The following is a 57,644-nucleotide window of genomic DNA, read 5'->3' on the forward strand; positions in this document are numbered from 1 at the left end:
CTACAGCAGCTTCTTTACCGTCTCGACAATCTCCTTCTCATTCTCGGGGCTGAAACCTGTCTTCACGAGGACGACTTTGCCATCCGGTCCGACGACCACGGTATGGGGGATACCGCTGACACCGTAGAGCCGGCCGACGGACTGGGAGGAGTCCAGGGCCACCTTGAGGTTCCAGTTCCTTGTTTCAATGAACCGCTTCACCTGCTCGGCCGGTTCCCCCTGGTTCACGCCCAGAAGCAGCACTTTGTCTGAAGGCAACGACCCCAGAGACTCAATGAGGCCCGGCAGGGACTTGATGCAGGGGCCGCACCAGGTGGCCCAGAAGTCCAGCACCACGACCTTGCCCTTGTGCTTGGAGAGCTCGAACTCATCGCCCCCGCCCAGCATGGGCAGCTTGAAGGCCTTGGCCTCCTGGCCTGTGGACGGGTCCGCAGCCCCCTCGGCGCCGGGGATGACGGGTTCTGGGGCCAACACCAGCTTCCAGTCGCCCAGCGTCTTCATGGCCGGACTCTCGTCTGGCGGCTGGGTGCGCAGCAGATAAACCTGCGCCCGGGGCACGCGGCAGGTCCCATAGACAGGATGCGTCCCCACGATGAAGTCCGGCTCGAACTTCTCCACGGCCAGCCCCAGGCGGCCGCCGTCAGACAACAGGAGCCAGTGGGTGGGGGGTTCCCAGGACTCCGCCCCACTTCTCCTTCGCCAGCTCCTTGAGCCGGTCGTGATTGACCGCGTTGTTGGTCATCGTCAGCAGGCCGGCCGCCGGGTTCCATGAAACAGACGAACCCGGCGGAAACTCCAGCTTCAGGGAGGTGAGCAGCTTTTGCGTGGAATCCGCCTTCCCCAGCGCATGCGGCCGGAGCCAGTAGGCCCGCAGCACCATGTCCGGCTGGACGGGCGGCGGGGATTCAATCACCACCACGTTGCCTGGCTCGATCCGGTAGCGATAGCCCACCAGCGCACAAATCTGGTCCAGAGCCTCCCGAACGGTCTGGACTCCGAACTGGAACTTGAAGGATCTGCCGTCCTTCTTTTCCGGCAGCTGGAATTTCACGTCGGTGACTTCCGCCTTGAGGACATTGATCAGCGTGGAGAGCGTGGCGCTTGAGTAGTTCACCCGGCGCGAGGTCATGCGATCCAGCGCTGGCAGTTCCGCACGACGATCCCCGTCAAATCCTTCGTTTGTCCCTCCCGGTGGCTGCAGCCAGACCGCCGCTTTTACACGGTCACGGGGCACCTTCAGGGTCTCGAGACCCGATCGGAAACCGAGATGGGTGGCGGTCGCCGCCTCGATCTCGCCCCGCAGGACATCCCCATTGGCAGCGATGAGCACATGGCGGGGCGGATGTTCTTTCCTGAACCTCGGCACGCTCAGTGCCTGGGTGCGGGCCTCCGCCGTCACGGCCGGAAGCCCCGGTGAACCCGGTGCCGCCCGGCTGCTGAAGTCCGCCAGCTTCACGGCCGTGGCTTCATTGCCCCAGACACTGCAGGGTTCGATGATCAACCCTGTTCCGGGGCGCCGCGTTGCATCAACAGTAAACCGGTGCTGCTTGCTCCCGTTGATGAAGATCTCCACCGCCTTCTCCTGGATCACCAGCCTCACCGGCACGGGCTTGCCCCCCGTGCCCGGCAGCTGGTTCCGGTCGCCCAGCTGCCCGTCCTCCGCCTCGGTGCCGGTGTAAATCTGGCTGCCAAAATTGGCCACGATGAAGCGCATGCAGTTCTTGTCCTCACCGCCGGTGGCGAAGAACGTCAGGCGGAAGGTGGAGTAGTTGGTGCTGGTGATATTGAACTTCACCTCGCTGCTCTGCATGGCGCTCCAGTGTGCCACGCCGGACCCCACCGGGAGTTCGATGTTTTTCTCGGTGCGTTTCACCGTCTTGTCCGACCCCTTGACTATCTGCCACCCGGCATCGAGGAAACTCGTCACGTCCGCAGAGGCGGCGGCCTGAAACTGCACGGCCGCCAGACTGCCGCCCGGCAGGCGGCGGGCGGTGGTGATGGAGGACTCCAGTTCCACTCCGGTGGCATCCAGTGAAATCAGGCGGCCCGGGATTACATCCCCCGCGCGGGTGTAGAAGAGGGAGGGAGGGTCTTTGATTGCCGCGGGCAAGGCTGCGGGCACCACCTGGGTGATCTCCACCGCGGCCTCTGAAACTGGCGTACAGGGCTGTTCTGCACCGACCAGCAGCCAGCGCACCGCCGCGTCTCCGGCCGGCATGAAACGGCCGTGCAAGCTGGTGCCCTGCACCACCAGCTTGTCCATCTGGGCAAAGGGAAGTTCCGCAGGCACCCCTTCAGGGCGCTTCACATCCAGAAGCACCTGCCGCAATGCATCTGTGCGGGTGGGAAGAGGCCCGCTGCTGAAGCTGGTCTTCAACAGGGCCTGCCCGTCTTTGACCGAATCGATCCGGCCCCGCAACTGGGTGCCGTCGGCATAAGTCAGCAGCATTTCCGCCGGAACCACGGCGGGCCGGTCAGGCGAAAGGAGAATGGCATTCACGTTGGCCAGCTCCACCGCCAGGGGCGGGCCGTCTTCGCCGGGTTCGATGTAAATATTCCCGCCCACCGAGGAGCGGATCGCACCGGTGACGACCCGGCCGTCGGCGAGTTCCAGATGGACCTGGTGGGGATCATGCCGGGGAGGGGCGGACTCCCTCCATTCCTGGAACGTGAGCTGCTCGAGCGTGAGATCACGTCCCCTGCCTTTGAGCTGGATCTTGTCGTCCCGGCTGCTCTTGTCCGGATCGAAGGTCCATTCTGACATGGGCTCTCCGTTTCCGGCATAGGCCTGGCCCTTCCCAGTTGTTTCATCCCACCGGACGCGCAGCCCCAGCTCGCGCTCGGCCTCGTCGATCATGCGCAGGGATTTGTACTGGTCCCCGCTGACCACCACCAGTTCTCTGCCCCAGGTCTCCACCCGGAAGTTGCGGAACCTGAGCTGGAACTCCGGGCGCTGGGTGGAGCGGACTTTGAATGCCACCTCCACCTTTTCAGGAAGCTTCTGGGTGAGCGAAACCAGGCGGTTCCAGTAGGGCAGCACTAGCGCGCCACCCGGACCGGGAAGCAGTTGCAGGACGATGGCAGGCGGCTGGTTGCCGCTGTTTCCGGCGGCGGACTGCTGCTTCTCCAGTTTCCAGCCGGAATCCCCCACCGGGCCGGACCAGAGCAGGTCATTGCCCTTGAGGCGTCGCAGATTCAGCACCTCACTCCGCTTCAACGAAACTTCTCCATGACGGGTGCTGGCCAGGGTGACAGCTTCATTGCTGATGCTCACGAGGTTCCCGTGAAGCTGGCTGCCGTCCCGCAGTGAAACCGTGAAGGAGTCCGCGACAGGCACCGCAGGCAGCGTGCGGTCCATGCGCCGGAGGAACCACCAGGCCACGTCCACGGGTTCTTGAAACAACGGACTCTTCCACCGGACCGTCGTCTCCGTGGCGCCCACCATCTCACCGGGCAGGGTTTCGCTGTTCTGCCAGCGCAACCGTGCAGGGGGCGGTGCCGCATCGGCACTCTGGGCATGGAGGGAGATTCCCGAGACGGCGAGCAGGCCGCCCGTCGCAATCAGAAGGAGACTGGGGAAGAGGTGGCTCATCGCTCGTAAATGGGAAGGAAGCGGTAGTTCAGGGCCAGTCCCAGCAGGGACATGCCGGTGCTGTAGGCGGAGCTCCCGATCGCGCCGTCCTCACGTTGCAGCTCATGCACCTCACGCACTTTCACGGCATTCCACTTCTGCCAGGCTTCATAATCCCCCTGGAAGAGGGCCTGCGCCATGTAGTAGCGGAAATACTCCGGATAAGTGGTCTCGCGGTGCTCCAGATTTTCCTTGATGCGCTTCAGGCTCGCCTGGTACTGCTCCGACTCCTTGGCATGGGAGATGGCACCCACCAGCGCGGCGATGGCCGAGAGATTCATCGAACCTCCCATGCCGCCGAACCCACCGGAATAGGCCACCGATCCGTCCTGACCTGTGCTGCGCCGCATGTAGTCCATGGCCCCGTTGATGGTCTCGTCAGAGACTTCCAGCCCCGCATTCCTGCAGGCGAACAGGCCCATGAGTACGGCACCGGTCACGGAGGTGTCGGCATCGCTCGCATCGGGCGAATAACGCCAGGCGCCCCAGCGGTTCTTGGACTGCGAAGTGGCGGCACAGCGGATGGCCAGATCCAGGGTCTGGCAGATGGTCCTTATCGGTTTCTCGCCCTCCCAAAGCAGGTTTTCGTCCACCGCACCATACGCCTCCGCCAGGGCCAGCATGGCGAAGCCGTGGTGGTACATGCTGTTGGGCAGGTAACCGGTGGTCGCATCCTGGCTTTTGATCATGGCCCGGATGGCGCGACGGATGACCTGCGCGTACTGCCCGTAGTTGGGGTCCTCCCCGCTGGCGAGAAAGGACATCAGGCAGATGCCATCCACGCCGCTGCCGGAGTTGCCCCCTTTCCAGGTGCCGTCCGGAGATTGCGCCGTCGCCAGCCAGGCCAGGCCACGCTCGTAAACCGTGCCCACCTCCGCCGGGATCTGACCTCCGAAGCGCAGAGAAGGATCCTGGGCCTTCGCCAGCGGCGTGCCACACAGGATGACGCCCGCCATGAGCAGAGCATGCAGCTTGGAAAGTTTCATCGTACCGTTCATCACTTGTTGCGCACGCGGCTGGCGTGATTCTGTTCTATCCCGCCCCAGTAGGACATGCAGTTGCTGTACTCGTTGCTCTTGGTCCAGGAGTCCCACTGCCCGGGGGTGATGATGGTCTTCAGCTCCTTTTCCGTGACCCCCACGACCGGGATGAGCATGCTGTAGTACTGCAGGTACCAGGGCACACCGTCCGAGCCGGAGAAGTAGTTCGATAGGTCCGGTTGATAATCCCGGATCACGGCGGCCAGCTTGGGTTTCAGCAGCTCGCTCTGCTCCTTGTTCAGCAGCACCTTGCGGTCAAACTCTGCCAGCACAAAGGCAGCCACGGCCTCGTTCTGGAAGTCCTGGCGGGCTTTCTGTTCCCCCTCCCATTTCTTGAACTGCTCGGGGCTGAGTTCCGCCTTGAGTGCCTTCTGCCATACTGAGTACTCCTCCGTCTTGCGGGAGCGGTACATGTTGAAGTAATAGCTGTCGATGCTCGTCATGCGCTGGCCCACGTCCTGCACTGTGGCCCCTTGAAGCCGGCCACGTACCACGGAGTCAACCGTCGGCCGCCACTCATCCATCGCCGCCTCCACGGCTCCGCGCGCGGCCGTGCGGAGCCTGGCCATGCGATCCGGGGCCAGGCCAGTGACCCGGGCCGCATCCTCCGCCGCCGTGACCATGGCATTCATCAGGTTGGTCTGCCGGGCCAGGGACTTCTCATAGAGGAACGTGGAAACCATCTGCTCCAGATCCTCAGGCTCGGGCTTGCGGGTGCCAAAGTCGGGCTTGGCGACCGGTTTGGGGGAGCTCTCCTGCTGCTCGGAGGCCTGGGTCTTCTCCAGCCCTTTCCAGGCCTTGAGTTGGGACTCGTCCAAAACCGGCTGCAGATCCGCCTCCTTCACCCGCGCCGCGATGGTGGAAAAGTTCTGGCTCTGGAAGTCGTAGCCGTACTCGGTAGGCTCAGTAGGAAACAACCGGCTGTCCCCAAGGGACGCCTTGGAAACCAGCGGCAGCAGCACTACGCGCTGCTGCGAGGTAAAGGCGAGCCGGCGATCCAGTTCAGACAATACCAGGCGGCCCACCTGTTCCTCCCGCCGCACCTTGCGCTCGGCATTGGAGATCTCCACCTGCTTGCGCTCTTCCGGCGTGATCAGCCCTTCAAGCGCCTTTTTCCACTCCGTGTCATTCTGGGGCTGGTCGTCATTCTGCAAGGAAATATAGTAGCCACGCCCACGCTTGATGATCTCATCACGCGCGGATGGCTCCATTTTCTGGAGCTGTTCTGTCGCCAGGGTGTTCCAGCGCTTTTCTGCCCGCTCCAGCACGGTGCGCTTCACTCCTTCCAGCGTCTTGAGGCGCTCCTTGGGCAACCGCAACGCAAGCAACGTCTGGTCCGCATCGCGTTCCAGATTCTTCTCCCAAGTGGAGCGCACCCGGTCGACAGAGACCTTCAGGATCCCGGGGATCTCCTTGTCCGCCTTGGCCTTCCGGTCTGCCAAATGCTGGTCCCAGCGGGCCAATTCGTCCGGCCCCGCCACCGCCGCGAGCAGTTCTTTCCAGACCGGAAGGGTGCCGGGGTCCGCGTCCAGCACATAGGCGCGAAACACGGGATTGGTTTCCACGAACTGCTGGCGGCGTGCCGGAGCGATGAACCACATCGGCTCCGTGGCCCGCTTCTCCTCCTCCGCACACAGCTGGTCCACGGCCTTCAGTGCCGTCTCCCGGAGACGCGTCGCTTTGTCCGCCTCCAGTTTCATGACGGGCAACATCGCATCCATGCGGGCGTTTACCTGGGCGATGCCCTGCATGCGCCCGGCGTTCAGCCACGGGGTGATACAGGCTTTGACCTGCTTGTCCCAGCCCTCTCGGGCGTCAGTACGGCGCTTCTCCCAGGTGGCGAGCTGGGCAGGGTCCAGCGCGGCCTTGACGGCGCCCTTCCACACGTCAAGCTCATCTGGCAAGGTGCACCCCAGTACGAGCCGGCTCCAGGCCAGGGTCTCCGGCTCCCAGCGCGCAATCTCGGCCACCGCCGCGGCGACCTCCTTGGAGGGCAACCGGTTGCGATGGGTCTCCGTCAGCTTTTGCGGATAGGGCTTGATCGACTCCTCCACTGCCTGGTCGGCCGCGGTCTTGAGCGCATTCAATTTGGCTTCATCGGTGATCTGGAAGGTCTGGACCAGCCAATCCTGCTCGGCCTTCATGAAGTCCGTCAGATCCTTTTTGCGCAGGGGTGTGACCTTCTCCGCCACCCCGGCGAGCGCAGTCTCGATCTCGGGAGCGAGGGGCTGCTTCACGCGTTCCCACCAGGGCAGCACCGGGTCCATCGGTGCCGGAGCGGAAGCCACCACCGCCAGCTGCTGGGCGACAGCTCCCGTCATAGGTGCCAGCCACGTTCCGGCCAGCACCACGCCAAGGAACAGGGTTCGTAGAAATGAAGACGGGATCATTTGCTGTTGTCCTGGGAGCCTTCGAGAAGGTTGAAGTAAGCGTCCAGTCCGGCCTTGAATTCCTCGGGGAACTCTTTCCCGGCGCGGCCGGTGGCCTGGCCCACGGGACGGGCCGACACATTGCTGTCCGCATCTGCTCCATCACCCAGCTCCGCCAGGGCGGCGGATGAGGCGTTGGCTGCTGTGCCGCCTCCCCCAGGGTTCGAACCCCCACCGCCACCGCCGTTGGGCTTCATTCGCTTGGCCTGGAGGAGGAGTTCAATGGCTTCAGTCTCGGCGGCAATAGCATCGGCGCCGGTATTGCCGCCACCCAGCAGGCCATGTGCCTCATCCATGATGTTGACCACGGCACCCAGAAGCTGCAGTTCCTTGCCAAACTTGGCCTCCCCTTCCGGCAGCGCCCGGATATCGCTCACGGCACTCTGGGTGTGGTTCCCGATGGAGGCCTGCTTCTGGCCCAGAGCCCGGGCGGCTTCCACGTACTTGTTCTCCTCGATCGCCGCACGGGCGTTGTCCAGCTCGCGGGTTTCATCCCGCAGCTTCATCTCATCCCGCAGCGCCTGCATGACCTTGAGCACGATCTCCGGGGGCAGGCTGTCCCCGCTGCAGCTGGAGCAGGACTTGCAGTTGCTCGCGGCCACCAGCTCCTCCGCCCAGCGGTCAAAGACATCCGCCCAGTACTCGGAGCCCGAGATGGTCTGGCCGGTGAGGTTCATGGAAACTTTTTCACCCCCCTTGGCCAGGGCGCGCACCACCTCCAGCTTCTTCATCTGGTCGAGGATCGCCTTGAAGCGGCTGTCCTGCTTGCGCTGGAAGTAAGCCTCCAGATCCGTCTGGATGGTGTGCACCGTGTTGCTCTGGGTCTTGGCACTCTGGGCAATCGGTTCCGCCTCCTTGGGCGGGGTGCGCTCAATGCCAAAGGAATCCAGCGTCTTCTCATTGACCGTGCTGGCGATGAGCATCTGCTGGCGGGAGGCGGCCTTGAACCGCTTCACAAAGGTGCTGGCCTCCAGGCTGGCAAGGATGGCACTCAGCTCATCGGAGACCTTGGCGAACTCCTTGAGCAGGTCCCGCTGTTCCGCGATGGCGTTGTCCATCTTCTGCTGGGCCGGCGATTCTGGCGGCTTGGGGGCCTCGTCTCCGGGCTTGGTGGGGGCAGCTCCCAGCGTGGTGGAGGGCAGGCCGAGTTTACCCGCCCCAGGCGGCTTGGGTGGGGCGTTGGGATCCGCGGGCTTGGCCTCAGGTGGTTTCCCGAAACCCGCCTCCCGGTCCGCAATGCTCGGAGCCGGGGGCTTGGCCGGACCGGGGGCAATGGGCGCCCCCTGCTGGGGAGTGGTGGGCAGATTGGGGCCTTGGCTGACATTCGGAGCCAACTTGGATTCACCCGCCTGAGTAGGCGGCTTGGCCTCTGCCGTCTGCGGTTGTGAAGACGGGTTGTTAGGCGTGGGCTGCCCGCTTGAGGGTTTGCTGGCCGCACCCGCCGTTTGTTTCAGGAGATCCGTCACACTGGGCATGCGGTTGGCGGCAATGTCCTTGAGGGATTTGAGCAGCGTGGCCCAGGACTCGAGACGGTTCGCATCGAACTCATCGTTCTTCGTCGCCTGCTCCACCAGACTGCGCCCGGCGGTGGTCAGGCTGTCGAGACGCGCGGCATTGGCATTCTCCGCCGCCGCTTGCTGGGAAACCCTGCGGCGGTTTTCCGGGCGATCCAGCTCAGCAGCGGTCAGCGCCCGCAGGTCCTTGTTGGTCTGGTGCAACTGCTGCTCCATTTCATAGCTCTCACGGGCGGCTTCGATCCATTTTCCGAACTGCTCGGTGAGCCAGAGGGCGTGGTCGGTCTTGTTGAGCACATGCAGCGTGAAAGCGGCAGAACGCGCCCGGGCCCGCCCCGGTAGATAATCATCCGTCCAGGCCCGCACCTCAACCGTCTGGGGAGGAACCCCATCGCGCGCGGCACAGAAGGTGGCTCGTGCGGCCAGCTCCCTTTTCTCATGCGCTCCGGCGGCGGCCACTTTTTCCCCTTTAAGTCGGGGCTGGTCCTTGTTGCCATCCAGAGGCGGCGCGCCCAGCCACTCCAGCCCGGCACGCTGTACACCGAAGTCATCGGTGACATTGATGTCAAAGTTCACGACCTCCGTGTCGAGCACCACCTGCTCCATCGTTTCCCGGCGGGCCATGATCTTCGGCGACTCATCTTCAACGGCCTGCACCCGCAGCAGCAACGGCTCGCGCGGGGTGAGTCCATCCACATCCCGCCACATGAACTTGCGTTCCACATCGGTGTTCACCGGTGCATAGCCGGTGCGGATGACGGCACCGCTCACCGTCTGGCTGGCCCCATCCAGCTCGGCAGCAGCGAGATCCCGGCTGGCCCGGGCTTCAAAGGAGGCCTGGGCTCCCTTCACAATGCTGACCGTACCTCCTCGAACCGGTTGCCCCTGCTCGGACTTGTATCCCAAGTACGAAGGCAGACGCAACTTCACCGAGACATCCTCCAGCTCCGGACGTGGACGGGGCGCGAGGGTGATGGTCTTGCGCACATCCCCCAGGCTGAGCCGCAGGGAGGTATCCACCTTCTGCGGTGGGAAGGCCAGCGGATAGACCCCCGAGGCATTCGAGGTCTCCACCCATGGCTGGTTCCCAATCCGGGCCGAGGCCGCACCGGGCGACCAGCGGGTGTCGGCCGAGAGTTTCACTGGCAGCTCAAAAGGCTCTGCCAGCGGCACCACGAGACGGGAGGGAAGCTGCTCCACCTTGGCAAAGGTATAGCGCTCAACATTCTGCCAGGGCAGGCCCCAGCGTGCGAACGCATTGCGAGCCGCGTCACTCACCGCCACAAAAGCGACCAGCATGAGCACGCCCACGGCGATGGCTGCGTAGGCCCACTGGCGATGCCGGGCATCCGGCACGGCGTGGGTAAAGTCCTTGTCCTTCACCGCATCCGCCGCCTGGGCCATGGCCGCCTGCACCAGGCGCTCACTTCGCCCCGCCTCACCCTGTTCCACGCGGGCCAGCTCCACGATGCCCAGCAACTGGTCACCCAGCCTGGGAAAGGTGCGGCGCAGGAGGCGGGCCGCATCTTCCAGACGGCGCTGACGCCATACCCAGCGATGCCATTTCCACGGCAATCCCACGCCCAGCGTCGCGGCCCCGCCCAGGAGCAGGGTGAAGCGCAGCCAGGAAGGTGTTTCCATGAACCGGTCCAGGACAAAGACCAGAAGGTACGACAGCACCAGGCCGAACGCCGCGGCCAATAACCCCTCGGTGAGCTTCACCGTCCAGACGCGGCGTCGGAAGTCCGCGAGTTTGCTTTCAAGCACGGGTGGCAGGGTGGTCTTCATGACTCGGCTTGGTTTGGTTGAAAGGTGGCAGGAGGAACAGTGGAGGCGGAGAAAAGAAACTCAGGCTAGAAGGCACCGGCGGCCTTACGACCGACCCAAAACACGCCCATGAGGGTCACAAGGAGAAGAGACCAGATGGGATGGGCCCAAATCTGCACCCGGCGCTCCTGCTCCTCGGGTCGGGGCATGGCCGCGACGGCAGCCACGACCTCGGCAGGATGGGTGGAGGAAATGAGCTTGCCCCGGGTGAGCTGGGCGATCTCCCGCAGCACATCGGGTTTCGCGGGCTGGCCGAGCTTCTCCCGCGGGGTGCCCTGCACGGAAATGAGCGTGTCCAGCGCGGCCCCGGCATCGGCCGAGGTGAGGCGCACGCGGTGCTCGCCGGGCTCTGTGGGCGTGGTGACACCGCTGAAGAGCCCCCAGGCCTCCTCCCCTGCGGAGACGAGCCTCACGCTGGAGGTCTTCCCAGAGGGCGCAGTGATTTGGGCAATGACGGTGCCATCGCGCAGAGGTTCCCCTGTCTGGCTGGTGACGTTGGCGTTGAGCGTGAGCACCGCCCCGGCCCGCGGCCGGTCGGGGGAGTAGAACAGGCGCATCTTGTCTCCCTGGGACATGTTGCGCTGGTACGCCATCCACCGCACCACCTGACCCCAGAAGCGGTAGTGGTACTTGTCCTCCACCCCTTTACGCCAGCGCCAGGCTCCGTCTGTGCCCATGAAGAGGATCTTGCCAGCTCCGTGGGTCTTTGTCACGATCAGAGGGATTCTTCCGAAGCGATTGGTCTCCGTGCCATGCATGGCGAGCACTTCGCTCCCCGCCTTGGCCCGGATCGCGGGGGCGTACCACTGGAAGCCTGGCAGGTTCTGCCACACCCGGGCGCTGGCCTCATCGGTGTCCTCCAGTTTCGTCAGCAGGCTGCGGGTGCCGGACTCCGTGAGGGAAAACTTGCCCGGGGAGGAGGTGCCCCAGCCGCGTGGTTGGGCGGTGTCCCACACCACCGGCAGAAGATCGGCCAACGTCGTGTTTTGCAGGGTGCTCTGAAAGCCATTGAGCCCCGGCATGAAGACCAGACCGGCGGCCTGATCCCGCACCAGCTTCTGCAGGGCATCACACTGCTCCAGAGTGAGTTGCCCTTTATCGATCCCCACATCGCCCAGGAAGACCACGTCATACTTGGCCAGGGCGTCGGCCTTGGGCATGGCGCTGAGGTAACCGCGCCCGGCTCCGGACTTGCCCAGGGCTGGATGAAACAACAGGCAGTTCACCTCCACCCCGGGATCACGCTCCAGGGCATTGCGCAGGTAGCGGTACTCCCAGCGCGGGAAGCTCTCGATGATGAGCACATGCAACTGCTCTTTCCGGATGGAGAGCGGGGCCTCGATGGAGTTGTTGTTCAGGAACCGCTCACCGCCCGTCTTGGGCACAGCGAGGGTCAGCTTGAGCTCACCGGGCTTCTCAGGACGCCAGACCATGACATCCTGCAAACGGCTCATGGCGGGAATGACGACGGACTTCGTGATGACCTCGCCCGTGGAGGATCGCAGTTCGACGACAGCGGCCTCATCCCGCGGCAGGGAGCTCTCGATGGTGAAGGGCACGCGCAACGGCTTGCCCGCGATGGCAAAGGTGGGTACCTCGAAGCTGGCGAGATCCACGTCCGGCAGGCGGCTCTCTGAACCCAGCGGCACGGCAAAGACCGGCACGTCCCGCATGCGCAACCGCGTGGCGGCCTGGGCCGGGGCTTCCCCGCTGTTCCAGTCGCCGTCTGAGATCAACACCACCGCCTGGAGGCGTGGGTGTTTCTCTGCCACCTGGTTGAGCGCCCCGTTAAGATCCGTCCCTTCCTCCGGCGGTTGCTGGGCGGAGGAGAAATCCTGGAGCACCACCTCCATGCGCTCTGTCAGGGAGGCCCAGGTGGCCGCCTCTGCCAGCGGGGCGGCCAGCGCCTTCCTCGCCAGGGGCTCCGAGGACGGACTGACGGCATTGATCACATCCTGTGTCTCCATGGAGCGGGAGACATCCCGCAGCACCACCAGGGTGGGCTTGCTCTCCGGTTTGAAGAGCTCCCGCCACTCCGGCTGGTTCAGGGTAATAGCGATGGCGGCGGCGATCAGCACCCGCAGCGCCTCCAGCAAGCCGGTGACCCGCCGGTAGCCGCTGCGCCGCCACGCCATCCAGGCCAGCCCGGCGATGAGCAGCACGAAGACCACCCCCACCGTGATGGAAAGGGGGCTGGGGCTGAAGACCAGGGTCTGGCTGGCGGGTTTCATGCCGTGGGTTGCGCGGGTTCGCGGAAAGAAGATGCTCCGTTCTGGGCGGGGTCGGAGTTTGCTCTTGCGAAGAAGGGGTTCGCGGCAGCCCGGCCCGGCTCCGGACGGCCGGGCATGCACAGGAGAGCCTCGCCCAGCAGGGCCAGCGCCATGACCATGAGGAAGGTGCGCCAGATCTCACTGGTGAGGCTGCGACCGTCGTCCAGCGTGTCCGTGAGGAACCGGTAGTCGAGGCCCGTGAAGAGCTCGTCCAGATTCGCCGAGGTGAGATGCAGGGGCTCATCCTCTGTCGCCGGCCGGTTCAGGGCGGTGAGCATCTCGCCAGATGACCTCACCCCTGCCAGGAGCGGAAGGTTGATGGAAGGAACACTTTCCTCGCGTGCCTCGACGGGCTTCCAAGCAGAGGGATCTGCCCCGAGCGAGCCCAACGCGGCAGAGCGCTGCCGGGCCTTGCCCAGGGTGCGGGCCCCTTCATTGAGCGACCGGTGCAGCATGGCAAACATGACCACCCCGTCCCGCGCCAGGCTGGACGCACCGGGGCCGGTCAGGGTACCGAGGAAATAAGCTCCCCCGCCCTGCTCACCACCCGCACGGACGAGGAGGGGTTCACGATTGGGCAGCCGGGCCAGAGGCACGCCCTCACCCAGGACCGGCACGTGCCGGGTCACCTCCACACTGCCCACCGGCAGCGCGGTGCCATCGCGCAGATTGGCCAGGATGTCGGCATCATTGCGCCACCACTCCACGGCCTGGGCCCGGGAGCCGGAACCTCCCTGCCAGGGGCCCCAGCCCAGTCCCAGAAAACGCACGTCATCCGGAGACTCGGGTGGGAGAAACAACACCGACCTGCCTGAAGCAACGTGATTTTCCAACTGGCGGGCCAGCACATCATCCGCCTTGGGCAGCGGGGCCTGCCAGACGATCAAGGCCGTCTCATCCCAGGGGATCTCTGCGGCCCGCTGACTGCGCAGGCGGGTCACGGCGTATTTGCGTGAGGGATCGGCCGCCGCGCCCAGCGCGGCAGCGAGACCGGACGTCTCCAACTCATCATCCGACACGATCACGGAGCGCAGAGGCGGCGGCTCATCAAAGACGAAATACCAGGCATTGTTGGGCAGGCAGGCATCGCCCGGCAGCTCCACCCGGCCCCAGCCCCGCTTGAGCGACTTGTCGATGGGGAAGGTCTGCCCTTGAAGTACCAACTGGCTTTCCTTGAGTGTGACTTTCACAGTCGTGGCCGCCCCATTGATCACCACCCGTAGGGGTACTTCGAGCGGCTGGAGCGCCTGCCCGGCCTGGCGCGTGATACGCAGATCCATCAGCAGTTCCGCCTTGGCAGAGGTCTCCCGCCGGGTCACGCGCTCCACACGCACCGCCAGATCGTCATCTGCCACCTGGGGATAGGCGAGCAAGTGGAACCGCACGCCCTGAAGGCCAGCATAAGCGCTGCGCAAGGTTTCCCATCGCCCTCCCGCGGCATCCCAGTCGCCCTGCTGCAGGTCGCTCAGAAGCCACACGTCCGTGCGGCCGGACTTATTGGTGGTGATGTAGTCCAGGGCCTTTTGCAGCAGTCCTGGAATGTCCGCCTTCGTATCCGTGGGCCCCGTGTGCGGCATGTCCAGCAGACGCTCCGCCTTGTCGAGCGACTGCGGATCTCCCACGGCGCTGTCCACCAGCACGAGCCGGGAACGGGTGCCCACCGCATCATGAATGGCGCGGGCGATGTTGCGCAATCCCGCCAGCCGCTTGCTCACTCCGGTGGTGGTATTCTGCTGCTCCATGCTGGCGGAACGGTCCAGCAGGATCATGACCGTGTCTGGCGCGCCTCCGGTCAGGCCCAGCCAGCCACCGGCGAGCGGACGAGTGATGACAAAGATGATGGCGGCCACCGCCAGCACCCGGAAGGCCAGGATGAGCACCTGCCGCAAGCGCGACAGCCCCTTGTTCATCCGCTGTGCCATGAGCAGGAACATCATGGCCGCCCACTTCACCTGACGCCGCCGGTAGAGGTGGATGAGGTGAATGATCACCGGCAGCGCGGCGAGCGGCAGGGCAAACAGCAACGCTGGTTCGAGGAAGGTCATCGGGAGCCGCGTTTGGGGGTGCGTCCGAGGAGGAACCGCGCCAGCACGTCCTCATACCGGTCGTGCAGCTTCACGCGATGGTAGTCCATGCCGGTGGTGCGAACCAGTTCGTCCATCTCCATGAGGTACTGGCGCACGGCTTCGCGATAATTCCGCGCAATGAGCGAAGGATCGGCCAGGACCATCTCCCCGCCTTCCATGTCCACGAACCGGGCGGGCCGGTCGAAGTCAAAATCCAGCTCCTGCTGGTCCAGCAGGTGGAAGGCCGCCACATCATGCCGGCGGAAGCGGAGATGCTGGATGGCGGATTTCAACTCGACGGGCGGCACAAAGAAGTCCGACAGAATGACGATGAGTGCCCGCTGGCGGATCTTTTCGGCCGCATTGTGCAGGGCAGCCAGGAGGGTGGTGCCGCCGAGGGGCTGAATGGTTCCCATCTGATCGAGCACCAGCCCGAGGTGCGAGGCTCCTCGTTTGGGAGGGATTTCGATCGCGGGCTCGGCCATGCTCCAGAGACCTGCCGCGTCTCCCTGCTGGGCGGCGAGGTAGGCCAGGGTGCCGGCCAGCTTGCGGGCATAGTCCAGCCGGGTGGCCCCCGCCGGGCCAAAGCCCATGGAGCCGCTGGTATCCAGCAGGAGGCAGAGCCGGAGGTTCGTGTCTGCCTCGAACTCCTTGATGTAAAAACGATCACTCCGACCCCAGGTGCGCCAGTCCAGACGGCGCGTGTCATCCCCCGGCACATACTTGCGATACTGGGCGAACTCGAGCGAGGAGCCCTTCACGGGGCTGCGATGCTTCCCCGAGACGCTGCCCAGCATGGTCTGCCGGGCATGGAGGGGAAGCGCCATCAGCCTGGCCAGCACGGCAGGCTCCAGAAAGGATCGCTTCTCTTCCGCCATGGGGGTGTGGGCTGGGATCTGGAAAGACCGGTTTACGCCGCCTTGCTGAGCTCATCCACGAGCCGCTTGGTGAGATCCCGGCTGGTCACCCCTTCGGATTCAGCAGTGAAGGTGGTCATCACCCGGTGACGCAGCACAGGGTCGGCCACCTCAGTCACATCTTCCAGGCGCACCATGTAGCTGCCCTGGAGAGCGGCACGGGCCTTCGCCCCGAGAATGAGGTACTGCACGGCGCGCGGTCCTGCCCCCCAACTTACGAGGGGCTTCAGCCAGCTGGGAGCCTCCCCGCCATTCGGCCGGGTGCGGCGCACCAGATCCACAGCGAACTCATAAACATGATCCGGCACGGGCACACGACGCACCAGATCCTGGAAGGCCAGCACCTTGGGGCCATCCAGCACGTGCTCCAACCTTGGCAGGGTCAGGCCCGTGGTGCTGCGGGCGATGGCGACTTCCTCCTCGCGAGAGGGGTAGTCCACCCCGATCATGAACATGAAGCGGTCCAGCTGCGCCTCCGGCAGCGGGTAGGTGCCCTCCTGCTCGATGGGGTTCTGCGTCGCCAGCACGAAGAAGGGCGAGTCCAGCGTGTAGGTGCGGCCCGCCACGGTCACGCGGTGCTCCTGCATGGCTTCCAGCATGGCCGCCTGCGTCTTGGAAGGCGCGCGGTTGATCTCGTCCGCCAGCACGATGTTCGCGAACACCGGACCTTTGGCGAACTCGAAGCTGCGCTTCCCTCCCGGCAGTTCCTGGAGGATGTCCGTGCCCGTGATGTCCATGGGCATGAGGTCCGGCGTGAACTGGATGCGGCTGAAGGAAAGGGACATCGTCTCCGCCAGCCGGCTGATGAGGAGCGTCTTGGCCAGACCCGGCACCCCCATGAGCAAAGCGTGACCACGGGCAAAGAGACAGATGGCCAACTGCTCGACCACCTTCTGCTGACCGACGATGATTTTTTTCAACTCGTTGCAGAGGCGGACATACACCTCGCGAAGTTCATCAATGGCGGCGACATCGTCCTTGGGCAGCGGGGAGGAGGCTGGATCTGGCATGGTCGTGACAGGGGAGGCAGAAAGGAAAACTCATTAACACCTGATCCCCACCGCGCTGGCAATGGGAATCACCGGTCGATGGGGATAAAATTTGTCCAGATGGGTGTAGCGCACCCTCACTGTTAGGACGGGAACTGACCCCTCTTTATTGGAACTGTTCGACGTTTTTTAGAAAAATCCGGCCGCGCCTGATGCGGAGTTGTTCGATGAAGGCTTGTCATCCTCCAGGGAGGTCTGGTAGCCTGACCCTTGTGAACCCCCAAAACCTTCGACCCCGGCGGTCCGCCGGGGTTCCGCTCGCCTGTGCCCTCGTGTCCGGGCTACTGTGTCCCGCCTCCACCTGGGCTGGGATGCCCTCGTTCCAGCTCACGGATCTGGCCGCAGCGCGGCTAGACGTGATTTCCTTCTTCCTGATGACCTATCTGGTCCTCACGCTGCTCTTCAAGATCATCTGGAACAGCCTGGCCAAGGACTTCAAGTGGATGCCACCCCTCACCTATAAGCGGGCTCTCGGCCTGATGGTGGTCTGCGGCATGTTCCTCTACGTGGTGCTCACCATGATCTCCGGAGCCCGCGAGCTGATGACGCCGGGCGCCTGGCAGAAGGAGGGGCTCACCTACCGCATCACCGAGCCGGAGAAACAGGCCAAGCCCTGGATCGACTCCGCCCGTCAGCAATCCATGGAGCGCCTGCGCACGGCCCTTTTCGAATACGCCAAAGCTCACAACGGCGAGTTCCCTCCCCATGTGGAGGCCGAGGACTTCCCCCGGGAACTGTGGCGTGGCATCGACCCCGCCCGCACCCCCTACGGTTACTACCCAGGGAGAAAGGCAGAGCAGGGCAACTTGATCGTCGCCTTTGAGCCCTACGTGTACGGATCCCGCCGGTACGTCCTGCTCTCCAACGGGGAGATCATCAACCTCCCCCTGACCGAACTGGCCGACCGGGCGAGGAAAGAACTGGAGAACTTTGCACAACAGGTGGCACGGCCGTGAGTGATCTACCCTACTTCGAGCCCCTGTCGAAAGGGGTGAAGATTTTTGCTGTGAGCGCCCTGTTACTGGTGATCGTCCCAGTCGCGGCTGACGCGTTGGGGGCAGGGCCATTCATTTCTATTGGAGTGGGGATTGAGATCATCTTCAAGCTTTGCGCAGGTTGGATCGCTTTCCTGACTCGTACGGCACCAAAGATGGAGGTGAATTATCTCCTCATCGCAAATGGACTGCTGGGGCTGTTGTTGGGCGTAGCGGCGCTTCAGTGGGTTATGCGAGCCCTGATTCAAAGCAATTCACCCGCCTCATGCCCCTGGCGGTGGAAGTGGACGATCGCGGTCACTTCCATGTTCGCCCTCTTGTTCGGGATCTGCGTAAGCGCCGTCGGGATCGCCACTCACAGTGCCTCATTGTTTCAAGAACCTGTTGTCAAAACCCACCCTTCCCGATCCACCATTCACAAAGATGTGACCAATGCGAAACAACTCTATGTCGAGGCGATCGTTGCGCACGATGCAGGAAATTCTGCTCCCGGAGACACTTGGGCAGCACTGGCCGCATCAACCGATCTTGAGCCGAAAGAACTAAACATGCTTGCCGTGGTGCGGTCACTTTCCACCGAGGAACCACCTGAAGTCTGGACATATCTTGAGATCATTTCCCCTGACGACCCTGAGATGGACATCCCCGTCTTCCTTGCTCCCAGAGCTCATGCTCCAGGCGAGATCATCATGGGATTCGCGCATGGGAAAGCGCAAGTTTGCACTCTGGATGAATACGACGATGCCATCGATCGCTGGCATGCGGCGCGGGCAAAGCTGAGGGGGTATTCTAAACGGGATCCAAATAAAGGAGGCGGCGCTCCATGAATCGCAAAAGCTGCCTGATCCCGGCACTGCTGTTCTTCGGGGCGCTATTCATCCTGGATGCCCTGTTCGCCACCGACCTCCTGAAGGGGCTCTTCACCATCGGTTTTCACCTGTTCCTGGGCAGCATCATGCATGCCGTGGCGTCGTTTCCTTATGCCTTTGGCTCTCTCAGCCATGCCCTGTGGACCTTGGGCATCTTGTTGGGTGCATTCTTTGTGCTGCATGGGCTACTGATTCTATTGAACAGTAAGAGTGGCCGCTGGAAACTTCCACAGAGCGCAAGGGCGTTCGCAATGGCCCTCCTTCTTCTGGGCGGTGGGGCGGCCGCCATACAAGCGGCTCGCACTGCGGTTCTTCTGACCACGCAGGATAATATTCTTACCTCCGGACGAGATTATGTATCCAAGTCCATCAGCAACGGGCGGCAACTTGTGACGGCCATGCGAATCTATGCATCGGAACATGACGGTAACTATCCCGACCAGGTTGAGGAACTCATCGCTGCTGACATCTTGGAGCCTGGAAGCCTTGTCAACCTAAACTGGGTCTACTTGTCGGGTGAAGTCCCGGCGCCATGGATCTTTCTGAGAGGGTTGCGGAATGACGCGCCCGGCAACCTTCCAATGTTTGTGTCTCCTCACCCTGTCACCAGAAACAAATACATCATCGCTTACAACGACTCCAGTGTCTCGCTGCAAACGGCCACAGAACGCGAGGCTGCCATCCACCGCTGGCGAGAATACAGGAAACAGAGCTCCAGTACGGAGGCAGTCGCGCCATGACCGCACGACGTCAACGCCATGAAAGCACACTCAAAGGAGGGCCGCCCTCATGAAAGAATCCCTGTTGCGCCGGATCTTCCAGTATGTCTGCGGCGGCCTGTTGGTGGTGGGGATGCTGCTGTTCATTCCTGGGGTGGTTGTGCCTTTGGTTCTCTTTGTGATCCGTCTGGTGTTTGGCTGGTTGGTCCACGCAATGAAAGCATTGGCGACCATCGTGCCGACCTGGCAAGAATTGGCAGTGGGAACAGTGGTGATACTGGCAACTTTGATGGCCCTGCACCTGCTTCTATGGGCGTTTTACCGACAAAGCTCAAGCGAGCCCCGAAAGTGGAAGCTGCGCTGGTCCGCCTTGATCATGAGCATGCTGCTCATTCTGTTTGCCACAACGTGTGCCTCGGTGGGCATCCTGCACCACGCCGTGTGGCTCCTCAAAAACGACTACTTCCGATCAAGAGTTGATCGGAACCTTTTGATGGCCAAGGTGGGTGGCAACCACCTCGCTCAACACCTGCGAGCTTACGCCGAAGCTCATGGCGGCAATTACCCTCCAAAGTTGCAAGATCTCGTGAAGGCAGGAATGGTCGACCCCTCCGAATTCAACAGGTTGAATCAAGTTCAACCCGCAGGTGAGGTGCCTCAAACATGGATCTATTTGCCTGCAGGAGCCGCTTCAGACGCCGCTGACCTCCCACTGCTACTCTCGCCGACCCCAGTCTCGGGCAGTGTTCACATCATGATCACTCGCGACGGCAGTGCGTCTGAGATTAACCCTGCCGCCAGCGAGGCCGCTCTACAGCGCTGGCGGGAGGTATCAGGTTCCACCCAATAACTTCACCATGCCCATTCTTGATCGCAAGTTCCTGGCTTGGGCGGGTGCCACGACCCTGGCCATCCTGAGTTGCTTTCTCTTTGCCGATCTCACCCGGGGCCGGGCGCTTGAAATTCTGACACGGTTGGCGACAGGCTGGATCCGCCATTTCAAAGAGACCGCGTCCCTGACCGCATGGGACTGGACCAGCATCGGTGTTGCGTTCCTCGTGTTGGTCATGCTGCTGGTCGCCTGTCAGTGGATGGCGCACGCTCGCTTGAAAGTGAAATGGGGCTGGCGCTGGACCTCTCAGTTCATGGCAGTGCTCTTTTTGATCACGGGTGCCGGAGGTGCCGCGGGGCTTGTCATTCACCATATCTCTTACTTCTTCCGGGAACCCATCTTTTACTACGACGACATCTGGGACAGCACCCGCAACATCAGCAACGCCCGACAGCTCATTACCGCCCTGCGCATCTACGCCAGTGATCATAGGGGAGAATATCCCGAAACACTGGAAGATCTGGTCAAAGAAGAAATCCTGGATCCCGGAGAGCCCTTTGAGAAGCTCACCCATGGCATCATGCAGAAGCAGATGAAGATCCCCTGGATGGTGCTGGGGGGACTGAACGACAGCGCTCCCGGAGGGCTTCCGATTCTGGCATCCCCCATCCCGCTGCACGGCAGCCGCTACGTGATGGGATACAATGACTCGTCAGTCGAGCTGGTCTCCCCGGAGAAATACCATGCCGCCATGGCCGCCTGGGAGGCCTGGCTGAAGGAGAACCACAAACCCCGCACCACCATTCCCCTACGATGATGGCACGAGCCTAAGGTTGACGGGGGGCGCATCACTCCCATGATGCTGGCACCATGAGCACCGTGCCAACCCCTGCCCCTGCCCCCACCGACGACGCCCTGGCTGACCTGCGCGCCGTCGTGCACCGACTGCGCGCCCCAGGAGGCTGCCCGTGGGACCAGGAACAGACGCACGAGACGCTCATCCCCCACCTCATCGAGGAGGCGTACGAGGTCGCGGAAGCCATTCGCAATGGCGACATGGCCCACCTGCGCGAGGAGCTGGGTGACCTGCTACTCCAGCCGGTGCTGCATGCAGAGATCGCCTCAGAAACGGGTGTGTTCGATCTGGACTCGATTGCCCGGGAACTCACCGAGAAGCTCATCCGCCGCCACCCGCACGTCTTTGGCGATACCACGGTGGATGGCTCCGCCGGGGTGCTCAAACAATGGGACGAGATCAAGAAGCAGGAAAAAGGCGGCAGCGCCTCCGATCGCAAACCGCACCTGCATGGTGTCTCCCAGGGGCTGCCCGCACTGATGCGTGCGCAGAAGATCCAGAAGAAGGCTGCGAAGGTGGGCTTTGACTGGCCGGACTTCGAGCAAGTGGTGGCGAAGGTGCACGAGGAGGTTCAGGAAATTGCCGAAGCCGTGGCTCAGCAGGATCAGAAAGCCATCGAGGATGAAGTGGGTGACCTGCTCTACAGCGTGGTGAACGTGGCCAGGCGGCTGGGAGTGGATGCCGAGACGGCTCTGGCCGCGGCAACGGCCAAATTCGAACGCCGGTTCGGCCGGGTTGAGGAAATCATCCTCGCCCAGGGCAAGACGCTGGAAGACAGCACCCTGGAGGAGATGGATGCCGTGTGGGAGGCCACGAAGCATCTACCGGCCTCCGCCCAGAGCTGAGGTCAGTCGCCTCCACCACCGCAACCGCCGCCTCCACAGCCACTGCTGCTGCAACCACTGGATCCACTGCCGCAGCCACTGCTGTCATGGCCGGAGCCGGAGTGGCCGTCATGATGGCTGTGGCCGTGACTGCTGCCACAACCACCTCCCGCTCCGCTGGAACAACCTGATCCTACCGAGGAACATCCGTTCCCCCCTCTGCCTCCACCACGGTGGTTTTTTACGGCGGTGCTGATCACGATCACCACCGCCACGCCAATGAAGAACAGCCAGAATATCTCTGCGCTCTTCACGGGGGCCATGTCGGCGGCATGGGGGGCCTCTTGCGCCAGTGTCAGAACCAGCCCCGTCACCGCCGCGGCGGCGGCTGCTTTCCACAGTCGCGGCCGCCACAGGTTCTTGGAAATCACCCAATGGCTGCCGGTATCCACCCTGCGAAATCTCGCATGGGTATCAAATCGCGCCTCCGGCGGTGGCCACACCGCCACGGGAGGCGGGCTGCCAAAGGCCGCCTCGTAGGAAGCCAGGGTGCGGGCATACCAGTCGTGGTATTTGTCATCCTCCTGCTGTCCTCCCTTGGTTGGCCCGTGATGCAGTGGTCGCCCCAGCACCTTGCCGCACAGATCATCCCAGTAGGACTCCGTGTACACTAGATGCAGGTGCCAGGCCTGGTCCACCTCGTCCGACGGCGTCACAGGATGCCCCGCACGCATGGCCAGCCAGAGGAATTTCTTGTACTCCACCACCACCTGCTCTGCGTAGGCGTGGTGCCATCCGTTTTCCCGGGCGAGTCTCTTGGTGAAACTCAGTTCGGCATTCGCTCCATCCAGCTCGAAAGCCTGGAGCGCCTGCCACAACGGGTCGTTGTATGCAATCATGCTCGCGACAAGCTTCCCTCATCCCCCTCCCCGTCGTCAAGTGAGTTTTTTGACACATGGGGCGTGGAACATTTTCTGCCGCAGATGGTCAAGCGTTGGAACTCCAACGGAATTTTCCGCATACCACGGATCGGAAGCCCACAAGGAGCGGCGGTTTGTGCTTGCACAACCGCCTAGGGCAAGCGGAGTGCTTGATCGCCAAACAGGCGCCGCCTTATGTGGTCTTGCCGCTACCCTCTTAGTTGGAAGCACGCTTCCTCCGGCAACCGTCGGCGGTTGTGCAAGCACAAACCGCCGCTCCTTGGATCCTCTGGCGTCGCGCTCTTTCAATCACACCACTTTCCACCCTACCTTCATCATTCAGAATTCCTAATTCATCATTCCTAATTTTTGACTGCTATCCCCCTCCCATCTCCTTCTTGAGCACCGTCGCCGCTCCCAAGGCGGGCACGCCGGCATAACGCTGGTCCTTGAGCATGCGTTTGATCATTTCCAGGCTCGCATCCGACTCCCCCTTGCGGCGGATGGCCTCACTTTCATACAGGGCACAGCGGAGCTGGTCACCGGGCGTGTCCTGCCACGCGCCGGCATGCTGGAAGAAATCGGCTGACTCCCGGTTGTTTCCTTCGACTGCGGAGAGCAGGCCCATGAGTTCGAGGAGATTCGCACTGTGCTTCTCCTCGGCAGTCTTCAGCAGCTCACGGCGGAATTTTTTGGGGTCGCGCGGCAGGTAGCGTCCCACCAGACTGGCATAGAGCGCATAGTCGTGGTCGGGCGAGGCTGCGTCTGGCATGACCCGCCGGCGGGGAAACGGCCGGTAGAGCGGGTCCCCCACCACGACGTTCATCCAGGAGATGCCCGGCATGGACGACCATGCGGCCTCCCCAAGGGTGGCTCCGGAAAGCAGGCGCTCATTGAGATGATCAAAGTGAACCGTCAACGTCAGATAAGGCTCCCACACGTTGCCAAGAGCGGCAGCGGCCCCCTTCTCCAGCAGCGGGCCGACCCAGGCCTCTGACTTGGTGCGCAGCACACTGGCGCTGAAAGAATGCAGGTGGCAGGCAATGGCGCCGGGCTTGAAGCGGAAGTTGGGCGAGGCGATGGCCCCGGTGATCTGGCTCGTATACCAGCCAAAGTACAAAACGGTGTCAGGGAGCGGCCACTCATCCCGGAAGACCTCGCGATACCGATCCACCGCCACGGGCACGCCGGCGCGCTGGTACATCTGCACGCACTTGGCGAGCCATTGCTCCCCTTCTTCATAGCCGCCATCCATGAGGGAGAAATCCACCACCGCCCTGCCCCAGAGACCGGTGCGTTCGGCGTTCAGCGAGTCATCGATCATGCGGCGCACCGTGGCATCATCGGCGGCGTCCAGACGCCCCACGAGCAGCTGCCCCCGGGCTTCCGGACAGTCGGCAAAACGTTGCCCCTTCTGATAGTACCGGTTTTCCAAAGGTCCCTTGATGGGCCGCTGCAACAGGCCGAGCGCCGCGATCTCGCTGTCCACGCTGGCCTCATCCACCTCGCCAATGGCCGGCTCCCGGTTGTGGGGCACGCGTTCCACCCGGATCGGCACGCCGCGCATGAGCACCGCGACGCGGATATCCTGCCGCACCACCTGGGGCACCTGTCCGTACCGCTTGCCGGAAGGGTCCACCAGGTCCCTCTTCTCCAACACCCACCACTTGTTTTCGATCAACCGCCGCAGCAGCGGCTCCCGCACGGTGGATTCAAACTTCTCCCTGGAGATCGTTTCCTCGACCGCGCACTTCAGACCGATCACGCGGTCCGAGGAAATTTTCCGCTTCGAGGCATAGTAACGGGCCAGCTCCTCCGAGCCCTCGAAGTCCTTGTTGTACACCACAATGGTTTCTGCGGCGGGGTCCCAACCATCGGCCTCCAGCAGCGAGTGGGGCGGTGCACTCTGGGCAGGCGACTTCTGAACAAGCCCCAAGACACCCAGCAACATCGCCGCAGCAACGCTCCAGCCTTGCAGACGCGCTGACAGCCAGCACTGCAGGCGCGGCTGGACGGAGGGTCTGCGGTGACTCGGGTACATGGAAACGACTGTCTGCTAGGGCCAGCTCAACTTGAGGCCATCGTAGGCGATGCGGACGTCCTCGGGCAACTTCTGTTCCTCCGGTGCGTGCAGAATCTCGCACTGGATGTGGGTGAACCAGGTCTGGCGGGGGCCCACCGCCGTGCGGAAGGCCAGCGCCTCCTCAAAATTCATGTGCGTCGGGTGCGGCGTGTGGCGCAGGGCATCCACGATGAGGGTGTCCACGCCCCTCATCAGCTCCACTGTGCCTTCCAGCGGCTCTTTCATATCGCTGAGGTAGGCGCAGAGCTTGCGCCCCCCGCGGGAAAAGAGATACCCCACCGTCTCCACCTTGCCATGCTTGACCGGCAGCGGTGTGATGAGGGTCTCGCCCAGGGTAAAGGGGCCAGTGATGGGGTGCTCCTCCGGCTTGAGGTAGCCGCGGTAGCGGTTCTCGCCATTGAAGGCATGCTCGTACATGCGGCGGATCACCTGCAGACACGCCGGGGTGCCGTAGATCGGCATCACCGCGTCCTCCGGCACGCAGAAGCGCCGCAGGTCATCGAACCCAGTGAGGTGGTCCATGTGCGGGTGCGTGTAGAGCGCAGCATCCAGCTCCTTCAGCTTCTCCCGCAGGCACTGGGTGCGGAAATCCGGCCCGGTATCCACCACATAGGTGCCCTCCGGGGTGCGCACGAGAATGGAAGAGCGGGAGCGTTGATCACGCGGGTCGCTGCTCGTGCAAGTGGCACAGTCACAACCAATCATGGGGATCCCGACAGAGGTTCCGGTGCCAAGAAAGGTGATCTGAAAGGAGTCCATGAAACAGTCGGGAGTGAGCAGGAAATGCGGCAGGATTGTCGAAAGAAAGGCTGGAGGAACATCAATGAAAGCATTGAAGCTCGCACTTGCCATATCTTTGGCGCTAAACGTGGCGCTCGCATGGGCAGTCTGGCGTACTCCCACTCCCGCGACCACGCCGCCCGCTGCGTCGTTCTCGCTGGTGGAGCCCGACACGACCCCGCCCTCACAACTCCCTGAAGCCGAGGATCTTCTCTCTCCGACACGCACCCCTCAGTGGGCAGCGCCGGGTGCGGAAAGGTCATGGGGCTTCGGCACCGACCTCTCGCCTGCGTCGGAAACTTCACCTCTGCGCCCTGTGCTGTTCACGCCAGAGCCTGCGGTGAGCCAGCCGTACGCGGCCCCACTGCCGCCCAATCCCCACGCCGTGCCGCTGTGGGAACGCCGGGTGCCGTTCCGTGAGGGTCAGCTGGAACGCGGGCTGTACCCCAATCTGAAAATAGAAGATCCGCCCACCCGGGATTGAAAACCCTCCGGCAGGCGGATCTGATTCTTGAAGAAAATCGACGCGCCCCCCGGCTTTACGCGGTGGGCTTCAGGCTGCGCAGGTAGGCCACAACAGCCTCTGCTTCATCGCGCTTCAGCCGGATCTGCGGCATGGGTGGCATCACCGGTGCTCCTGAGGGGCGCTTGCCCGTCATCATGAACTCCACGGCAGCCTCGTCCGTCGGCAGGGTGGGCAGCCCGGCGAGGGGAGGCGCCACCGGCACAAACGGCATCGGGACGGTGGGGCGGAAGGGCAACTCGCTGCCCATGAGGTAGCGGCTCTTGTCAAACTCCCCACTGGGCAGACGGGGTGCATGGCAGTCCGTGCACATCCCCACGGATTCCACCAGATGCCGGCCTCGCTCTACCAGGGCGGCACGATCAGCAGCTGGGGACGCTGGAGCACCGACGGAGGTCTCTGCGGCTGGGCTCTGTTTGCTACAGTGGGCCAGGGTCACGATGGCCCCGGAAGCCAGGGCGGCGATGACCAGCGTGTTTTTCATGTCGTTATGCATGTCAGGTGTTGTTTGAAGGAGGAAATATTCCGCCCTTTCCAATGAGGATGTGACAGCCGCTCGTTTTGTGACATTTAGCGATGCAATTGTCGCGCGATCCTTCCCACTGAAAGGTTGCGCGCCCACGTGCCGATTAACTTCCCCCCCAACCGTTCGGATGGCGTTTGCGCTTCTTTATTGACGCCAGCGCCCGCCCTTCCCATCATCAGCGCTTCCCTTTAGCCCCTTGTCAGTCATTCATATTTCAGATCCATGAGCACCGACTTCAAATCTGTCCTTGTCGAAAATCGTGTCTTTGAACCTTCGGACGAATTCAAGAGCAAAGCGCGCATCAGCAGCATGGAGGAGTACCAGAAGCTGTGGAAGGAGTCCGTGGACCAACCCGATGTGTTTTGGGCCCGTGAAGCCTCCGAGCTCCAGTGGCAGCAGCCTTGGGAAAAGGTGCTCGACTGGCAGCCCCCCTACGCCAAGTGGTTCGTCGGCGCGAAAGTGAACGTCGCCGAGAACTGTGTGGACCGTCACGTGGCCAACGGCCGCAAGGACAAGGTCGCCATCCTCTGGGAAGGCGAACCCGGCGACTCCCGGAGCATCACCTACGGCGAGCTGCAGGTGGAAGTGAACAAGTTTGCCAACGTGCTGAAAGCTCGTGGCGTGAAGGCTGGCGACCGCGTGCTCATCTACATGCCCATGGTGCCAGAGGCAGCCATCGCCATGCTGGCCTGCGCCCGCATCGGTGCCGTGCACAACGTAGTCTTCGGCGGCTTCAGCTCCGAGAGCATCAAGGACCGCCTGCAGGACAGCGGCGCGACCACCATCATCACGGCTGACGGCGGCTATCGTCGTGGCAAAGTGGTGGCATTGAAGGCCAATGTGGATGTGGCCATCGCAGGAAACACGGCGGTGCAGTCCGTGATCGTCCTTCAGCGGACGAAACACGACATCGCCATGCAGGACGGCCGCGATGCGTGGTGGCACGATGAAGTTGCCAAGGTGGACGAAAACTGCCCCGCAGAAGGTTTCGACGCTGAGCACCCGCTCTTCATCCTCTACACCAGCGGCTCCACCGGGAAGCCCAAAGGCATCCTCCACACCAGTGGTGGTTACCTCGTGGGTACGTACCTGACCTGCAAATACATCTTCGACCTCCGCGAGGACGACATCTACTGGTGCACCGCCGACGTGGGCTGGATCACCGGCCACAGCTACATCGTGTACGGACCGCTGGCCAATGGAGCCACGGTGCTGATGTACGAAGGCGCTCCCGACACGCCGCACCAGGGCCGATTCTGGGAAATCATCGAGAAGTACAAGGCCACGATCCTCTACACCGCTCCCACCGCCATCCGCGCCTTCATCAAGTGGGGCGACGACTGGGTGAAGAAGCACGACCTGAGCAGCCTGCGCCTGCTGGGCAGCGTGGGTGAGCCCATCAACCCCGAGGCTTGGATGTGGTACCACGAAATGATCGGCGGCGGCCGCTGCCCGATCGTGGACACCTGGTGGCAGACGGAGACGGGCAGCATCCTCATCAGTCCTCTGCCGGGCGTGACGCCCACCAAGCCAGGCACCGCCACCCTGCCGTTCTTCGGCGTGGACGCCGCGATCCTGGATGAAGAAGGCGTGGAAGTGGGCCCGAACGAGGGCGGCAAGCTGGTCATCCGCAAGCCCTGGCCGTCCATGCTCCGCACCATCTACGGTGATGCTGAGCGCTACGAGTCCGCCTACTGGGGCACCTATGAAGGCATCTACCTGGCTGGCGACGGCGCCCGCCGCGATGAAGACGGCTATTTCTGGATCGTGGGCCGCCTTGATGACGTGCTGAACGTCTCCGGCCACCGTCTCGGCACCGCCGAAGTGGAAAGCGCCTTGGTCAGCCATGAAGCGGTCGCTGAGAGCGCCGTGGTGGGCCGCCCCGATGAGATCAAGGGCCAGGCCGTGGTGGCTTTCGTCACCGTGAAGACCGGCGTGGAACCCACCGACGCCCTCGCGGCCGAGCTCAAGAAGCACGTCAGCAACGTGATCGGCGCCATCGCCCGTCCGGACGACATCCGCTTCGCCGCCGCGCTGCCGAAAACCCGCTCCGGCAAGATCATGCGCCGCCTCCTCAAGGAAATCTGCTCTGGCGGCCAGGTGAAAGGTGACACCACCACGCTGGAAGATCTGAACGTCGTGGCCGCACTGCAAGCCAGCGGCAAAGACGAAGACTGATCTAAAGCAGTCGATTGATCGTTGATTGATCCAAGCCGTCCGGTGCCCTCGCGCCGGGCGGCTTTTTTGTGGGGGTACGGAGCAAAGTAGTGCAGAGGCGTTTGGATGTGATGACCGCCCGTTGTATCAGGGGCAGCGCGTCCGACCGGGACAAGAATGTCCCTCCCTCCTTTTACTGACAGCCCTGTTGCAGGTGTTCTCTGAGGCGTAAGCTCAGGTCTTGTGTCTGGAGTCTTCTGGTCTTGTGTCTCCCGCGAAGCGGGCTCCACCCTGTTCTGGCGAACACATTTGCCGCCCTCCCGACTTGCCCGGACCCGCCAGCGCGCCACATTACCGCGTGCTTGCTGAGACTGAAGACACCCCCATCCACGACGCCCGGGAGGCGCTGAAGCGCTACTTTGGCTTCCGTGCGTTCCTGGACGGCCAGGAGCAGGTGGTGGCCTCAGTGCTGGGGGGCGGGACGTGATGATCATCATGCCCACGGGCGGGGGCAAGTCTCTCTGCTACCAGCTTCCCGCCATGGTCATGGATGGCGTGACGATCGTCGTGAGCCCGCTCATCGCGCTCATGAAGGACCAGGTGGATGCGCTGATCAATCGCGGCATCCCCGCCACGCTCATCAACAGCACCTTGAGTTTTGAGGAGCAGAAGGAGCGCATCCGCGGCCTGCGCAACGGCGAGTACAAGCTGGTGTACGTGGCCCCGGAGCGGTTCAGGAGCAACATGTTCATCAACGCCCTTCAGGACGTGAACATTGCCCTGTTTGCCGTGGATGAGGCGCACTGCCTCTCCCAGTGGGGGCATGACTTCCGCCCGGACTACATCCGTCTGGGGGAAGCCTTGGAGAAGCTGGGGCGTCCGCAGGTGCTAGCCCTCACTGCCACCGCCACCGCTGAGGTGCGGACGGACATCCTCAACACGCTCAAGCTGCGCGATCCGTATCTGAGCGTTCGCGGCTTTTCCCGGCCGAACCTCAGCCTTCACATCACCCCCACGGAGAAGGCCAAGCACAAGTACGACCGCCTCCGGGACATCGTGAGCCACTGGCAGACGGGCATCATCTACTGTGCCACGCGGAAGAAGGTCGAGGAAATCGCTTCTCTGCTGGATGAGTGGCGCATCCGCGCCGTCGCGTATCACGGTGGCATGGACGACAAGGAACGCGAGCATGCACAGAACCGCTTCCTCCAGCGGGAGGTGAGCGTGGCCGTGGCCACCAACGCCTTTGGCATGGGCATCGACCGCTCGGACGTGCGGTTCGTGGTGCACTTTGAGGTCCCCGGCAGCGTCGAGGCCTACTATCAGGAAGCCGGTCGTGCGGGTCGTGATGGCGAGCCTTCCCACTGCGAGCTCTTCTTCAACTACGCGGACACCAAGACCCAGGACTTCTTCATCGATGGGAGCAACCCCACCTTTGAAACCATCCAGGATGTTTATGAGGCTCTTCTGAGCGGGGCGGACAGCGCCAACGAGGTGATGGCCAGCATCGACGACATCACCGACCGGGCTGGCGCGAAGAACAGCATGGCTGTGGGCAGCGCGCTGAGCCATCTGGCCCGCCAGGGCTGGATCGAGCGGTTCGATATTCCGGGCAAACGCATCCGCGGCACCCGCATGCTCCGCCCCGAGGTGCGGGCACGGGATCTTACGCTGGACCGCAAGGCCATCCAGGAAAAGGAACGGCGCGACCGCTCCAAACTCAAGGCGATGGTGGAGATGTGCTACGCGGACAAGTGCCGCCAGCAGATGATCCTGGAATATTTCGGCGAACCCGATGCCAGCACCTGCGGCAACTGCGATGTGTGCAAGCGCGGCGGGGTGGGAGCCGTGGCCCGCATGGGCAGCAGCGAAGAGGTGGAAGTGCTGCGCAAGGCCTTGAGTGGCGTGGCCCGCATGAGCCGCAAGGAGGTGGACGGCACCTGGTCGCCCCGCTTTGGCAAAGGGCGCATCATCGCCATGCTGCTGGGCAGCAAGTCTCGCGAAGTCGTGGACGCCGGTCTGGATGAACTCACCACGTATGGCATGCTCAAGAACATGGGCAGCGCCGGCGTGCACCAGCTCTTCAAGGAGATGGAGAAGGCCGGGTTCATTGAAACCACCACAGAGGGCGACTATCCTCTGCTGAAGCTCACGACCAAAGGCAACGAGATCATGCGCAAAGGCGGTGCCATCCGCCTCCAGTGGCCGGAGCTGCGCAAGCCGGTGGAGATGCTCAAGCGTGACTCCCGCTCCACTTATCTGCGGGAAGGTGCGAATGCCGGCGGTGGCGACGAACTTGGCGTGAGCGAGCTGGGCTTTGACGAAAGTCTCTTTGACCGTCTCAAGAAGAAGCGCCAGGAGATCGCCCAGCGCGAAGGCGTGCCGCCCTTCATGATCTTCCACAACAACACCCTGGAGTTCCTGACGCGGCTCAAGCCACGGAACATGGATGCCGCATTGAAGATTCGCGGCATCGGCGAGGCCAAAGCCTCCCGGTGGTTGCCAGAGTTTCTCACGGTGATCAATGGACGGTGAGGACACGGCATTCGTGCCACCTTGATCCACCGTCCCATCCGCGACGGAATACCCTGTTATTCACATATTCCGGCGTCCCTCCGGGACATGGCGACCGACCTCGGATTCTTCCCCCGTTTGCATCTTCTGGCCCCCCATTTCCCGTTCATCACCATCATAAATCTCTTCCTCCTTTCATCATCACGGGCTATGGAACCCACCCCATGGATTTCCCGACCGTCTGGCAGCAGCTCCTTTCCCGCGAATGGATGTGGACGTTCGGGCGCAATGCCATGGAAGGGGCGCAACTGGCCAAACAGGGCCGGGTGAAGGTCCGCGCTGCGGAACTGCTCGGTGAACAGGAGTTGGAGATCACAGCTTTTGTCACGGACAACCGGCTGACGCAGTTCGAAACGACAGTCACGCTTCAATTCAAAGACGCACGACGGCTCAGCATCATGAGCCGCTGCTTGTGTCCCGCAGGTGCCTATTGCAAGCATGCAGCGGCACTTCTCGTGCAGGCGACGGATCGCAAACTTCAAGACGAGATCGAAGAGCGTGTCACCGCTCCGCCTCCCCCGCCACCTGTTGCCAAAGCGTCTGCCATCGCCAAGGCGAAACTGCCGGTGCATTTGCTCGAGGCAGGCAAACCGGAGCCGGTCTTGGTGTTGCGCCGCATCGACGCCTCCCTACCCAAGGACGCTAAGTCCTCGAAGCTTCTGCGATTGCCGGTGGCCGATCCCATGGTCACCTACCCGGGCTGCCCTGAGCGACTGCTGCTCACGGTGAGATCCTCCCAACACGAGTGGGAGGCAGATGGCAAGCTCCAGCGCCTGGAGCGCGATCTGGAACTGGAGCGCTCCTTCCTGCGCGATGTCATGCTGCTGGGCCTCATGCCCTTCATGGAGGCGCATCCTGGCGTCGTCACCAGCGCACCGCTCAATCACCTGGCGGTTTCGCAAGGCTATGAGCTCGAGTTTTGGAAGGGCTTTCGTCAGGAAGAATCCAAGCGCCTGCAGCAACGGGGCTGGCGCATCGAGTCCTCCAGTGACTTCGGTTACGATGTTGTCGAGCTCCATGAGCATCACTGGGTGACTGGACTTCGTCCTGAGCCGGGCAACGGTCTGGTGTACTCGCTGGAGATGGGTGTGGAGATCGACGGCAAACGCGTCTCACTTATCCCCATCCTCGCCGAGGCTGTGCAGAAGGGCCTCACTGTGCAAGAGGTGTCCGAGAGTCCAGACACGCCATTTTTATTCCTCGTACCCGAGCTGGGCGACCGTCTCATTTCCCTGCCGGGGAAACGGTTGCTGCCCATCCTGAGTGTCCTCCACGAACTCTTCACCCCAGGAGCGAAGAAGAAGGACAAGATCAAGGTGGACCGGCTGCGTGCGGCCCAGCTCGGTCAGGAGCAGGGCATGGCGCTGCAGATGCCCACAGAGATCGCCAAGCTGGGCGAGAAGCTGGCCAACTTCACCAGTCTGCCCGTCGTCACACCGCCCAGCGGCCTCCAGGCCACCTTGCGCCCCTACCAGCTGGAGGGGCTGGGCTGGCTCCAGTTCCTGCGCGAATACGGGCTGCATGGTATCCTGGCAGATGACATGGGTTTGGGCAAGACGCTGCAAACCATCGCCCACCTTCTGACCGAGGTGGAGGCTGGTCGTGCCGACCGGCCCAGCCTGATCCTCGCCCCTACCAGCGTGATCCGGAACTGGGTGGCGGAGGCCAAGAAGTTCGCCCCTGCCATGAAGGTGCTCATCCTGCACGGCGAGCACCGGAAGGAACGCTTCCCGTTCATCAAGAACTACCATGTAGTTGTTACCTCATACCCGCTGCTCATCCGCGACATTGAGAAGCTGCAGAAGTTTGAGTGGCATGTGGTGGTGCTGGACGAAGCCCACGGCATCAAGAATGCCCGGGCCAAGGCCGCGCAAGCCGCCAGGGCGCTCGATGCCCGTCATCGCCTCTGCCTGACGGGTACGCCGATGGAGAATCACCTGGGCGAGCTGTGGAGCCTCTTCCATTTCCTCATGCCCGGCTACTTGGGCGAGCAGGATGCTTTCAAGGCGTTCTTCCGGAACCCCATTGAGAAGAAGCAGGATCCCACCGCCCAGCAACGACTCACGGCCCGCCTTCAGCCGGTGTTGCTTCGCCGCACCAAGGATGCCGTGGCCAAGGACCTACCGCCCAAGACGGAGCTGATCAATGCCGTGGAGCTCGACAAGGCCCAGGCAGATCTCTACGAAACGATCCGCGCTACGGTGGACAAGCGGGTGCGCGAGGCCATCGCGGATCAGGGCATTGAGAAGAGCCAGCTCATCGTGCTGGACGCCCTGCTCAAGCTCCGCCAGGTGTGCTGCCACCCGGCCCTGCTCAAGACAGAAAGCGCCAAGAAGGTCGAGACGTCTGCGAAGACCGAGTACCTCATGGATGAGATGCTCCCGGAGCTCATCGAGGAAGGCCGGCGCATTCTCATCTTTTCCCAGTTCACGAGCATGCTGGACATCCTGGAGCGCATGCTCAAGGAGCGCGGCATTCGCTATGTGAAACTCACTGGCTCCACCGAGGACCGCATGAAGCCGGTGGAACAGTTTCAAAACGGCGACATGCCGGTGTTCCTCATCAGCCTCAAGGCCGGCGGCGTGGGCATCACGCTTACCGCTGCGGACACGGTGATCCACTATGACCCCTGGTGGAACCCCGCCATCGAAGCCCAGGCCACGGACCGTGCCTACCGCATCGGGCAGAAGAAGCCCGTGTTCGTGCACAAGCTCATCTGCCAGGGCACCATTGAGGAGCGCATCGTGGAAATGCAACGCCGCAAATCCGCCCTCATCAACGGCCTGCTCACCGGCAACACCGATGCGGCCAAACTCACGCAGGAAGACGTGCGTGAGCTGCTGGCACCGTTGTAGGACTGTCAGTAAGGATCTGCCAGAAGGGTTCTCCCAGGGCTCGTTGGCGAGGCATTCTGGCCTGAAAGGCCCGGAGAACCCAGCCCAAAGGCAGAGGCCAGATGCCGGAGGTATCTCAGCCCTTAGCCGGGGGTTGAGCGTAGCGATACCCCCGGATTGCTCCCTCGTTCACTCACCCCGCGAGGGGTGACAGCAAGGTGCGCCTGCAATGGGACGTCGCTGGCATCCACTCCGGGATGCAATAACTAATCTGATCTTCCGGAGATATCAGTCGCCACGCTCCTTCAACCGTCCGGCTAATGGCTTTGATGCCTCCGGCATCGGGAAACCCGGGCTGTGTGTACCTTTATCGGCAGCCCGAAGGGTCGCGAGAGACGAGCACCCACCGCTGACGCTCCTCCAGGCTTCATGAAACTACCCCACCCCTTGCCCTCTCCACTCACTCTCTGTCGAACGTCTCCTTGATCACTCCGGCCAGCCCCGTGAGCAGGCTCGCTCCATCCCCGCGAAACGAAGAACCGTGCATCACCGCCAGGGTGCTTGGCTGCAAGCTGGCCAGCCCTCTCAATACCCCCTCCGTCTTACGGGTGTAGGGCATGTAGCCGGCCAGCGGTCCCTGTTCCAACCGCTCCATGGCCTCCCGGCTCGGGCCAATGAGGTCTGATTCGGTGATGGGATCGGTGTTGCCAAAGTGATGGAAGAGATCCGAGCAAAACAAGGTCCGCTGGGTCTCCTCAAACAACACACCCGCATCCCACCCATGAGGCAGGTGGGGAGAGGGATGGAAGCGGAAGCGGTATTTGCCCGTCTCCAACACATCCGCCGGCGTCATGCCCCGCGCAGGGCGCAGGGAGAAATCATCCACCGTGACCAGCTTGCCCACCAAGGTGCAGGCAGGCTGGGCCTCGGGCGCAATTTGCAACCAGTCGTTGAGAGCCCCGCACTCGTCCGATTCAAAATGGCTCCACGCAATCCACTTCAACGCCGCAGGATCGATCAACGTGCCCACCGCCTCCTTCAACGCCGGAAACATGCCCCGCAAACCGGTATGGAACAGCAGCGGTTCCTCATCACGCACCAGAAAGTGGTTGAACTGCATGTCGTACTCCGGGGCATAGACCGAAAGACGGAACACATCGGGCGCAATCTCATCTATCGCAGTCATAGCAGTGACGGTGTGGGATGACAGGGGGGCTGGCGGACCATACCCCAGCACCCCAATGGCGCAAATGACATCGCTACGCCGCGTACCACCATTTACCCCACCCACCACTTACCTCTTACCGAGCCTGTACCCATTCCAGATTGAACCGCGCCAGGACGATCTGCCCGAAGGCAAACCCGCCGAACTCCTTCTTCTCACCCTTGCCATAGAGACACAGGATGGTCCCATCCGGCGTGACGGCGACATCACTGTAGCCACTGAAGCTGGGCTCGATGGCGCGGCTGACCGCCCAGGTCTTGCCTTCGTCTTCGCTGAGCTTCACGGTCACGTTTTTGCGGTCGCGGTTCTTGCCCTCCTGCTCCTTGCCATCTTCGCGGGCCAGGTTGTCAGGGTTGGTGAACAGGATTCGGTTTTTGTCCGCTCCCTTCACGCCTGCCAGCGAGTAGCGCACAATGCCGCCCATGCAGATGGGCTCCAGCAGTGCTTCATCGAACCTCGGAGTGCTCCAGCCCGTCGCGCCATCTTTGCTCACCGTCACGAGGCGGCGGTGTTTCTTGGACTCACTGCGCACGTTCAGCATCACGCTGCCGTCGGCCAGCTCCACGGCCACCGTTTCATTGGGATTGATCCATTCTTCCGTGCAGGGCACGGCAATCTCCCCCGCCTTCCAAGTCTTGCCCTGGTCATCGCTGTAGATGGTGGAGGTCACGGAGGGGCGGTGGGCATTCCCGCCCGTGCCGGTGGAGAGCCAGACGGGCACCACCAGACGCCCCGTCTTGAGCTGGATGCTGTGGTTCGGCCCCGTGGCCAGCACCTTCCAGTCATAGTCCTTTTTGAAAGTCTCAAAGGTGCCGGTGATCTCCGTCGGCGTGCTCCAGGTGACGCCGTCATCCTTGCTCTGCTGGTAGAAGCAGCGCATGTACTCCAGGCAGAAGACCATGTGCACCGTGCCGTCCTTGTCCGCGATGAGCACCGGGTTGTTGTAGGTCACGTCGTTGGGGTCCACGCCTTTGACCCGCAGGGCGAACTCGTTCTTGGTCTTGGGGCCCGGCACATTGGCGATGCTTTTGGCCTCGCCGAATGTCTTGCCTCCATCCGTGGAGCGACGCAGCACGATGTCGATCTGGTCCCAGTCTCCACCCTTCTTGCGCGCCTCACACCAGGCCAGCACCGACCCCTTGGCGGTGACCAGGATGCCGGGAATGTGCACCAGCTTGTAGGTGGGGTTGAGCTTGGTGCTGAAGATCTCCTCCTTCTCCAGGAAGGGCTCGGCAGCAGGACAGGCAGCACTGCAGAGGAAGGCAGCAGTCAGGAGGGTGAAGGCGAAGCGCATGAGCAGGGAAGGATGAGGTGGGGTTCGATGGAGTCGGGCACGATCTCGATACCCGGATGAATGAGAGGCAAACGGGCGTGGCTCCCTGCTCCATACTGGTTATATAATCAAACCAGCTGATCCGCTGTGGTGCACTCATGGCCAAAATCCTCATGACAGCCCGAGCGGGCCTCGCATAGTGAGTTCCCTCTTCGTCCCTTCCCCCCATTTTCATGCCAGATTCCATCCTCATCACTGGAGCCCGCGGCCGTGTTGGCCGGGCCATCCAGATGACCTTTGGCGGTACCTGGCCACTGCGGTTGCTTTCACGGACGGCCTCACCTGATGGGTCGGTCGAGTCGCTCGACACCCTGCTGACCGGGGATGCCCCGCAGGAGGCCGACCTCCTGATCCACGCTGCCTGGAGCTGTGTCCCGGCCAATGCCGAAGAGCACCCCGAACAGATCGAGCAGATTGATCTGCCGCTACTGGACCGGCTCATCGCCCGCCTTCAGAAGGAAGCCCGCCCCCCGCTGTTTCTGTTCATCTCCACCGGTGCCGTTTATGGTCTCGCACCTGGCAGGGGCAATCGGGAGGATGACACGCCGTATCCGCTTGGGGTGTATGCCAAAGGCAAGCTGGCCGCTGAGGAGCGGCTGCGGGCCTCCGGGCTGCCGGTCTGCATCCTGCGCGTGGGCAACCTGTATGGCCTCCCATCAAGCCCGGAAGACCGACAGGGCGTGACGGCCCGACTGGTGCGCTGCGCCCTGGCGAACCAGCCTTTCCAGCGCTGGGGAGATGATCCGATCAAGGACTACCTCCACAGTGATGACTTCTTCACCGCCCTGACCAGGGTCCGGGAACTGCGGCTCACCGGCACCTGGAATGTCGGCAGCGGCATCGCCACCCCGCTCTCCCATCTCGTCGAGCTGGTGGAAAAGGAAACAGGACACCCCGTGCCGATTCTGAGCCGTCCCGGCCACGCCTGGGATGTCTATGACAATCGTCTGGACGTCACCCACTTCACGACCGCCACCGGCTGGCACCCGGCAGTGACGCTGGCAGAGGGCGTGGCCCGTGAGGTCGCGGCTCTGCGAGAACTCTGATCCCCGCTCTGACTTACAAACCCGTGGGGTGATCGATGAACTCCCACGGCAGACCGAACTTGGCACTTAGATGCGCGGCGAGCGCCTTCACACCGAAGGTCTCTGTGGCGTAGTGCCCACCATAGTACAAGTTCACGCCCAGCTCCTCCGCCAGCGTGTAGCTCCAGTGAGGACCTTCTCCCGTGATGAAGGTATCGATCCCCTGCTCCTTCATCGTCGCCACCGCATCCCCCGCCCCACCGGTGACGATCCCGATCTGGCGAATCTCCTCTGGCCCACCCGGGCACAGGTGCGCCTTCGCACCGAGGGCCTTTTCCAGCCGGGCACTCAGATCGTCCCGCGAAACTCCCGCAGCCACCTCACCCCGCACCCCGATGGGGAAGCCTTTGTAAGGGAAAAACGGGGTCCACTCCACGCCCGGCAGCTCCAGCGCCCGGGCCAGCTGGATGCCATTCCCCAGCTCCAAATGACCATCCAGCGGCAGGTGGGCACTGTAGATGGCGAGGTCGTTCTCCCCACAGACCCGGAGCTTTTGGTAATGCGGCCCCACCAAGGGCTGCAGGCCGCTCCAGAAGATGCCGTGGTGCACCAGCAAGAGGTCGCAACCCCGCTGGGCGGCCATTTTGACCACCGGTAGATGGGCATCCACGGCGACCGCAATCTTGGAAACGTCCCCGGAATAGTTCTCCAGCTGCAACCCGTTCAGCGCGTTGCCGTAGTCGGGAACGGTGGCGGTTTGCAACAGTTCATTCACATAGGCGACGAGGTCCGCAAGCTTCATGTGCGGCCACTTATGCACCCTTCCGCGCTTGCGCCAAGTGCCAAGTCCGCTACTCTGCCCGCCCTATGTTGCGCGCCGGTATCGTTGGTCTTCCGAATGTTGGCAAATCCACCCTCTTCAATGCGGTCACCCGCACGCGGAAGGCGGAGGCGGCCAACTACCCCTTCTGCACCATTGAGCCGAACCAGGGCGTGGTGGTGGTGCCGGACGAGCGCCTGGAAGTGCTCAGCAAGATCAGCGGCTCCCAGAAACTGATCCCCGCGGCCATCGAGTTCGTGGACATCGCCGGTCTCGTGAAAGGCGCCAGCCAGGGTGAAGGCCTCGGCAACCAGTTCCTCAGCCACATCCGTGAAGTGGACGCCATCGTGCACGTCGTGCGCTGCTTTGAGAGCTCCGACATCCACCACGTGGATGGCAATGTGGACCCCGTCCGCGACATCGAGGTCATCAACACCGAGCTGATCCTGGCCGACATGGACAGCGTGGCCAAGCGCAAGAACCGCTCGGAGAAAGAAGCAAAGCGCGGCAACAAGGAAGCCCAGGCCGAATTCTCCCTCTGCGAGAAGCTCATTCCGCACCTCGACGCTGGCAAGCCCGCCGTGACCCTCGAGCTCGGCGACGAAGAAGCCAAGCTGCTCAAGAGCTTCTTCCTCCTCAGCGGCAAACCCTGCATCTACGCGTGCAACGTCTCCGAGAACGAACTGGCCGAAGCGAGCAATGAACCCGACAAGCACCCGCTCGTGAGCAAGGTGCGCGAGTACGTGAGCCACGCTCATGCCGCCTCCGCCGTGGTGGTGAGCGCCGCCATTGAGAGCGAACTCATCGATCTCTCCGACGAAGAAGCCGCCGCCTACCTCACCGATCTGGGTGTGAAAGACAGCGGCGTGTCCCGCCTCATCAAGAGCGTCTTCAGCCTGCTGGGTCTGCAGACCTACCTGACCACCGGTGAGAAAGAAACGCGTGCGTGGACGATTGTGAAGGGCATGAAGGCGCCCCAGGCCGCCGGTGTCATCCACAGCGACTTCGAGCGCGGTTTCATCGCCGCCGAAATCGTCGCCTTCACCGATCTCTCCGAACTGGGCTCCTACGCCAAGTGCCGTGAGAAGGGCAAGCTCCGCATCGAAGGTAAAGAGTACATCATGAAGGACGGCGACGTCGTCGAGTGGCGCTTCAACGTGTAAGCCTACAGAATTCTCCATCCCGCCAGGTGGTCTCTCAAGAGGCCGGGCGGGGTGGCTTTCAGATCATCCGTCTCCCAGCAACCGATCCACACGATCGGCAAGCGCAAGAAACTGCGAGGCCCATCCGCTGCTGAGGCTAAGTTCCTGCAAGGGCCCAGTGGGTGCGAAGAGCACTCGCAGAAGAAGCCGAATGTCGTCTGGCAGTTGACCCGCCTCGATTGGGATCAAGATAGCCTCCATCTCCGCCAGTGCCTCCGTGACGTCTTCCCACGAGGACCAGGCAAAGTCATTGCTAGGCTGAGCCACCCACCAGGAAACTTCCCGCAAGGTGGTGGCCATTTCCGCCAACGCCGGCCCCGGCTGGGTCATACGGAACTTTGAGTTCCTTCGTCAGCATCCACTTCCACCACCGAGGGAGCAGGCGCTTCCAGGAAGCGCATCTGCTTCTCCACCCGGGGCAGGTAGATGTTGACCTTGGTCCCCTCTCCCTCCCGGCTCTCCAGCTCGATCTCGCCGCCGTGTTCACGAATGATGCGGCGCACAATGAGCAGACCCAGGCCGGTGCCCGTCTTTCGCGTGGTGAAGAAGGGTTGGAAGAGATTGCTCAAGTTCTCGCCCGAGATCCCCTTGCCGGTATCGGCAAAGGTCAGGCGCACCTCGTAGTCGGTGAAGGTGCTGATGATGGTGAGTCGCCCCCCCTCGCCCATCGCCTGCGTGCTGTTGCGGATGAGGTTGTAGAACGCCTGCTTCATCTGGTTCGCATCCAGCGGCATCAGCGGCAGGCTGCGCGTGAGGTCCAGCCGGACGTCCACCTTGTGCTGCTTGAGCTCGGGTGCGAGGAATTTCACCGCCTCTTCAATGAGCTCGTTCACTTGCACCCGCTGCAGTTGCGGATGGGTGGGACGAATGGCGGCAAGGAACTGGCCGATGATGAAGTCGAGCCGTTTGATCTCCCCCTGTGCCACCTCCACCATCTCCCGCAGGCGAGCCGCCTCGGCCGCCTTCAGCTTGCGCAGCCGGCGGTCCAGCAGTTGCAGATGGATGGTGAGTGAGTTGAGCGGATTGCCCAGCTCATGCGCCACGCCGGCCGCCAGCATCGTGAGAGCGGAGATGCGCTCGCTCTCGATCTTCTCCTCCGTGAGTTTGCGCGTCTGCGTGATGTCACGGATCAGCATCACGAACCCGAGGTCCTCATGCTCATCAATGGCCGTGACGTAGAAATTGAGGTAGCGGTTCTCGGGATAGAAGACCTCCAGGTCCCGGCTCACCGAGCCACCGGACTTCGCGAGCAGTTCCCAGTCAAAGCCGCGAATGCCCTCCGCGAGACTGCGGCCCACGATGACTTCGCGATCAAACCCGAAGAAACCGCACGCGGCGCGGTTCACGTAGGTCACCACCCCCTCGCCATCCAGCAGGATCACGCCCTCCTGCAGCGCCTCGAAAACCTTTTCAAAGAACCCCTTCTCCTGCACCAGACGCAGCAGGTAGCGCTGCACATCCGCCGGTTCCAGGCGGTCCATGCGTTTGACAATCTTGTCGAAAAAGCTCGATTTCATCCTTCCGGGCTGGGCAGCGGGTGGCCGTGGGGGCGGCGGAGATCCTCCCGGAATCCTGTCAGTGAACTGCCCTCATGTCTCCCGTTTTTTCACCTTTCAACTTGGCGGGATGGCCGGTTTTCCACGACCATGTCGCCATGCCCGAGGAATCGCCCGCTGTCCTGCTCGTCTTTTGCACGTTTCCCGATGAAACGGTGGCCCGCAGCGTCGCCACCACTCTGGTGGAGGAGCAGCTCGTGGCCTGTGTGAATCTCAATCCTGCCGTGAGCTCCATCTACCGATGGGAAGGCAAGGTGGAAACTGCGGGCGAAGTGCTGGCGCTGATGAAGACCACGCCAGCCACCTACGATGCGCTGGAAGCACGCCTCCAGACGCTGCATCCCTACGACGTGCCCGAGATCCTGGCCGTACCGGTGGAGCGGGGCCTGCCCGGCTACCTGCGCTGGGTGGAGGAGTCCGTCCGCGGTCAATAGAACGAATTCTCTCTGCACCCCTCTATGAACCTCGTTTTGCTTTTCATCCTCTCTGGGGTCGCCGCCGTGGGCTGCGGCCTCATGGCGGGACTGTTCTTCGCCTTTTCCCATTTCATCATGCAGGCCTTGGGCAGCCGTCCCGCGGCGGAGGGCATGGCGGCCATGCAGGCGATCAACGTCAAGATCCTCACGCCGTGGTTTCTGCTGCTCTTTCTGGGCACCAGCGCCCTGTGTGCGACCATCCTCATTCTCGTGATCATGACCTCCTCGGGCAGCGGCGGTCCCTGGCTCGTGCGCGGCAGCGTCTGCTATCTCGTGGGCAGCCTGGTCATCACCATGGCGTACAACGTCCCTCTCAACAACCGCCTCGCCGCCGCCGATCCCAACAGCCGGACCGGTCAGGAGTTCTGGCAGTACTACCTCCGCGTCTGGACGATGTGGAATCACCTGCGCAGCCTCTCCACGGCCGCAGGGCTCGTGGCCTTCATCGTGGGCTTGTGCAAGATGGGGTTTCCTGATTGAACGCCGGCCAGGTTCTAACCCACACGCGACCAGCCGATGCGATTGGCTGCCACCAGACGGCTGATGCCTGCGAACAGCGTTTCCCCGAAGCTCAAACGGTGATGCGTCCGATGGCACATCACCCACTCCCGTACGGGCGGCCGCCGGCCCAGTGGCAGCGTGGTGAGCAGCCCCTTTCCCAGTTCATCGGCCGCCAGCCAGGCGGGAAAGATGCCGACGCCGATATCGAGCCGGACCAGCTCCTTGATGACCTCTTCATTGCCGATTTCAATGAACGGCTGGATGCTGATCTTCTCTCGGCGCCAGTAGTCATCGATCAGCCGCTTGGTGAAGGAGCGGCTCTCGGCGAGAACGAAACGCTGGCTGGCAATCTCGCTGCGGTTCACCCGCCCCGCCTGCGCCCAAGGATGGAGCGGATGCATGATGAATGCCAGCGCGTCTGAAGCGATGGGAAGGCAGGTCAGGCCGCGGTGATCCGGCGTGCGTGGACAGAGGCCCAGGTCAATGCGTCCCTCCGTCACTTCCTGGGCGATCATCGCAGAGGAACCCTGCGTGATCTGGATGAAGACGTCCGGACAACTTTCCTTGAACTCACGGATCACCGCCGGCACGAGATACTGACAGGCCGTAGGGCTGGCCCCAATGCGCAGCCGGGAGCCTTTGCGGTCCAGGCTCCGCCTTGCTGAACCATGAAGCTGTTGCAGCCCCTCCAGAAGTTGCGCAGCCTCGGGCAGATACCGGGTGCCCTCCTGCGTGAGCATGAGACGCCGCGTCGTGCGCTCAAACAGCGGGCAACCAACGGATTCTTCAAACGCCTTCAGAGCGTGTGAAACCGCTGAGGGCGTCAGGTGCAGCTCCCGCGCCGCACGGCGCATGTTTCCCGTGCGGGCCACGGTGACAAACACGCGCAAGTGACGGGATTCGACCAGATCATCCATGCCTCCATCTGCCAGCAGGCCCAGTGCCGGGTAGGAGCAGATTGTGCGATCTGATTCATCAATCGGTTCAAATCGTTTCAGCGCTTCGCACAATCAACGGCTTGGCCCGATTCGTGTTGTCGGTGATTCTGACCCATGCCCGCCACCAAGAAGAAGCCTGCTAAAGCCGCCCGGGCGCGGTCCTTCCGGCGCATCACGATCGGCTATGTGCCGCTCACAGACTGCGCGCCTTTGATCGCGGCTCATGAACTGGGTCTCTTTGTGCGACGGGGACTGGACGTGCGCCTCTCACGTGAGGCGGGCTGGGCATCGGTGCGGGAAAAGATGCTCCATGGGGAACTGGATGCAGCCCACGCCCCGGCGAGCATGGTCATCGAGATCTCCCACGGCCTGGATGTCACCCCGGTGTCTTGCTTGACCGGCATGATGCTCGCGCATCACGGCAACGCCATCGCCCTTTCCAACGAACTGATCGAGCTCGGTGCCACGGATGCCACGTCTTTCGGCGAGGTGGTTCGCAAGCATCGCGGTCGCCGTCGCTTCAAGTTTGCCGGGGTGCTGAGATACTCCTCCCAGCACTATCTCATGCGCAAGTGGCTGCGCTCCGGCGGCATCGACCCGGATCATGATGTGGATCTGGCGATCGTCCCGCCCCCGCTGGTGGCCGACTGCATGGAGCAAGGACACCTGGACGGCTACTGTGTGGCGGAGCCGTGGACCTCCGTGGGATTGCTCCGCGGCGTGGGCCGGTGCGTGGCCCTGAGTTCAGAACTGGACCCCATGCACCCGGAGAAGATCTTCATGGTGCGCAGCGAGTTCGAGCTCGACCGGCACGAGGAGCACCTGGGCCTGCTGTCAGCCCTGATCGAGGCAGCACGCTGGTGTGATAAACCCTCGAACCGCCCCTCCCTGGCCGCCTTGATGGCCTCACGCAGCTATCTGGGGGTGCCGGTGGAGGCCATGCGCAATGCCCTCATCGGCCCCTATCAACTGGGCGGCCGCCGCAGCACGGATGCCCGGGACGCCATCGTCTTCAGCCGCAACGACGCCAGCCGTCCCACGGATGCCAAGGCCCGCTGGGTCATTGATGAGATCCGCGCCCATGGCCTCGGTCGGGACCTGCCTCAGATGACCCGCGAACGGGTTCGCGCCCTCTTCCGGGAAGATCTCTACGAGGAGGCGTTGACCGCCGTCTCCCCGGTCGTTCCAGCCCTTTCTTGAACAAAGCACCCGCAACACTCCGGAACGGCTCGCGCCCGTCCTGTTGGCTCATATAACCTTTTTTATTCAGATCAAAACCCAATCCAACCACCCAACTCAACTCCACTCCCTATCGCCATGAACAAGACCGCCATGACCGAAGCCATCCTCGCTGCCAAATCCGCCAGGAAAACCACCTGGGCCGCCATTGCCCAGGCCGCAGGACTCTCTGAGGTGTACACCACCTCCGCCTGCCTCGGCGAAAACGCCCTGCCCGAAGAAGCCGCCCAGCAGGTGGCCACCTTCCTGGATCTGAGCCCGGAGATCGCCCTGGCCCTGACGGAGTACGCCAACAAAGGCGAGGCTGCCTCCACCGTCTCCAAGGAACCGCTCCAGTACCGATTTCAGGAAATTATCTATGTGTACGGCTCCACCCTGAAGGCGCTGATCGAGGAGAAATTCGGCCCCGGCATCATGAGCGCCATCGACTTCACGATGGACATCGACCGGGTGCCTGACCCAAAAGGCGACCGCGTGAAGATCGTGATGAACGGCAAGTTCCTGGGGTACAAGACCTGGTAGTCTCGCCCTTGCGAGCAGCATCGCCAGGGGCCGGGCTCGTATCTCCCCCAAGGAGCGGCGGTTTGTGCTTGCACAACCGCCGGAGGTGGCCGGAGGAAGACGGCTCTCAAACAAGCAGGCAGCGATGGGGCCGCATGCGACGAGGGGAATCTGACGGAGTTGGGTGGCCAGCCCATTTGCCTGCAAGGCCTCACCTGCCCAATCTGTACATATGCCGCATGCGCTGGTCACTCCTCTTCCTCGCCTCTGGCAGCCTGTTGACCTCCCTGCCCGCGGCAGAAGATCCGTACGAGACCTACGTCCGCACTTCCCAGGACTTCCGCCCGGTGAAACAGGATGCCGCATGGGCACGAAAGGCCTGGCCGGGATGGATCTACATGCCATGGACCTACCAGTGGGGCATCGGCTATGACGATGCCTCCGGCAAATGGTCGCGAGAACACGGTTACAATGGGGCTTTCATCGATCACGACCACGTCGGCACGCCCCAGTCCAAGACCGGCAGACTGGACTGGATCAACCAGCATGGCCTACGCTTCTATGTGGATCACGTGGCGGGAAAAGGCACGTTGCATCTGTGGGATGGCGACAAGGTAAAGCCTCATCTCAATGAAGTTCACGGCACCGGCCTGCGGCCCGCCCCGCTCAACGCCGATACCTTGGCGAAGCTGCAAGCTGTCATGCAGAGGAACATTGCCGCTTCGTCCTCCTCCCCGATGCGGGCTGCCTATGCGCTGGATGATGAGCCCTCCTGGGGACACTTCGTGCACCCCACCATGTGGCAGGTGACGGATGATGCATCAGCCTATCCCCGCTGGCTGGCCACCGTTTACGGCGCAGACCGTGTGCCCAAAAGGGATCGATGGATCAGCTACGAAGACCTGCGCCCCAAACTCGCAGGATGGACCGTGGCGGAGTTCGATGCCAGTCCGCTCATGGATCAGTGGACCTTCAATGACGCCCAGTGGTGCAACTTCATCGGCAACTTGGTGGAGCATGCGAACACGCTGGATCCGGCCACCCCCTGCGGCTTGGTGGGAGGCCAGGCTCCCAGTGCCTTTGGCGGCTACGACTATGCCCGGCTGATGCGAAAGGTGCAGTTCATCGAGAGTTACAACCTCGGTTCCTCCCAGGCGGTGATCCGGTCGTTCAATCCCCAGGGCGCAATTCCTGCGGTGACCACGCACTTTCACAAGAGCGTGGACGATACCATCTGGCAGACCTGGTACTACCTGGCCCACGGCAACCGCGGCCACATTGGCTGGGTGGAGGGCTGGTTCGATGGTGTAACTCCCAAGGGCTGGCATTCTCAGGTGGCCCCAGCCCTGCGCGAAGCGGGGGACAAGATCGGCCCTTTGATGACAGGGGCACAATGGCGGCATGATGGCGTCGCGATCTACTACAGCCACGCGAGCATTCAGCTCGGCTGGATCCTTGATGCCGAAGCCCATCGCAAAACATGGGTCAACCGCAATGCGGATGAGCGGCTCGCGAGCGCGGCCCATGTGCGTCACGCGTGGGAGAACATGCTGCGCGACAGCGGGCTGCAGTACAACTTCCTCAGTTATGTGGACGTCATTCAGAAAGGCGTGCCCGATGACTATCGCGTGCTCATCCTGCCCGCCTGCCTCTGTTTGTCTGACGCAGAGATCCGCGCCATTGAGGCCTTCTGCCAACGCGGCGGCACCGTCATCGCCGACTATCTCCCCGGCGTGTGGGATCAGCATGGCAAAGGGCGGGCCAGCGGCGGTGGGCTGGATGCCCTGTTCGGCGTCAAACACGATCCAAAGATGCGCCAGACGGACGTCTTTGGCGGAGCACTCTGGGTGGAGGTGGATCAGGATGCCAACTACTCGTGGAAGACTTATCGAGAGTTCCTGACCAACAAGAACGCCTGCATTCTGGACGGCAGCGGCTTCCACAAAGCCGTGCGCAGCCAGCCCACCGAGCAGGTCAGGGCACAAGGAAAAGGCCGCGCGGTGCTGATGAACCTCTCTCCGCAGTGGTACAATGCCTATCGCGAAGCCGGGTTTGAAGCGGCCAGGAAACGCGAGGTTTTCATGCATCATGTGGCCGATGCCGGGGTCACGCCCTGGGTGCGCCTGGCCGATGCGGGCGAAAAAGAACACGGCTATGAGATCACCTACTGGAAACTGCCTTCAGGGCGGACCTTGCTGTTTCTCTGCCTGAATCCTGAAATCCGGGGCACCTCGCTGGGAGGGGGCAATTCCGTGGGCCTGAAATCATCGACGCTCCCGGCAAAAATCCGCTTTAACAAACCGGTGCAGCAGATGCGAAACGAACGCTCCGGCCAGGAGTTGGGGGGCGGCCGGGAGTTCACTTTGGAATGGAAACAGCATGAAGCGGCGGTGTTTTCCTTCATCGAAGACAGCTCGTCTTGAGAAACTGGCGGGGACAACAAACGTCCTTCTTATACCCCACGCCCGTACCAGAAGGAATGCTCGTTGCCCTTCCCCGGTTGCTTTGCCGGGTACATGAGGCATCTTTCTTCCGTCTGCCCCCGATGAAAAAGCTTTTCTTCGCCTTGCTCGTCCTGGCCACCGCTCCCGGCATGCTCCGGGCTCAAACCCCACCGCCCCCTGCGGCGATCCCCGTGGTGGAGCTGCCCAAGGCCCCGGAACCAATTGAGCCCATTCTGCGCCTCCAGATCTTCCTGGACACCCACCTCTTTGGACCCGGGAAGGTGGACGGCCGCCCCGGTGAATTCACGACCAAGGCCCTGAGGCGTTATCAGCAGTCTCACGGTCTGCCGGAGACCGAGGTGGAAAACCACACGCTGGACGTTTCCAGCGTCACCCAGCTCTACACCACCTACACAATCCGGGAGGAAGACCTGCGCTTTGTCGGTGATCTGCCCAGCTCACCCGCCGCTCAGAGCAAGAAGAAGTATCTGCCCTATGACTCGCTGCTGGAGTTTCTGACCGAGCGCTTCCATTGCTCTCCGGACTTGCTCGAGTTCATCAACCAGCCGGTCAAGATGAGCAAACTCAAGCCGGGCGATGTGGTGAAGGTGCCCAATGTGGATCCCTTCCTCGTCGAGCAACTGGAGCCCATTCCGAGTCTGCCGGAAGTGCCGGAATTTCTCAACCGGGTGATTCGCATCGACACCCGCGAAAAACTGCTGGGCGTGTATGAGGGAGACAAACTGCTCGCCAGCCTGCCCATCACCCCCGGAAGCGGCTACCTCGCCACGCCACCCGGCACCTGGAAAATCGTCGGCATCACCCAGCTGCCCACCTTCCGCTGGGACAAGGGCGTGCTCGATTACGGCGTCCGCACCAGCAACTACTACGAACTCCCCATCGGCCCCAACAATCCCGTGGGCGTGATGTGGATCGGCCTGAACAAGCCGGGCATCGGCGTGCATGGCACGAACCTGCCGCAGACCATCGGACGCAGTTCCAGCCACGGCTGCATGCGCACGGCGAACTGGGATGTGGTCCGTCTGGTGAAACTCATCACCAAGGGCATGCCGGTCATCATCGAGGGACCGGCCCCCATCCCCCGGCCCGCTTATGTGGAGCGCCAGGATGTGCCTCCGGTGCCCCCACCACCCGCCGAGCCCGCCAAACGCCGGTTCAAGTGGTTCTGGCAGAAGTGATGGCTCACAGCACCGGCGCCGTCAGATTGGCGGCCCGGACCATGAAGCGAAACCAGTAGCCGTGCTCCTGGAGTTCCCCGGTGCGCACGGCGCGGCAGTGAGTCATGTCCGTCTCCAACATCTTGGCCACCTGATCGGCGAAATCCCGGTTGGCAAAGGCCATGGTGATCTCGAAGTTCAAGCGGAAGGAACGGTTGTCGAAGTTGGCGGTGCCAATGGTTCCGTACTCGTCGTCCACCAGCATCACCTTGTGGTGCATGAACCCCTTGGTGTAGCGGTACACCTTGATCCCCACGCGATCCAGCACGTCGAAGTACGCCCAGGCAGCAAGCTGCACCAAGGGGTTGTCCGCCTCTTCAGGGATGATGATGCGCACATCCACGCCCCTCAGCGCCGCGAGTTGGAGAGCGCTGATGAACTGCTCGTCCGGCACAAAGTAGGGACTGGCAATCCAGAGCCGCGTCTTCGCCGAGTTGATCGCATTGAGGAAGAAGAGCGTGCAAGTCTCCAGCCGATCTGCCGGGCCAGATGGCAGGCAGAGCAGTGCCCGTGACGCGCCCTTTGGTGCTGGCTGGGGATTCCAGTTCAGATTCTGGGGCGTCTCGTCGGTTGCCCAATGCCAGTCCTCCACAAAGGCCACCTGGGTGCACTGTACGACCGGTCCGACCACCCGCATGTGAGTGTCCCGCCAGTAGCCGAACTTGGTGTTCAGGCTCTTGTACTCATCGCCCACATTCAGCCCGCCCACCCACGCCTCGATCCCATCCACGATGACCACCTTGCGATGGTTGCGGAAGTTGAGCTGAAAGCGGTTAGAGTCTCCGCGTGTGGAGTGAAAGGGACGGACATCCACTCCCGCGCGACGTAGCTCGTCGATGTAGGCGGCGGGAAGTTTGCTACCGATCTCGTCATAGAGCAGACGGCAGCTCACTCCAGCCTTGGCCCGCTCCACCAGGCTTGCCTTCAATTCCCGGCCCACACTGTCATCCCGGATGATGTAGAACTGGACCAGCACATAGCTTTTGGCGCGAGCGATGCCCTCAAAGATGGATTTGAACGTGGCCTCGCCGTCCACCAGCAACTCCGCATCATTGCCCAGGGTGAAGGGCAGCTTGGCCAGCCGCTCCACCAGCAAGGGCCGGTCCCGGTCTGGCAGCGCGATGAGACGCTGTTCAGACAGCGTCTTGATAAACTTGCTCGTCTCCGGTGCCACCTCGGCCAGATCTGCCCGGCGGGTCAGGACATAACCATTGAACTCGCTCCGGCCAAAGACCCAATAGGCGGGCACGGCCACATAGGGAACGGTGTTGAGAGACACCAGCCAGGCGATCGCACCCTGGGCGGTCCGCACACTCATAATCGCATCCACCGAGGTGAAAAAACCTGCGATGTGGCAGAGCATGACAAAAAGCGTGATCCAGGTGCGACGACGCTTGTTGAACTTCCTGGCCCCTTCCGCAGCGCGGGGATGCGCCGCCAGCCAGGTCTGAATTCGGGCTCGAATCTTCATGGGACAAGCAGCCGCGGATGCACGGCCAGAGGTGCAGGTATCACGGCAGAAACCCGGCCAGAACGCCAGCTTTTTTGTCGGCAGAGTCATTGCCTGAATGAGTCTCATTGATGCACCCGTCACATGCTTAAGTTTCCACCATGGAGGCTTGCCGGAAGTGCCGGCAGACCGTATGGTTTCTCCATGAGCGCACGCCCGCTTTCCCCTCGTTCTCGCACCCGCTCCTCCGGGGCTGTCTTGGGTCTGCTACTGGTGGTGGGGGGCAGTAGCTGCTCGCCGCTGACCTACAAACAAGCGGCCACGCCCCCGCCCCACGCCTTCATCAGCTATCGTGCTCCTGCGGCGGGTGACACCCGACTGAAACTCGGAGTAAAGGACCTCATCGACATGAAGGGTGAAGTCACTTCAGCCGGTTCCGAGTATTACTACAAGCACGGCAAGCCAGCCACCCAGGATGCCGACTGTCTGCGCCTGATCCGCAAACGGAAGGATGTGGTCATCGTGGGCAAGACGAACCTCAGCGAGTTCGCCGTGGGTGTCTCCGGCTCCAATGACTACTTCGGCACCCCGGTCAATCCGGTGGACAAGACCCGCGTCCCCGGCGGGTCCTCCAGTGGATCAGCATCAGCAGTGGGCCTGGGTCTGGCCGATGTAGCACTGGGCACGGACACGGCCGGTTCCATCCGCGTGCCAGCAGCGTGTTGCGGCGTGGCGGGACTGAAGACGACTTTTGGCGACATCTCCATCAAGGGGATTTACCCCATTTCTCCCAGCTATCTCGATACGGTGGGCCCGATCGCCCGGGATGTGAATGGCCTGGTCACCGGTATGGGGCTGCTACAGGAGGGCTTCGCCTCGAAGTACGCCAAGGCGAAATCCACCAAACCCACCGCCGCCGTCGTCCGCATCGGGCGGCTGCGGATCCCCGGCACGGATCCGGCCATTGATCGCGCCATCGATGCCCGCCTTGCCGCCCGGGGCTTCCAGGTCGTGCCTCTGGACAAGGACTTCCTCAAGCAGTGGCAAAAGGCCCAGGAGAATGGAGGGCTCGTGGCTGCGGCGGCTTCATGGTATAACAATCAGAAGATCGAGAATGAGCAGGGCGTGGAAAACCGCGCCAGGAAGGCTTTCTTCGTAGGCGACATCATCTTCTCCCGCCGCTACAAGGACGAGACCAAACGTAAAGCCGCCATCGCTGAGCGCGACCAGTTCGTGGCGCTACTGAACCAGAAATTCACCGAGGTGGATGCCATCGTGCTGCCGGTGATCAGCAAGCCGCCGCTCAAGCTGAACTGGTTCTTCACCGGGATCTTCGAGGCCAAGTTCATGAAGATCCAGTGCACCATGGCCGTCAGCTATGCGGGCGTGCCTGCTCTGGCCGTCCCCGTGCCGATGACGGGATCCAGCTTCCCGGTGACCAGCATGCAGATTGTGGGCCCCGCTCACAGCGAAGCCGCGCTGCTGAACATCGGGCGTCTCGTGGAATAGCCCGAAAATCCAGCAAGGGAATTGGTGCAAGTCGGACATTGTCCGGGTTGGATTTCCCGGCATAGGCTCCCTGCTCCTTATGCTACGCCCTGTTTTTTGCCTGAGCCTGAGTTGGTGCCTGTTCTTCGTCGCCACCGTCACCTTGCGGAGCGCGGAGCCCACCGCGGACTTTCGTGACGGGGTGAAGGCCGCCCTTCAGCGTGGCGAGAAGCGCATCATCATTCCACCCGGCACCTACCGGCTTGGTCCCAAAGGCGGCGGGGAGCTATGGCTGATCCAGGGCGCGCGCGATGTGGAGATCATTGCCGATGGCGTGACCTTGGTGGGCACCAAGTTGATGCGGGCCATCAGTCTGCACCGCTGCAGCGGAGTGACCCTGCAAGGCCTCACCGTGGACTATGATCCCCTGCCCTTCACTCAAGGCGAAGTCGTCGCCGCCGCGGCAGACGATGGCTCGATTGATGTAAAGCTTCACGCTGGCTATCCCCGCAAGCCTTACTCACGGATCGATGTGGTGGATCCAAAGACTCGCTACCGCAAGAAGGGCATGCCCTTCCTCTGGGGCACGAAAGCGGAGATGGTGGGAGAGGATGTGGTGCGGGTCCGCCTGCCGGGCATCGCCAAGACGGCAGTCGTGGGAGATCTGGTCTCGCTCAGCACTGGCCAGGAAATGGGAGCCCCTCACGCCATCTCGGTGGATGGATGTGAGCGCATCACCTTCCGTAACGTGACTGTGCACAGCGCTCCGGGCATGGGCATCCTGGAAGCCGATGGTGAAGGCGGCTCCATCTTTACGCAGTGCAAGATTGTCCCGGGGCCGAAGCCTGCAGATGCCACGGAGATTCGGCTGCTGAGCAGTTCATGGGACGCCTTTCAAAGCAAGACCATCCGCAAAGGCCCTGTGGTGGAGGAATGCGAGATCTCTCATGCCGGAGATGACTCCTGGAGCGTGCAGTCATCCGACTATGTGGTGTTGAATAGCGAAGGCGGCACCGTGGTGCTCGCGAGCCGGGACGAGTTCACCGATGGCGTGCAAAACGGCGACCGCCTGCGTCAGAATGTGGAGGGCAAGGAGTACCGCATCACTTCGCGCAAGGTGGTGAGCCGGGCTGAAGCCGGACTCTCCGAGGAAGTGCTGGAGAAATTGCGAGAATCCACCACCTGGTCTCCCTGGAAAGTCAGCCCCAGGTGCATCGTGGTCACGCTGGATGTTCCGAATGCCCTGGCTCCGGGTGACAGTGTGTATTCACCCGACCGCATGGGCAACGGCTTCGTGTTTCGCAACAACCACCTGCACAGTCCCGGACGCGTGCTGCTGAAAGCAGGCGGGCTGATGGAAGGAAACACGCTCGAAACACCTCATGCACTTGTCGTGTGCCCTGAACTCCCCGCCGGAGCAGCCGCCGGCATCGATGGGCTGATCATTCGCAACAACATCATCCGCAACGGCGGCTGGTTCTGCGCCGCCCCCTGGTCCAGCCAGGCCGGCATCATCTCCATCACCGCCACGAACGGAAGCACCGAGCTGCGCACGGATACAGTGTTCAAGGACTTCATCATCGAGGGCAACACCATCGAGCGCGGCGCGGGACCGCACTTGGTTATTTCATCATCCAAAGGCCTTGTGCTGCGCAACAACCGCTCTCTCAATCCCCAGCAGGAAACCCCACCGGATACGGGCGCGAGCTACAAGATTCCCAAGAAAGCGGTGATGTGGCTGGTCCACTGCGAGGACGCGGTGAAGGAGGGGAACATTGCGGAGATAACAGGAGGAACCGCCTCCAGCCCTGGCGCTGGCGTGACGAAGTGAAAAGTTTGTAACGGCATCTTCGGATGTGAAAGTCGCCAAGGCGAACTCGCACCTTGCCACCGAACCCGGAGGGTTCACCATGCATAGCCATGGGTGAAACGAGCGGAGCGAGTGCAACCCATGGTAGAGACGTCGCAGATGCTACCGCGGAGCGGTAGGCCCATTGCGGCCTAGGATCGACAGCGTTATTTTCCACTCCTCGCCTCCAACCGTCAGCGCGCATTGGGCCTTGCGTTCGCAGCACGACATTCGCAAGAACAACTTCAGGAGACGGCAACGCAATGGGCGAACTGCTCCGCAGTTCAATGCCAGCCCCCCATTCCATGGGTAGTCCTCGCGCCGCTCGGCCGACCCATGGCTATGCATGGTGAACCCTCCGGGTTCGATGAGTTCACTTTGTTGACGAAACGGGCTATTGAGATTTGCAACGGATTCTAAAGACATTCATTAGCCGGATCTAAATCGCAACTCAGTTGAGAAAAAAGAAACAGAAGTCATGTGAATAGGTCAAAGGCCTGCCTCGTCTCAAGAGCAGCCAATGCGCTGCCGTCTCAAATCCGTCCCCTAATGGGGGACAATGGAAATTACCATGAACTTTCTGTCTCACCCCTCCGCGGGATTCGCGGTTTTTGCCGTGCTCTTTGGGCTCATTCCTGCCCTCCCAGCGCGTGATCCGGAGCCGCCAGACATCCGCAACCTCCTTGACCTTGAGGCGTATGCGTCAGAACTGGCGCAAAAACCCCATGTGATCCCGGCTCCGGATCTGGATCCATTTTTCTCAAAGCTCAACTATGACGATCATCGTCGCATCCAGTTCCGCAAGGATCGCTCGCACTATGCGAACGCTGGGCCAGTGGCCGTTGAGTTTTTCCATCCTGGCTGGATGTTCAAGAAGCCGGTGCATTTTTATGAGATCCAATCGGGGCAACCGGCCAAGGTGCCGTTCGACCCCAAGGAGTTCGACTACTTTGGCCTCAAGGTGCCGGAAGGCGTTTCCTACCCAGACGGCTACACTGGCTTCAAGATCGCGGCAGTGGACCGTGCGACGGGCAATCGTCCGGAGTTCCTCGCTTTCAACGGGGCCAGCTACTTTCGCGCCGTGGGCGCGGGGCTGGGCTGGGGCCTTTCGGCTCGTGGCATCGCCATCAACACCGTGGGTGGTGCACCCGAGGAGTTCCCGGACTTCACCCACATCTGGTTCTTCAAGCCCAAGGAGGGCGACACCTCCTTCCGTTTTCTCGCCCTGCTCAACGGCCCCAGCATCACCGGGGCATATGAATTTGAAGTGCAGTACGCCGCCACCACAACCACCTCGGTGACAGCATCGCTCTTTTTGCGCAAGCCCGTGGCGTTGCTCGGTGTGGCCCCCTTCTCCAGCATGTTCTGGTTCGGGGAAAACACACAACCGAAACCCGAGGATTTCCGGCGGGAGGTGCACGATTCCGACGGGCTCCTCTTTGAACAGGAGGGACAGCCCGTAGTGTGGCGTCCGCTGGACAATGGCAAGCAGATGCGCCACAGCGTGTTTGGCATCGACCAGCTCAAGGGCTTTGGCCTGCAGAAGCGGGATCGTGACTTCCGCAACTTCGAGGATCTGGAAGCCCGCTATCACGAACGCACGGCCGTTTGGGTGGAGCCGCGCGAGGGATTTGGCCGCGGCCGTCTGCACCTCATTGAACTGAGCACCGGTGAAGAAACCTGGGACAACATCGTGACCTTCTGGGAGCCGGAAAACCTGCCCACCGCCACCCAGCCCATGCGTATTTCCTACAACCTGAACTGGCAGGACACGCACACTCATCCCCTGGCCCATGTCATCGCCACCCGCTGGGGGGCTGCGCCCCGCGCGCAGGACCTCCCGAATGTCTCAACGTTCGTGGTGGACTTTGCCAAGGGATCGATCGGCGCAGCCAAGGCCGGCGATTGGGTGCCCCAGTGCGGAGTGAACGTGCGCGGTGGGGCCGCCAAACTGGTGGGCAGCAAGGTGCAGTCAAACCCTGAAACCCAGGGCTGGCGCGTGAGCCTGAACGTGGAGATCCCGCCGGGCACCGATCTGGTGGAGTTGACTTGCGATCTGCTGGATGAAGGCCGGCCCGTGTCCGAGCGATGGGATTATCAGTGGAGGCGGTAGTCATCCAGGTGAATTTGCCTCAATCATGGGCAGTGCATTCTATCTGGCATGACCGAACCTCACGCCAGTGTCTTGGAGCGCTGGCGGCTCAACGCCTCCTTCGCCAGCCGCAATGTCCTCTCATCAAGCAACCTCACGCCAACGGCGTGATACAAAACAGCCCGGGGTCAGACCGCGAAGCGGTCGCCACCCCGGGTAGCACGGAGTAGTGATGGAACTCCAAGGGAGTTCTACAGACCGTCCTGATCACCCGGAAGCGGCGGTCCGGCATACGGTGCACACCTCAGGGACACTGTCACGGTTTGTAGAACTCACTTCGGAGTTCTGGTCCAACTACCCATGTACCCAGGGTGGCGGCTCGTGCCTCGCCTGACCCTGGGCTACTTTGTATGACGCCCTTGGCGTCAGAGCTTCCAGCGCGAGGAGATAACCTTGACCTGCGAGACTCGTCCCTGGAAGAGTAGAGGAACCTGGTGATTGCTGCCACCTCCCCCACCTCACGCCGACCTGTGCAACCGGCTGTCCAGATTGAAAATCTGCCCTGAGGTATGCGGCAAAAACCGGTCCAGGTGGACAATGAACCGCCCCACCTCCTGCGGAGCATTGAACCGCCCCAAGGTATGCGCCGCGCGAAAGGTCTTCTTCAGTTCCTCCCCAAGACCGGCCGTCATCCGGGTTTCCATGAACCCGGGGAGCACACAGTTCACGCGAATGTTCCTCGCGCCATACTCGGCCGCCAGACTTTGCGTCAAGCCCATCAGCCCCGCCTTGGCTGCCGCATAGTTGGCCTGTCCGGCCGGTCCGCGCCATCCGGAGAAAGAGCCTATGAAAACAATGTGCCCCTGCCGCTGGCGGCTCATGCGCTTCAAGGCCGCACGGGCTGCACGGAAAGCGCCGGTCAGGCAAGTATCGAGCACCAGATCAAAGTCTGCCTCCTCCATCTTCAGGACCCCGGCATCCCGACAGACGCCGGCATTGCAGACGAGCAGATCGATCGCCTCCAGACCGCCCACGAATGCCTCCACGGACTCCGTCGAAGTCACATCCATCTCTGCCCTGCCAGGAGCGTGCACTGCATAACCATGGCCCGTCAGTTCAACATGAAGGGCCTGAGCGAGATCGCCCAAGCCCCCGGTAATCAATGCCACTGGTGCACGCATGCCCATCCACTACCACCACCAAGACCTGCTGGCTAGCCCGCCGGGCTGGTGAAGAGGACGGCGGAGGTGTCGTAGCTGATGCGCACGCCAGCCACCTGCGCGAGGTAGTTGAGCACCTCGCTCAATGGCATGTTGCTCAGATTCAGACTGACCGACTTCTTGCCGATCTCAGGGGTCTTCAGGATGATATTGGGGATCACCTTGTCCTGCGTGGCCGCCTTGGCCTTCATGCGCACTGCGAGGATGGCCTCGCTGAGCTCCACATCGGCGAATTCGATCTTGTCGATGATGATCTTTTCGTAGCTCTTGCGGAGCATGACGTTGTCCTTGCCCAGTTTCTCCTCGATCTGGGCCATCATGGCGCGGGACTGTGTATGGTTGGGATTCACCGCCAACACCTTGGCCAGTTTTTCCCGTGCGACATCGAACTGCCCTGCATAGAAGGCGGCGCGGCCATCCTGGTAGAGCACATGGAGGGGTTCATCCGCTGTGCGTGCGGGGGTCTGACCGAAACAGACGGTGGTGGCCATCAGAAGGGCGGCAAGCAGCAAGTTCGTTTTCATAGTTGAAAAGGGGGAACGACTTTTATTGTGCCCGCAATTTTCAAAAAACGTCAAGAGCATTCCCTTAAGGGCGGAACACCTTGAGGCAGATGCGGCCATTCAAACAGGGCATCCATGCAATCTCCGATTATTTTCCTCGAGCAGACCGATGTAAGCGGAGCCTTGTTGGGAAGGGATGATCGGGGCCTGAAGAGCCCAAAGAAGCCAGCTCAGGGGCACAGGCCCAGGTGGCGTGAGCCCCAAAACCTCCACCCTATCAAGAGTACTTCACGTCCTTGCGGGGCTCCA

General features: G+C 62.3%; 44 protein-coding genes. 22 read left to right on the forward strand and 22 right to left on the reverse strand.

Annotated elements, in window-relative coordinates; translation table 11 throughout:
• The 9 genes from BV106_RS35010 to BV106_RS03860 form a co-directional block, all read right to left on the reverse strand.
• Positions 1 to 648: a TlpA disulfide reductase family protein gene (locus tag BV106_RS35010; protein ID WP_051944984.1), complete on the reverse strand. Its 648-nt coding sequence runs from the start codon at positions 646 to 648 to the stop codon at positions 1 to 3.
• Positions 641 to 3,592, reverse strand: coding sequence for a hypothetical protein (locus tag BV106_RS03825; RefSeq protein ID WP_038160745.1), 2,952 nt, complete (start codon positions 3,590 to 3,592; stop codon positions 641 to 643). The genes BV106_RS35010 and BV106_RS03825 overlap by 8 nt, the downstream gene beginning before the upstream one ends.
• A complete protein-coding gene (locus BV106_RS03830; protein ID WP_038160829.1) occupies positions 3,589 to 4,617 on the reverse strand; it encodes a squalene--hopene cyclase in 1,029 nt (342 codons plus the stop codon). The genes BV106_RS03825 and BV106_RS03830 overlap by 4 nt, the downstream gene beginning before the upstream one ends.
• Before the next feature lie 11 nt (positions 4,618 to 4,628).
• Entirely contained in the window at positions 4,629 to 7,061 is a 2,433-nt protein-coding gene (locus BV106_RS03835) for a hypothetical protein (protein WP_038160748.1), read from the reverse strand.
• Positions 7,058 to 10,402: a hypothetical protein gene (locus tag BV106_RS03840; RefSeq protein WP_038160751.1), complete on the reverse strand. Its 3,345-nt coding sequence runs from the start codon at positions 10,400 to 10,402 to the stop codon at positions 7,058 to 7,060. Before BV106_RS03840 ends, BV106_RS03835 begins: the two co-directional genes overlap by 4 nt.
• A gap of 65 nt (positions 10,403 to 10,467) precedes the next feature.
• Positions 10,468 to 12,672 carry a vWA domain-containing protein gene (locus BV106_RS03845; protein WP_038160754.1) on the reverse strand — a complete coding sequence of 735 codons (2,205 nt, stop codon included), beginning with the start codon at positions 12,670 to 12,672 and terminating at the stop codon, positions 10,468 to 10,470.
• Complete coding sequence (locus tag BV106_RS03850) at positions 12,669 to 14,756, reverse strand: BatA domain-containing protein (RefSeq protein ID WP_038160757.1); 2,088 nt, start codon at positions 14,754 to 14,756, stop codon at positions 12,669 to 12,671. The genes BV106_RS03845 and BV106_RS03850 overlap by 4 nt, the downstream gene beginning before the upstream one ends.
• Positions 14,753 to 15,655 (reverse strand): DUF58 domain-containing protein, encoded by a 903-nt coding sequence (locus tag BV106_RS03855; RefSeq protein ID WP_038160760.1) that lies wholly within the window; start codon positions 15,653 to 15,655, stop codon positions 14,753 to 14,755. Before BV106_RS03855 ends, BV106_RS03850 begins: the two co-directional genes overlap by 4 nt.
• A gap of 32 nt (positions 15,656 to 15,687) precedes the next feature.
• Positions 15,688 to 16,704, reverse strand: a complete 1,017-nt coding sequence (locus BV106_RS03860; RefSeq protein ID WP_038160763.1) for an AAA family ATPase — start codon at positions 16,702 to 16,704, stop codon at positions 15,688 to 15,690.
• Positions 16,705 to 17,054: 350 nt separating this feature from the next.
• Here BV106_RS03860 and BV106_RS03865 point away from each other — a divergent pair, with 350 nt between their 5' ends.
• The 6 genes from BV106_RS03865 to mazG are packed head-to-tail and all read left to right on the forward strand — an operon-like array spanning position 17,055 to position 21,859.
• On the forward strand, positions 17,055 to 17,699 hold the full coding sequence (locus BV106_RS03865; protein ID WP_051944987.1) for a hypothetical protein: 645 nt from the start codon (positions 17,055 to 17,057) through the stop codon (positions 17,697 to 17,699).
• Between the two features lie 35 nt (positions 17,700 to 17,734).
• Entirely contained in the window at positions 17,735 to 18,565 is an 831-nt protein-coding gene (locus BV106_RS03870; protein WP_265595309.1) for a hypothetical protein, read from the forward strand.
• Positions 18,562 to 19,347 carry a hypothetical protein gene (locus BV106_RS03875; protein WP_038160769.1) on the forward strand — a complete coding sequence of 262 codons (786 nt, stop codon included), beginning with the start codon at positions 18,562 to 18,564 and terminating at the stop codon, positions 19,345 to 19,347. The genes BV106_RS03870 and BV106_RS03875 overlap by 4 nt, the downstream gene beginning before the upstream one ends.
• Positions 19,348 to 19,396: 49 nt before the next feature.
• The gene (locus BV106_RS03880) at positions 19,397 to 20,176 is read left to right on the forward strand and encodes a hypothetical protein (RefSeq protein WP_038160772.1); all 780 of its coding nucleotides are present in this window, start codon (positions 19,397 to 19,399) and stop codon (positions 20,174 to 20,176) included.
• 7 nt (positions 20,177 to 20,183) lie between these two features.
• Entirely contained in the window at positions 20,184 to 20,975 is a 792-nt protein-coding gene (locus BV106_RS03885; protein WP_038160775.1) for a hypothetical protein, read from the forward strand.
• 53 nt (positions 20,976 to 21,028) lie between these two features.
• Positions 21,029 to 21,859: a nucleoside triphosphate pyrophosphohydrolase gene (gene mazG, locus BV106_RS03890; protein ID WP_063767894.1), complete on the forward strand. Its 831-nt coding sequence runs from the start codon at positions 21,029 to 21,031 to the stop codon at positions 21,857 to 21,859.
• 2 nt (positions 21,860 to 21,861) lie between these two features.
• Here mazG and BV106_RS03895 read toward each other — a convergent pair whose 3' ends face one another.
• The 3 genes from BV106_RS03895 to BV106_RS03905 form a co-directional block, all read right to left on the reverse strand.
• A complete protein-coding gene (locus BV106_RS03895; RefSeq protein WP_038160778.1) occupies positions 21,862 to 22,737 on the reverse strand; it encodes a hypothetical protein in 876 nt (291 codons plus the stop codon).
• Between the two features lie 397 nt (positions 22,738 to 23,134).
• Positions 23,135 to 24,799, reverse strand: coding sequence for a TIGR03790 family protein (locus tag BV106_RS03900; RefSeq protein WP_081891499.1), 1,665 nt, complete (start codon positions 24,797 to 24,799; stop codon positions 23,135 to 23,137).
• Between the two features lie 15 nt (positions 24,800 to 24,814).
• Entirely contained in the window at positions 24,815 to 25,600 is a 786-nt protein-coding gene (locus BV106_RS03905; protein WP_038160838.1) for an MBL fold metallo-hydrolase, read from the reverse strand.
• A 64-nt stretch (positions 25,601 to 25,664) separates the two neighbouring features.
• Here BV106_RS03905 and BV106_RS38080 point away from each other — a divergent pair, with 64 nt between their 5' ends.
• The gene (locus tag BV106_RS38080; RefSeq protein WP_265595310.1) at positions 25,665 to 26,105 is read left to right on the forward strand and encodes a hypothetical protein; all 441 of its coding nucleotides are present in this window, start codon (positions 25,665 to 25,667) and stop codon (positions 26,103 to 26,105) included.
• 55 nt (positions 26,106 to 26,160) lie between these two features.
• On the opposite strand, the gene BV106_RS03910 is transcribed toward BV106_RS38080, so the two are convergent.
• Positions 26,161 to 26,628, reverse strand: coding sequence for a cytochrome c (locus tag BV106_RS03910; RefSeq protein ID WP_038160783.1), 468 nt, complete (start codon positions 26,626 to 26,628; stop codon positions 26,161 to 26,163).
• Between the two features lie 264 nt (positions 26,629 to 26,892).
• Between BV106_RS03910 and acs the strand changes: the two genes are divergently transcribed.
• The 4 genes from acs (at position 26,893) to BV106_RS03925 (ending at position 34,256) form a co-directional block, all read left to right on the forward strand.
• Positions 26,893 to 28,848, forward strand: coding sequence for an acetate--CoA ligase (acs, locus tag BV106_RS03915; protein WP_038160785.1), 1,956 nt, complete (start codon positions 26,893 to 26,895; stop codon positions 28,846 to 28,848).
• 337 nt (positions 28,849 to 29,185) lie between these two features.
• Entirely contained in the window at positions 29,186 to 29,314 is a 129-nt protein-coding gene (locus BV106_RS38085; RefSeq protein WP_265595311.1) for a hypothetical protein, read from the forward strand.
• A gap of 8 nt (positions 29,315 to 29,322) precedes the next feature.
• The gene (locus BV106_RS03920; protein WP_265595312.1) at positions 29,323 to 31,362 is read left to right on the forward strand and encodes a RecQ family ATP-dependent DNA helicase; all 2,040 of its coding nucleotides are present in this window, start codon (positions 29,323 to 29,325) and stop codon (positions 31,360 to 31,362) included.
• A 203-nt stretch (positions 31,363 to 31,565) separates the two neighbouring features.
• A complete protein-coding gene (locus BV106_RS03925) occupies positions 31,566 to 34,256 on the forward strand; it encodes a DEAD/DEAH box helicase (RefSeq protein WP_063767895.1) in 2,691 nt (896 codons plus the stop codon).
• Positions 34,257 to 34,695: 439 nt separating this feature from the next.
• On the opposite strand, the gene BV106_RS03930 is transcribed toward BV106_RS03925, so the two are convergent.
• Positions 34,696 to 35,421 (reverse strand): MBL fold metallo-hydrolase, encoded by a 726-nt coding sequence (locus BV106_RS03930; RefSeq protein ID WP_038160788.1) that lies wholly within the window; start codon positions 35,419 to 35,421, stop codon positions 34,696 to 34,698.
• Between the two features lie 115 nt (positions 35,422 to 35,536).
• Positions 35,537 to 36,754, reverse strand: a complete 1,218-nt coding sequence (locus BV106_RS03935; protein ID WP_038160791.1) for a sialidase family protein — start codon at positions 36,752 to 36,754, stop codon at positions 35,537 to 35,539.
• 212 nt (positions 36,755 to 36,966) lie between these two features.
• Between BV106_RS03935 and BV106_RS03940 the strand changes: the two genes are divergently transcribed.
• Positions 36,967 to 37,839: an NAD-dependent epimerase/dehydratase family protein gene (locus BV106_RS03940; protein WP_038160794.1), complete on the forward strand. Its 873-nt coding sequence runs from the start codon at positions 36,967 to 36,969 to the stop codon at positions 37,837 to 37,839.
• 13 nt (positions 37,840 to 37,852) lie between these two features.
• Here the strand turns inward: BV106_RS03940 and BV106_RS03945 are convergent, their stop codons facing one another.
• Entirely contained in the window at positions 37,853 to 38,620 is a 768-nt protein-coding gene (locus BV106_RS03945; protein WP_038160796.1) for a Nif3-like dinuclear metal center hexameric protein, read from the reverse strand.
• A gap of 65 nt (positions 38,621 to 38,685) precedes the next feature.
• On the opposite strand from BV106_RS03945, the gene ychF reads away from it, so the two are divergent.
• Positions 38,686 to 39,801 carry a redox-regulated ATPase YchF gene (gene ychF / locus BV106_RS03950; protein ID WP_038160798.1) on the forward strand — a complete coding sequence of 372 codons (1,116 nt, stop codon included), beginning with the start codon at positions 38,686 to 38,688 and terminating at the stop codon, positions 39,799 to 39,801.
• Positions 39,802 to 39,864: 63 nt separating this feature from the next.
• On the opposite strand, the gene BV106_RS03955 is transcribed toward ychF, so the two are convergent.
• Positions 39,865 to 40,170 carry a hypothetical protein gene (locus tag BV106_RS03955; protein ID WP_051944991.1) on the reverse strand — a complete coding sequence of 102 codons (306 nt, stop codon included), beginning with the start codon at positions 40,168 to 40,170 and terminating at the stop codon, positions 39,865 to 39,867.
• Positions 40,167 to 41,357 (reverse strand): ATP-binding protein, encoded by a 1,191-nt coding sequence (locus BV106_RS03960; protein WP_038160800.1) that lies wholly within the window; start codon positions 41,355 to 41,357, stop codon positions 40,167 to 40,169. Before BV106_RS03960 ends, BV106_RS03955 begins: the two co-directional genes overlap by 4 nt.
• 137 nt (positions 41,358 to 41,494) lie before the next feature.
• On the opposite strand from BV106_RS03960, the gene cutA reads away from it, so the two are divergent.
• Complete coding sequence (cutA, locus tag BV106_RS03965) at positions 41,495 to 41,830, forward strand: divalent-cation tolerance protein CutA (protein WP_038160802.1); 336 nt, start codon at positions 41,495 to 41,497, stop codon at positions 41,828 to 41,830.
• Between the two features lie 24 nt (positions 41,831 to 41,854).
• Positions 41,855 to 42,352, forward strand: a complete 498-nt coding sequence (locus BV106_RS03970) for an anthrone oxygenase family protein (RefSeq protein WP_038160805.1) — start codon at positions 41,855 to 41,857, stop codon at positions 42,350 to 42,352.
• Positions 42,353 to 42,366: 14 nt separating this feature from the next.
• Here the strand turns inward: BV106_RS03970 and BV106_RS03975 are convergent, their stop codons facing one another.
• Complete coding sequence (locus tag BV106_RS03975) at positions 42,367 to 43,290, reverse strand: LysR family transcriptional regulator (protein WP_063767897.1); 924 nt, start codon at positions 43,288 to 43,290, stop codon at positions 42,367 to 42,369.
• A 135-nt stretch (positions 43,291 to 43,425) separates the two neighbouring features.
• Here BV106_RS03975 and BV106_RS03980 point away from each other — a divergent pair, with 135 nt between their 5' ends.
• The 4 genes from BV106_RS03980 to BV106_RS03995 all read left to right on the forward strand — a co-directional run bounded on the left by BV106_RS03980 (position 43,426) and on the right by BV106_RS03995 (position 48,694).
• Positions 43,426 to 44,511 (forward strand): CmpA/NrtA family ABC transporter substrate-binding protein, encoded by a 1,086-nt coding sequence (locus tag BV106_RS03980; RefSeq protein ID WP_051944996.1) that lies wholly within the window; start codon positions 43,426 to 43,428, stop codon positions 44,509 to 44,511.
• A gap of 111 nt (positions 44,512 to 44,622) precedes the next feature.
• Positions 44,623 to 45,072 carry a cyanase gene (cynS, locus tag BV106_RS03985; protein WP_038160807.1) on the forward strand — a complete coding sequence of 150 codons (450 nt, stop codon included), beginning with the start codon at positions 44,623 to 44,625 and terminating at the stop codon, positions 45,070 to 45,072.
• 218 nt (positions 45,073 to 45,290) lie between these two features.
• On the forward strand, positions 45,291 to 47,474 hold the full coding sequence (locus tag BV106_RS03990; RefSeq protein ID WP_051944999.1) for a beta-galactosidase trimerization domain-containing protein: 2,184 nt from the start codon (positions 45,291 to 45,293) through the stop codon (positions 47,472 to 47,474).
• A 122-nt stretch (positions 47,475 to 47,596) separates the two neighbouring features.
• The gene (locus BV106_RS03995) at positions 47,597 to 48,694 is read left to right on the forward strand and encodes a L,D-transpeptidase family protein (RefSeq protein ID WP_038160811.1); all 1,098 of its coding nucleotides are present in this window, start codon (positions 47,597 to 47,599) and stop codon (positions 48,692 to 48,694) included.
• A gap of 4 nt (positions 48,695 to 48,698) precedes the next feature.
• On the opposite strand, the gene cls is transcribed toward BV106_RS03995, so the two are convergent.
• Complete coding sequence (gene cls / locus BV106_RS04000) at positions 48,699 to 50,204, reverse strand: cardiolipin synthase (protein ID WP_081891502.1); 1,506 nt, start codon at positions 50,202 to 50,204, stop codon at positions 48,699 to 48,701.
• A 183-nt stretch (positions 50,205 to 50,387) separates the two neighbouring features.
• On the opposite strand from cls, the gene BV106_RS04005 reads away from it, so the two are divergent.
• The 3 genes from BV106_RS04005 (at position 50,388) to BV106_RS04015 (ending at position 55,633) form a co-directional block, all read left to right on the forward strand.
• Positions 50,388 to 51,692 (forward strand): amidase, encoded by a 1,305-nt coding sequence (locus BV106_RS04005; protein ID WP_063767896.1) that lies wholly within the window; start codon positions 50,388 to 50,390, stop codon positions 51,690 to 51,692.
• 79 nt (positions 51,693 to 51,771) lie between these two features.
• Positions 51,772 to 53,502: a right-handed parallel beta-helix repeat-containing protein gene (locus BV106_RS04010; RefSeq protein ID WP_038160816.1), complete on the forward strand. Its 1,731-nt coding sequence runs from the start codon at positions 51,772 to 51,774 to the stop codon at positions 53,500 to 53,502.
• Positions 53,503 to 54,091: 589 nt separating this feature from the next.
• Positions 54,092 to 55,633: a glucan biosynthesis protein gene (locus BV106_RS04015; RefSeq protein WP_081891503.1), complete on the forward strand. Its 1,542-nt coding sequence runs from the start codon at positions 54,092 to 54,094 to the stop codon at positions 55,631 to 55,633.
• Between the two features lie 497 nt (positions 55,634 to 56,130).
• Here the strand turns inward: BV106_RS04015 and BV106_RS04020 are convergent, their stop codons facing one another.
• Both BV106_RS04020 and BV106_RS04025 read right to left on the reverse strand, forming a co-directional pair.
• Positions 56,131 to 56,793 (reverse strand): SDR family oxidoreductase, encoded by a 663-nt coding sequence (locus tag BV106_RS04020; RefSeq protein ID WP_051945008.1) that lies wholly within the window; start codon positions 56,791 to 56,793, stop codon positions 56,131 to 56,133.
• 32 nt (positions 56,794 to 56,825) lie between these two features.
• Complete coding sequence (locus BV106_RS04025; RefSeq protein WP_038160824.1) at positions 56,826 to 57,356, reverse strand: hypothetical protein; 531 nt, start codon at positions 57,354 to 57,356, stop codon at positions 56,826 to 56,828.
• Positions 57,357 to 57,644: the final 288 nt, after the last annotated feature.

This window comes from Verrucomicrobium sp. BvORR106, from assembly GCF_000739655.1.
Lineage (GTDB): Bacteria > Verrucomicrobiota > Verrucomicrobiia > Verrucomicrobiales > Verrucomicrobiaceae > Verrucomicrobium.

Coding starts and splice junctions, on each gene's coding strand:
- BV106_RS03825 (WP_038160745.1), bottom strand. CDS start 3,592: ATGAGCCACCTCTTCCCCAGTCTCCTTCTGATTGCGACGGGCGGCCTG.
- BV106_RS03830 (WP_038160829.1), bottom strand. CDS start 4,617: ATGAAACTTTCCAAGCTGCATGCTCTGCTCATGGCGGGCGTCATCCTG.
- BV106_RS03835 (WP_038160748.1), bottom strand. CDS start 7,061: ATGATCCCGTCTTCATTTCTACGAACCCTGTTCCTTGGCGTGGTGCTG.
- BV106_RS03840 (WP_038160751.1), bottom strand. CDS start 10,402: ATGAAGACCACCCTGCCACCCGTGCTTGAAAGCAAACTCGCGGACTTC.
- BV106_RS03845 (WP_038160754.1), bottom strand. CDS start 12,672: ATGAAACCCGCCAGCCAGACCCTGGTCTTCAGCCCCAGCCCCCTTTCC.
- BV106_RS03850 (WP_038160757.1), bottom strand. CDS start 14,756: ATGACCTTCCTCGAACCAGCGTTGCTGTTTGCCCTGCCGCTCGCCGCG.
- BV106_RS03855 (WP_038160760.1), bottom strand. CDS start 15,655: ATGGCGGAAGAGAAGCGATCCTTTCTGGAGCCTGCCGTGCTGGCCAGG.
- BV106_RS03860 (WP_038160763.1), bottom strand. CDS start 16,704: ATGCCAGATCCAGCCTCCTCCCCGCTGCCCAAGGACGATGTCGCCGCC.
- BV106_RS03865 (WP_051944987.1), top strand. CDS start 17,055: ATGCCCTCGTTCCAGCTCACGGATCTGGCCGCAGCGCGGCTAGACGTG.
- BV106_RS03875 (WP_038160769.1), top strand. CDS start 18,562: ATGAATCGCAAAAGCTGCCTGATCCCGGCACTGCTGTTCTTCGGGGCG.
- BV106_RS03880 (WP_038160772.1), top strand. CDS start 19,397: ATGAAAGAATCCCTGTTGCGCCGGATCTTCCAGTATGTCTGCGGCGGC.
- BV106_RS03885 (WP_038160775.1), top strand. CDS start 20,184: ATGCCCATTCTTGATCGCAAGTTCCTGGCTTGGGCGGGTGCCACGACC.
- mazG (WP_063767894.1), top strand. CDS start 21,029: ATGAGCACCGTGCCAACCCCTGCCCCTGCCCCCACCGACGACGCCCTG.
- BV106_RS03895 (WP_038160778.1), bottom strand. CDS start 22,737: ATGATTGCATACAACGACCCGTTGTGGCAGGCGCTCCAGGCTTTCGAG.
- BV106_RS03900 (WP_081891499.1), bottom strand. CDS start 24,799: ATGTACCCGAGTCACCGCAGACCCTCCGTCCAGCCGCGCCTGCAGTGC.
- BV106_RS03905 (WP_038160838.1), bottom strand. CDS start 25,600: ATGGACTCCTTTCAGATCACCTTTCTTGGCACCGGAACCTCTGTCGGG.
- BV106_RS38080 (WP_265595310.1), top strand. CDS start 25,665: ATGAAAGCATTGAAGCTCGCACTTGCCATATCTTTGGCGCTAAACGTG.
- BV106_RS03910 (WP_038160783.1), bottom strand. CDS start 26,628: ATGAAAAACACGCTGGTCATCGCCGCCCTGGCTTCCGGGGCCATCGTG.
- acs (WP_038160785.1), top strand. CDS start 26,893: ATGAGCACCGACTTCAAATCTGTCCTTGTCGAAAATCGTGTCTTTGAA.
- BV106_RS03920 (WP_265595312.1), top strand. CDS start 29,323: ATGCCCACGGGCGGGGGCAAGTCTCTCTGCTACCAGCTTCCCGCCATG.
- BV106_RS03925 (WP_063767895.1), top strand. CDS start 31,566: ATGGATTTCCCGACCGTCTGGCAGCAGCTCCTTTCCCGCGAATGGATG.
- BV106_RS03930 (WP_038160788.1), bottom strand. CDS start 35,421: ATGACTGCGATAGATGAGATTGCGCCCGATGTGTTCCGTCTTTCGGTC.
- BV106_RS03935 (WP_038160791.1), bottom strand. CDS start 36,754: ATGCGCTTCGCCTTCACCCTCCTGACTGCTGCCTTCCTCTGCAGTGCT.
- BV106_RS03940 (WP_038160794.1), top strand. CDS start 36,967: ATGCCAGATTCCATCCTCATCACTGGAGCCCGCGGCCGTGTTGGCCGG.
- BV106_RS03945 (WP_038160796.1), bottom strand. CDS start 38,620: ATGAAGCTTGCGGACCTCGTCGCCTATGTGAATGAACTGTTGCAAACC.
- ychF (WP_038160798.1), top strand. CDS start 38,686: ATGTTGCGCGCCGGTATCGTTGGTCTTCCGAATGTTGGCAAATCCACC.
- BV106_RS03955 (WP_051944991.1), bottom strand. CDS start 40,170: ATGACCCAGCCGGGGCCGGCGTTGGCGGAAATGGCCACCACCTTGCGG.
- BV106_RS03960 (WP_038160800.1), bottom strand. CDS start 41,357: ATGAAATCGAGCTTTTTCGACAAGATTGTCAAACGCATGGACCGCCTG.
- cutA (WP_038160802.1), top strand. CDS start 41,495: ATGCCCGAGGAATCGCCCGCTGTCCTGCTCGTCTTTTGCACGTTTCCC.
- BV106_RS03970 (WP_038160805.1), top strand. CDS start 41,855: ATGAACCTCGTTTTGCTTTTCATCCTCTCTGGGGTCGCCGCCGTGGGC.
- BV106_RS03975 (WP_063767897.1), bottom strand. CDS start 43,290: ATGGATGATCTGGTCGAATCCCGTCACTTGCGCGTGTTTGTCACCGTG.
- BV106_RS03980 (WP_051944996.1), top strand. CDS start 43,426: ATGCCCGCCACCAAGAAGAAGCCTGCTAAAGCCGCCCGGGCGCGGTCC.
- BV106_RS03990 (WP_051944999.1), top strand. CDS start 45,291: ATGCGCTGGTCACTCCTCTTCCTCGCCTCTGGCAGCCTGTTGACCTCC.
- BV106_RS03995 (WP_038160811.1), top strand. CDS start 47,597: ATGAAAAAGCTTTTCTTCGCCTTGCTCGTCCTGGCCACCGCTCCCGGC.
- cls (WP_081891502.1), bottom strand. CDS start 50,204: ATGAAGATTCGAGCCCGAATTCAGACCTGGCTGGCGGCGCATCCCCGC.
- BV106_RS04005 (WP_063767896.1), top strand. CDS start 50,388: ATGAGCGCACGCCCGCTTTCCCCTCGTTCTCGCACCCGCTCCTCCGGG.
- BV106_RS04010 (WP_038160816.1), top strand. CDS start 51,772: ATGCTACGCCCTGTTTTTTGCCTGAGCCTGAGTTGGTGCCTGTTCTTC.
- BV106_RS04015 (WP_081891503.1), top strand. CDS start 54,092: ATGAACTTTCTGTCTCACCCCTCCGCGGGATTCGCGGTTTTTGCCGTG.
- BV106_RS04020 (WP_051945008.1), bottom strand. CDS start 56,793: ATGCGTGCACCAGTGGCATTGATTACCGGGGGCTTGGGCGATCTCGCT.
- BV106_RS04025 (WP_038160824.1), bottom strand. CDS start 57,356: ATGAAAACGAACTTGCTGCTTGCCGCCCTTCTGATGGCCACCACCGTC.